Below are 40,771 nucleotides of genomic sequence, written 5' to 3'. Positions count from 1 at the left end.
CTTGCCGGAACCGGGCTTGACCCAGACGCGTGCAACCGCGTCCTTACGCTTGCCGGTGGCATAGGAACGGCCCAGATCGTCGATCTGCGCTTCGTGGACAACGGCCGTGGCTGCATCAGCCGAGGTGCCGGTGACGGCCGACTTCAGGTCGTCCAAGGTTTTGATGTCTTCGGCCATGCTCATGCGCTCCGGGTGTTTTTGGGGTTCAAGACCTTGACGTCCAGAACTTCGGGCTGCTGTGCTTCGTGACCATGCTCGGCGCCGGCATAGACGCGCAGATGGGTCATCTGCTGCTTGCCCAGCTTGTTGCGGCTGATCATGCGCTCGACGGCCTTGATCACCACGCGCTCGGGGTGGGCGCCTTCCAGGATCTGGCGTGCCGTGCGGTGCTTGATGCCGCCCGGGTGGCCGGTGTGCCAGAAGTACTTCTTGTCTTCACGCTTCTTGCCGGTCATCTGCACCTTGTCGGCGTTGATGATGATGACATTGTCGCCCATATCCATGTGCGGCGTGTAGCTGGGCTTGTGCTTGCCCCGCAGGCGGTTGGCGACGATCGTAGCAAGACGGCCCAGAACGACGCCTTCAGCGTCGATCAGGATCCACTTCTTCTCGATATCCGCCGGTTTTGCGGTAAAGGTTTTCATCTGTCGTCCCTTCAGGGTCGTAATCATTCGAGATGGGGGTGTATCGAAGATTGCGCCCCCTGCGTCAAGCCCGATGCGCGCCGATAAACCGTTCTAAAACAGAGGCTTGAAATATAGGTATCAATATACCCCAATGCATGACCCGATTTTACGGGCGTTCGGGCGGAATTGAATAGGTCGTCGAACAGCGCGCAACCGGCGCATCCGTCCCCATAGACCGGATCAGCACATCGGCAACCGCCAGCACACGCCCCAGCTTCAGGATGCGACATTCGGCCAGCAGATCCACCCCCGCCACAGGCTTGCGCATGAAGTCGATCGAGGCATTCGTCGTCACCGCCAGCCCGACCGGACCGATCCGCGACAGGATCGCGCAATAGACCGCCAGATCCGCCAGCGCGAACATCGACGGTCCGCTGACCGTTCCGCCCGGACGCAGATGCCCGTCCCGGACCCTCAGCCGCGCCAAAACCCCGTCGGGCGTCACGTCGTCGATGACATATTGCCCCGCCACCTGTGGAAAATCGGTTTCCAGAAACGCGTTCAATGCCGCCGCATCCATGACGATGGTCATGCTTCCCCCCTTGCGATTTGCCCCCTAGGCTTTCGCCAATCGAGAGGAGAGCGCAAGATGGACCAGTTGCTGACCAGTAGCCAGACGGGGCACATCGCCCTGCTGACGCTGAACGACCCTTCCCGCTATAATGCCCTGTCCCTGCAGATGATCGAGAATCTGATCGACGCCCTGACGCGCATCGCAGGGCAAGACGACATCCGCGTCGTGATCCTGGCCGCGCAAGGCAAGGCATTTTCGGCCGGTCATGATCTGCGTCAGATGGTTGAGGGCACAGAGGCCGATGATGGGGCCGATCGCATGCGGCATCTCTTCGACCGCTGCGCCACGCTGATGCAGCTGATCACCGCCCTGCCCCAGCCCGTCATCGCGCAGGTTCAAGGGATCGCCACGGCAGCGGGCTGTCAGTTGGTGGCGTCCTGCGACATGGCGGTCGCGGCGGATACGGCGCGTTTTGGCGTGAACGGCGTATCGCTCGGGTTGTTCTGTGCCACGCCGATGGTGGCCCTGACCCGCGCCATCCCGCCCAAGGCCGCCTTCGAGATGCTGACCACCGGCGACTTCATCAGCGCCGCCCGCGCGCGCGAACTGGGGCTGATCAACAGGGTCGCGACGCCAGATGATCTGCAAGCGGCCACCATGCAGTTGGCTGACAGCGTCGCCGCCAAGTTGCCCGCCGCCATCCGGCTTGGAAAAGCGGCCTTTCACCGGCAGATGAACCAGCCTTTGGACATGGCCTATCAAGGCGCGGGGCAGACCATGTGCGACAACGTCATGCTGCCAGACACTATCGAAGGCATGCGGGCGTTTCTGGAAAAGCGCCCGCCCGATTGGGGCTAATCGTCACGCGTCCTGCAGCGACAGCACCAGTTGGACGAAATCCTCGCCGCGCTTTTCGAAGTTCGGATATTGGTCGAAGCTGGCCGCTGCCGGGGCCAGCAGAACGGTGTCGCCGGGTTGCGCATCGGCTGCGGCGCGCGCGACGGCCTGCGCCATGGTTTCGCAGACCTCATGCGGGGTTTTGCCAATCTCTAACGCAAAATCGCGGGCCGAATGGCCGATCAGATAGGCCTTGGCCACATTCTCCAGATAGGGCGCAAGCGCGGTGATGCCGCCGTCCTTGCCCAGACCGCCGGCAATCCAGCGGATCTGCTTGAAGGCCTGCAGCGCCTTGGCGGCCGCATCGACATTCGTGGCCTTGCTGTCGTTGACATAGCGCACGCCTTCGATTTCCGCGACGGTCTGGCTGCGGTGGGGTAGACCGCTGAAGCTGTGCAACGCCGCTTCGATCTGGCGCGGCGCAAGACCCACGGCGCGACAGGCGGCATAGGCCGCGCAGGCGTTCTGATGGTTATGCGCACCGGGCAGACCCTGAATGGCCCGCAGATCGATCGAGGCCGCCTGCCGTCCCTTGCGGTATTCCGACAGGAACCCCTTGCGGGCAAAGACCGACCAGGCCCCACGCTCCAACTTCTGCCCCGAGGAGATGCGGATCACCCGATCGTCCGCAGGTCCCATCGCCAGCTGACCGGCCAGATACAGCCCCTCGGGTTCGTCGACGCCGATCACGGCGCGGTCCGGGCCACCTTCGGCAAACAGCCGTCGCTTGGCCGCGAAATAGCCGCCGTGGCCGCTGTGCCGATCCAGATGATCCGGCGAGAGGTTGGTGAAGACTGCTACATCCGGCGTCAGCGCGCGGGCCAGATCGGTCTGATAGCTGGACAGCTCCAGCACGACGACCTCGCCATCCGTGGCGGGCTCCAGCGACAGGACGCCGGTGCCGATGTTGCCGCCCATCTGCGTGGGTCGTCCGCATTCCTGGAGGATATGGTGGATCAACGCGGTCGTCGTCGATTTGCCGTTCGATCCGGTCACGGCGATCACGCGCGGCGCACGGTCGAAACCATCCCAATCGGCGGTGGCATAGCTGCGGAAGAACAGCCCGATGTCATTGTCCACCGGCACGCCAAGGCGATAGGCCTTCTCGATCACCGGATGCGGCGCAGGGTACAGATGCGGAATACCCGGGCTGACGATCAGCGCCGTGACGCCGTGCCATCCTTCGTCCCGTGTCAGATCGACGATCTTCAGTCCGGCATCCTGCGCGGCCTGCCGCGTGTTGACACCGTCGTCCCATGCGATGACCTGCGCCCCACCGGCGGCAAGGGCCGCGGCCGTCGCCTTGCCGGAACGGCCCAGCCCCAGAACCGCGATGGTTTGGCCTTCTACGTCTTCAACGGGAATCATGCTGTCTTACCTGTGCCGGGAATTGTCGAAACCTAGCGAAGCTTAAGCGTCGCCAGACCGATCAGCGCAAGGATCAATGAGATGATCCAGAAGCGGATGACGATCTGCGCCTCGCCCCAGCCCTTCTTTTCGAAGTGGTGATGAATCGGAGCCATCAGGAAGACGCGCTTGCCGGTCTTCTTGAAGTACAGAACCTGAATGATGACGCTCAGCGCCTCGACCACGAACAGGCCGCCGACGATGGCCAGAACGATTTCGTGCTTGGTGACGACGGCAATTGCGCCCAAGGCACCGCCCAAGGCAAGACTGCCCGTGTCGCCCATGAACACCGCCGCGGGGGGTGCGTTGTACCACAGGAACCCCAGACCCCCGCCGATCAGGGCGGCGACGAAGATCAGGATCTCGCCGGTGCCGGGAACGTGGTGGACGCCCAGATATTCGGTGAAATCGACGCGACCGACCGTATAGGCAATGACCCCAAGCGTGCCCGCCGCGATCATCACCGGCATGATGGCCAGACCGTCCAGACCGTCGGTCAGGTTCACCGCATTGGCCGAACCGACGATCACGATCATCGCGAAAGGGATGAACAGGAACGACAGGTTGATCAGCACGTCCTTGAAGATCGGCAGAGCCAGCTGGTTCGACAGCTCGGCCGGATGCAGCCAGCTGGCGGCGATGGAGGCCAGCGCTGCGATCAGCAGCCCCAACCCCATCCGCACGCGGGAACTGACGCCCTTGGTGTTGTGCTTCGAGACCTTGGCATAGTCGTCGGCAAAGCCGATCCCCGCAAAGCCCGCCGTCACCAGCAGCACGATCCAGACATAGCCGTTGTCCAGCCGCGCCCAAAGCAGCGTCGTGAACATCAGCGCCGACAGGATCAGCAGACCGCCCATGGTGGGCGTGCCCGCCTTCGACAGATGGCTTTCGGGGCCGTCATCGCGGATGGGCTGGCCCTTCTTCTGCACACGGCGAAGATAGCTGATCAGGGGCTTTCCGAAAATGAAGCCGAAGATCAGCGCGGTAAAGAACGCGGCCCCCGCGCGGAAGGTGATATAGCGGAAGAGGTTGAAGAAATCCCCCCCCTCGGACAGGTTGCTGAGCCAGTAAAGCATGGCGTTATTCCTTTTCTTGGGCGGCACGCGCGCGCAGCGCGTTGACCACCGTCGAGATCCGCGAGGATTTCGATCCCTTGACCAGAACCACATCCCCGGTTTGCACCAGATGCGGCAGTTCGGCAGCAAGGTCAGTTGCGTTTTCCGCCCAGAGACCGCGTTTGGCCGGGGGCAGCGTGTCATGCAGGTGCCGCATCAGCGGACCCGCGGAATGGACCAGATCGACCTGCGCCATCGCCGGATCATCGGCCACGGCGCGGTGCATCGCAATTTCATCGTCGCCCAGTTCCAGCATGTCGCCCAGAATGGCGACGCGCCGGTCACCGGGCAGGCCCGCCAGCGTGGCCAGTCCCGCCGCAAGCGATGCGGGATTGGCGTTGAAGGCGTCATCGATCAACCGGATGCCACTCAGATCCTCGACCGCGCCGCGCCCTTTCGGGGGCTGCCAGTCGCAAATGGCTTTGGCCGTCGTCTTGAGGTCCGCGCCCGCCGCAGCCAGCGCGGCCAAGACGCCGACCGCGTTCATGGCGAAATGCTTGCCGGTCGTCGGCAAGGCGAAGATCACCGTCTCGCCCTGAATGCGGGCGTGACAGTCCAGCCTGCCATCCTTGACCTGCGCGCGCATCAGCTTGGCCGCGCCATGGTCACCAAAACCAACCAGAATGGCGCCGGCCTCATCCGCGCAATCGCGCAGGATCTGGGTCACGGGCAGGTCTTCGGGGATGATGGCAGTGCCGATGGGCTGCAGGCCTTGGAAGATCGCGCCCTTTTCGCGGGCGATGCCCTCGATGGCACCGAAGGCCTGCAAATGCGCGGGCGCGACGGTCGTGATCATCGCCACATGCGGACGCGCCATGCGCGACAAGGGAGCGATCTCGCCCGGATTGCTCATCCCGATCTCGATGATGGCGAAATCGGTGTCGACGGGCATGCGCGCCAAGGTCAGCGGCACGCCCCAGTGGTTGTTGTAGCTGGCCTCGGCGGCATGCACGGCCCCCTGCCCCGCCAAGGCCACCCGCGCCATATCCTTGGTCGAGGTCTTACCCACCGATCCGGTGATCGCGACGACCTTGGCCTGCGTGCGCGCACGACCGGCGCGGCCCAGATCCTCCAACGCTGCCAGCACGTCGGGCACGATCAGCAGCGGCGCATCGGGCGCCACGCCCTCGGGGACATGCGTGACCATCGCGGCCGCCGCACCCTTGTCCAAGGCTTGCGCCACGAAATCATGCCCGTCGCGCGCGGCCTGCAAGGCCACGAACAGATCACCCTTGGCGATGGTACGCGTATCGATCGACACGCCATGCACGGACCAATCACCCTGCGCCTGCCCGCCCGTGGCGGTGGCAGCTTCTGCCGCTGTCCAGAGGCTCATATCCGGCCATCCAATGCTGCCACCGCGACAGACGCCTGTTCGGCGTCGTCGAAGGGATAAACGTCGTTTCCGATGATCTGGCCGGTCTCGTGACCCTTGCCCGCGATCAACAGGGCATCCCCCGGCTGCAGCGCATCGACGCCGCGCAGGATCGCCTCGGCCCGGTCGCCGATCTGCGTGGCCTCGGGACCGGCCCCCTCCATCACGGCGGCGCGGATCAGCGCGGGATCCTCGGACCGCGGGTTGTCGTCGGTGACGATCACTACATCCGCATGTTCCCGCGCAGCCTGCCCCATCAGGGGCCGCTTGCCGGTATCACGATCACCACCTGCGCCCATCACCACGATGATGCGACCCATGACATGCGGGCGCAGCGATTGCAGCGCGGCAATCAGCGCGCCGGGCTTGTGGGCGTAATCGACAAAGACCGCCGCGCCGTTTTCACGCTGCGCCGCCAGCTGCATCCGCCCGCGCACCGTCGCCAGATGCGGCAGGGTCGCGATGATCGCATCCGCGCTGTCGCCTGAGGCAAGACACAGCCCCATGGCCGCCAGCACGTTTTCGGCCTGGAACCCGCCGATCAGGCCAAGCCGCACCATATGCGTCTGACCCATGACCGAGAACCGCAGGTCCTGCCCCGTCGCGTCGTAACGCTGGCCCAGAATCCGCAGCATCGCATCGGCATGGGTGCCGACCGTCGTGACGGCCAGCCCGCGATCCTGCGCGATGTCCAGCATCTGACGCCCCCGCGGGCTGTCGATGTTGATGACCGCCGAGGCGCCATCCTGCAGGATGTGGTTGAACAGCAGCGCCTTGGCCGCGAAGTATTCGTCGAAACCCGCGTGGTAATCCAGATGATCCTGGCTGAAGTTGGTGAAGGCCCCGGCCTGCACGCGCACCCCGTCCAGACGGCGCTGGTCCAGGCCGTGGCTGGAGGCCTCCATTGCGGCATGGGTGACGCCTTCGCGGGTGGCCTCGGCCAGAACGCGGTGAAGCGTCAGGGGATCGGGCGTGGTATGGGCCAGCTTGGCGCTGTAGTCGCCCTCGACCCCCATGGTGCCAAGGCTGATCGCACTGTGGCCCAACCGCTGCCAGATCTGGCGGGTGAAGCTGGCAACGCTGGTCTTGCCCGAGGTGCCGGTCACCGCGACCATGTGCTCGGGCTGCCAGCGGAACCACAGCGATGCGGCGCTTGCCAAGGCCGCACGCGGGTCTTCGGCCACGACCAGCGCACCGTCCCAATCGGCCAGCAGATCGGCGGCGATGCGGGCGCCTTCGCGATCGGTCAGGATGGCGGCGGCTTCCATGCGCAGGGCGTATTGGATGAATTCACCGCCATGAACGGCCGAACCGGGCAGCGCTGCGAACAGATGCCCGGGCTTGATCGTGCGGCTGTCGATCGACAATCCGGTGATGACGGGATTGCGCCCGTCGCGTGCACGCAACCCTAGTTGCGCAAGCGTCACTCTGTCCTGGCTCACAGTCCCACCCGTCATTGATTTGCGACGAGCTTTATCCCACTCGCTTCCTGGGGTTCAACACGGGGTTCGAACCGGGCGCGGATCGTCGGCAGTTTTTCGTCACCCTTTGGCGACAGGCCCAGAAGCGGGCCGATGCGGCGGATCAGTTCTGCCGCGACGGGAACGGTGGTATTGCCCGCCGTGCGGCTTTCGCTGCCATAGGCGGTCTCGACGCTTGGTTCGTCGAGCGACACGATCAGAACGTATTTCGGATCGCTGGCCGGGAAGGTCGAGGCGAAGGTCGCCATCACCTTGTTTTTGTAATAGCCGCCACTGGGACGCGGCTTGTCGGCGGTGCCGGTCTTGCCCGCGATCTCGTATCCCGGGACATCGGCCTGACGTGCGGTGCCGCGGGTCACGACCTGGCGCAGCATGTCGACGGCCATGGCGGCAGCGCGGGGCGACAGGATCTGGTCACCCTCGGGACGCTTGCGGCCATGCACCAGCGTCGGCGTCACGCGACGGCCGTTGTTGGCGATGGTGGCATAGGCGGTGGCCAGATGCAGCGGGCTGGCGGCCAGCCCGTGACCGAAGCTGACGGTAGCGGCGGTCACGGCGGGCCAGCGCTGCGGCACCAGCGGCTGGCCGGTCGATGCCTCGACCAGCTCGACCGGGGTCGGTTCGAACAGGCCCAGCTTCTGAAGAAAATCCTTCTGGCGGTCGACGCCGATCATCTGCGCGATCCGCACCGTCCCCACGTTCGAGGATTTCACGATGATGTCCGTCGTGCTGAGGACGTCGCCGTAATTGTGGAAATCGTTGATCAGGAACTTACCGATGCGGATCGGTGTCTTGCCACTGATCCCGGTCGAGGGGTTGATCAGTCCCAAGTCCAGCGCCTGCGCTACCGGGAAGATCTTGAAGGTCGATCCCAGCTCGTATTGACCCTGAACCACACGGTTAAACAGCGGGCTGTCCGAGGGGTCCCCCGTCAGCAGGGGGCGGGGGCGGTCGTTGGGGTCGAAATCGGGCAGGCTGGCCATGGCCATGATCTCGCCCGTGGCCACTTCCATCAGGACGCCCGCAGCGCCTTTGGCGTTCATCACGTCCATCCCCGAGGACAGCACTTCCTCCATCGCCTGCTGCAGGGTCAGGTCGATGGACAGCGACAAGGGCGCGCCGGAATTGGCCGGATCGCGCAGCCACGCATCGAACGCCTTTTCGACGCCCGCGATGCCGATCACCTCGGCGCTGTTCACGCCTTCATTGCCGAACCCCGAACCGCCAAGGATGTGCCCCGCAACGCCGCCGTTGGGATAGATGCGCATTTCGCGTGGTCCGAACAGCAGACCCGGTTCGCCGATATCATGTACGGCTTGCATCTGTTCGGGGCTGATCTTGCGCTTGATCCACATGAACTTGCGGTTGCCCGTAAAGTCCTGGGTCAGGCGCTCAAGGTCAAGATCGGGGAAGATCTTGGCCAGACCGCGCGCTGCGGCGACCGGATCGACCATCTGATGCGGGTGGGCATAGATCGAATGCGTCAGCAGGTTCGTCGCAAGAATTCGTCCGCGCCGGTCAGTGATGTCGGCCCGCTGCGACATGATCTGCGACGACAACACCTGCGCACGCGGCTCGGACGGCTGGCTGGAGGCAAGGGCCCCCATCCGCACGCCGACCGTACCAAAGGCCAGCAGGAAGCACCCCGCCATCAGCATCAGCCGCCCCTCGGCGCGGCGGCGGGCACGGTCCTGCAATGCCTCGTGGCGCAGGCGGCGGTTCTCGGCCTCGATGTCGTCGGGGTCTTCGCCACGTTCGCGCGCACGCAGGATGCGGGCCAAGGGACGCAATGGGGTGCGGATCATGGCTGAACCTCGGGGTTGTCGACACCGTCAAGGACGATCAGCGGATCGACCGGCGGGGGCGGTTTGGGATAATCGATATTGTCGAGTGAAATGAACTGTCCCATCTCGACCGGGATCAGTTGCAGCCGGTCGAAGTTCAGATCGACCAGCTGGCGCAGACGTTCAGGGCGGTTCAGATAGGCCCATTCGGCGCGCAAGACGCCCAGTTCCTCGCGCAGCGCGGCGATCTGGCGCTGGACCTGCGACATTTCCCCGATCGAGGCCTGCGTGGCATAGTTTTCCCGATAGGCCCAGAAGGCCAGTCCCATCACCACCAATATCCCGGCGAAATAGGTGATCGAGCGCATCAGGCAGACCCCTTCCCCGGCAGACGCGGCATGGCCAGCGATTTCGCGTTGACCTCGCCCGCGGGTGCCTCGGTACGGATGCCCACGCGCAGCAATGCCGAACGGGACCGCGGGTTTACGTCCAACTCGTCGGGGTCGGGACCGATGGCGCGGCGGAAGGGCATCTTGAAGGCGGGCGTCACCAGTTCCGTCACCGGCGCATAGCGGTTCCCTGCCCCGCCCGCATCGGACCGCGCCTGCATGAAGCGTTTGACGATGCGGTCTTCCAGCGAATGGAAGCTGACCACGGCCAGTTGACCGCCGGGCTTAAGCGCGCGTTCAGCCGCCGACAGACCCGCGACCAGCTGGCCGAATTCATCGTTCACCCAGATGCGGATCGCTTGGAAACTGCGGGTCGCCGGATGGCTTTGACCGAATTTTGGACGCGGCAGGCAGGATGCCACCACCTCGGCCAGTTGCGCGGTGCGGGTCAGCGGGCGTGCAGCGACGATGGCCTTGGCGATCCGGCGCGAGGCGCGTTCCTCGCCATAGTGATACAGCACATTGGCGATCACGGTCTCATCGGCCTCGTTCAGCAGATCGGCGGCCGAGGGCACATCGCCCCCCATCCGCATGTCCAGCGGCCCGTCGCGCATGAAGGAAAAGCCGCGATCGGCCTGATCCAGCTGCATCGAGCTGACGCCAAGATCCAGCACCACCCCGTCCAGCTTTTCGCCGGCCAGCAGGTCCATATCGGAAAACGTGCCTTCGACCAGCTTCAGGCGGTCGCCATATTCGCCGCGCCATGCGTCGGCCATCTTGAAGACGGAAGGATCGCGATCGACGCCGATGACCTTATCGGCCCCGGCGGCCAGCAGGCCACGGGCATAACCGCCCGCGCCAAAAGTGCCGTCCAGCCAGACGCCGCCAACCGGCGCAACGGCGCGCAGCAGCGGGTTCAGAAGAACGGGGATATGCGGATCGGCCATGGGCTTACCCCTGTTCTGATTGATGCAGGAAAGCACGGGGGTCGAAACCGGGCCCGTGCTGTGCGGTGAATTCCTCAAGCGCCTCGACGTCCTTGGGACGCGATTCCGGCGCATAGACCTGAACGTAATCGCCGCGCGATTCGAAGATCGTTTCCGACCCTTCGGCAAAGCCTAGCTTGTCGCGCAGCTTCGCCGGCAGGACCAGACGGCCTTCGCGGTCGATTTCCAGATCGGTGGATTGTCCGTTCATCAGCAACTCCAGCCAGCGGCGTTCCTGGCTGCCACGGGTCAGGCGGTCGATCTGCTCGTCGATCTCTTCGACGGCGTCGATGCTGTAGAGTTCCAGCCAGTTCCACCAATCGGGACCATAGACGGCGACCAGTTGCGTGCGTCCGGTATTGGCTGATGCGAAACCCGGGTCACCGGCGTCGAAAACACGTCTGAGGCGCGCGGGAATCGACATGCGACCCTTGCTGTCAACCTTGACGGTTTCGGTGCCTCTGAACTTTCGCGCCACCTTTGCGCCCGCCCTCACTGTCCTGCCTCTTCCGGTCATCCGAAAGAGAAAGGGCGGACCGAGCTGCTGCCACTGCCCGATCCGCCGCCCTCGTTCCCGTTACCCGGGCCCCTTTGCGGGGTTGGTCGCCAGCCCTGTCGCGCGCCACCTTGGGGTTGGTGCTGCTCGCACGCGCGGGCCGGTCTGTTTGGAAAACGGTTGCCTGCATGAAGTCTGCTTCGTCTTCGCGGGATCTTTTTGCCCCGTTTCACTGCCCGTTTTCGTGATCCGGTTGTGACATGGGAATTCATGGGAAGCAACGGTATTATTGGGCCATGCACCGCATTCCGCCGATGCAAAAACCTGCATATACTGCGTCGAATCAATTCCGCCGGGCGATTTTCCGCAACCTGTGGTATAGTTGCATTTAAACAACACTAGATGTGGAAGATCTCGGCGCCTGCCGTTTTTTGGCCGACTGCGGCACGTTCGGCACAGTTCGCCACAGTTCAAGTCCGAACTGCGCCGGGATTCACAAAATCTTAATCTTCGATCACGGCCGCTCACGAAAAAGGGAGGCCGCAGACCGCGACCTCCCGTAATTTCCCTGCCATCCCGTTAATTCCCGAACGGTCAGGCGATGCCGCCCTGCACCAGACGATCGGCCAGTCGCCCATAGGCGTCTGCGACCTTGCCTTCGCCCAAGGCGACCGGACGACCGGAATCACCGGCAAGACGGACCTCAAGCTCCAGCGGCAGTTCGCCCAGGAAGGGCAGACCAAGGGTTTCGGCTTCGGCCGCGACGCCTCCGTGGCCGAACAGATGCGCCTCATGGCCGCAACTGGGGCATATATAAGAAGACATGTTCTCGATCAGCCCCAGAACAGGGGTCTTCAGCTTGCCGAACATGTCGATTGCGCGGCGCGCATCCAGCAGCGCCACATCCTGCGGGGTCGAGACGATGATCGCCCCCGTGACCGGCGCCTTCTGGCACAGACTCAACTGTACGTCGCCGGTGCCGGGCGGCAGGTCGATCAGCAGCACGTCCAGCTCGCCCCAGTTCACCTGTTGCAACAGCTGCTGCAGGGCGCCCATCAGCATGGGACCGCGCCAGACCAGTGCCTCGCCTTCCTTCAGCATCAGCCCGATGGACATGACAGTGACGCCATGCGCATGCAGCGGTTCGATGCGCTGGCCATCAGGACTGGCCGGACGCCCCGACAGCCCCATCATGCGCGGCTGCGAGGGACCATAGATGTCGGCATCCAGCAGACCGACCTTGCGACCGGCCTTGGCCAGGGCCACCGCAAGGTTGGAGGTGACGGTAGATTTGCCCACGCCGCCCTTGCCCGATCCGATGGCGATGATGTTCTTCACACCGGGGATTGCCTGCGGGCCCGATTGCGGCTTGGCATGGCCACCGATCTTCAGGGACGGCGCCTCGCCTGACACCGCCTTGGGGGGCGCGGGCTTGGCGGGGGCGGTCATGACGATATGGACGACGGTGACCTCGGGCATGGCCGCGATGCGGGCCTTTGCTTCGGCCTCGACCGGCTCATAGGCCTTGGCGGTGGCGGCATTCTCGACCTCGAGGACGAATCGCACGGTCCCCGCATCGATGGAAATGGCCCTGACAATGTCGGCCTCACCCAGTGTTCCCCCCTGCGGAAGGGGAATATCCGAGATTGCCGTAAGGATCGCTTCGCGGGTGACGGGCATGTGGGAAACCTGTGTCTTGTTTGCTGGACACCATGAAGCACAGAAGTCGGCACCTCAACACCCCTGCGACAAACTGGCCGCCAAGGCCGCTAACCGCTTTCAATTATTGGGATTTTGCAGCTGCAGCGTGATCGCTAACGAATGTACTGTTTCAATTTTATGACGATATTTCATCAGCAAGGCGGCAGATAGGTCAGCAACAGTCATGCGTTTGCTGCATGGCAGCATTCGCAAACCGTGCGTTGTGCAATGCGGTCGCAAAGTCCATCTTCATCACAACGAAACGCCGAACCAATCCGGGTCCGGCAGACGAGATGAACCGAAAGGATACCCACCATGGCTGTTTTCGCCCAAGCACAGAACGTCACCGTCAACACCGGTCTTCGTGGTCGCATGCTGACCGCGATCCAGCGGATGCAGGAAAACCGCGCACGCCGCGCCGTTTACCGCCAGACCGTGCGTGAACTGAATGCGCTGACCACCCGCGATCTGGACGATCTGGGCATCAACCGCACCATGATCACCCGCCTGGCACGCGAAGCCGCATACGGCTCGGCCCAGTAAGAATTCGAATTCCCGACCACCTCCTCCTCCCTGTGGTCGGGACTGGCGACATCCCTTTCTCCTCCTCCCTGGGGATGTCGCCCAAAGTTACGCCGGAACCCGATCCTCCTCCCCGGGTTACCAGCGGATAGCGGCGACCTCCTCCTCCTCCCTGAGGTCGCCGCAAACAACATAGCCGCCCCATTTGCGGCACACGGTTACGCCGGGTCTCCTCCTCCTCCCTGAGACCCCGGTGTTCGCGGTGAAAGCCCTCCTCCTCCCTGGCTGACACCGCACCCCATACGCGGCCCCTCCTCCTCCCTGGGCCAGCGTTGCGCGGCGACCCCCTCCTCCTCCCTGGGGTCGCCGCATCAGACATAGCCGCCTTATTCGCGGCAAAAGCATACGCCGGGTCTCCTCCTCCTCCCTGAGACCCCGGTGTTCGCGGTGACGGCCCTCCTCCTCCCTGGCTGCACCGCACCCAAAACGCGGCCCCTCCTCCTCCCTGGGCCAGCGTTTCGCGGCGACCCCCTCCTCCTCCCTGGGGTCGCCGCATTTTCATTTCAGCGGAACCCTGCCCCACGTCGCGCATTCCCTTTGGAACATGCGATCCGGAGGCATCATGATTTTGCGCAAGGGAACCAAGGTCGAATGGGATTGGTCAGGCCATTCAGCGACCGGCAAGATCACCCAGATCTTCCGCGAGGATGTCAGCCGCCAGATCAAGGGCAGCACCGTCACCCGCAATGCCAGCAAGGACGATCCCGCCTATCTGATCGAACAGGACGACGGCGACCGCGTGCTGAAAAGCCGATCCGAACTTAAACGCGCCGATTGACGGCTTTCCGCGCCCGCCGAAGGGCGCTAAGCGTGGGTCATGCTCAGTTATCAACACGCCTATCACGCAGGAAACCTGGCCGATCTGCACAAGCACGCGCTGCTTGCGGTCGCCATGGAATATCTTGGCCGCAAGGACAAACCGCTGTCCTATCTGGAAACCCATGCGGGTCGCGGCCTTTACGACCTGACCGGCCCCGAAGCCCGCAAGACGGGCGAGGCCGACGCCGGCATCACCCGCGCCCTTGCCGACGACTGGTTGCCGGACGATCACCCGCTGATGGATGCGCTGACGGCCATCCGCAAATCGCGCGGGCCGGACGTCTATCCGGGATCGCCGCTGGTCGCCGCGCATTTCATTCGTCCCGATGACCGCATCCATCTGGCCGAATTGCACCCCGCCGAACATCAGGCCCTGCGCGCAGTTGCCGGTTTCGCCACCCTGCACGCCCGCGACGGGTTCGAGATGGCGCAGGCGCAATGCCCGCCCACCCCGCGCCGCGGCATGCTGCTGATCGACCCCAGCTACGAGATCAAGGCCGAATACGACATCGTTCCGCGCCAGATCGGCCTCTTGGCGCGCAAGTGGAATGTTGGCGTCATCGCGCTGTGGTATCCGATCCTGACCGATCACCGGCATCTGGCGATGACGGCACAGCTGACCAGCCAGTTCCCCGGGGCGCTGCTGTCCGAAGTTCACTTCCCGCCCGCCCGCGACGGCCATTCGATGATCGGGTCCGGCATGTTCGTTATCAACCCGCCTTGGGGTCTGACCGAGGAAGCCCGCCGTCTGGAAGCGGTCTTTCGCAACCGCGCGTGACAGGTTAGCTGACGGGGATTCCCCCGTCGGTTGCGCTGTGGCATGATCTGCAGTGCCAGAAGGAACAGCCCCATGCCTCAACGCCTGTCGATCGGCGCGACCGTCTATCTTGTCGTCATCTGCGCCCTCGGTCTCTATTTCGCCTTCGCGGCCGTTCAGGGGCCCTCGGGCATCCTGCGCCGCATCCAGATCGAGGCCGAGACGGCCGATCTGGAAAGCCAGCGCGACGCCTTGCAGGCCGAGGTCGAGCAGATCCAGAACCTGACCCACCGCCTGTCGGACGATTATCTGGACATGGATCTGCTGGACGAACGCGCCCGAGAGGTGCTGGGCCTGCTGCGTTCGGATGAAATCATCCTGCGCTAGCCCTGTCCCAAAGGCGACGTGCAGGTCATTTTGACCGGCATTGCACGGCTGCGAGCAATGGGTTACGGATTAGTTTAACGCTGAACTATCCCTACCACGCTCCAGGAGGATACGCCGCATGGCCAGGAAACCCAGCCCCCAATCGGAGGCGCCTTCGAACGTTTCGAAGGACGAGCTGCTGCAATATTATCGTGACATGTTGTTGATCCGCCGATTCGAGGAAAAGGCCGGACAGCTTTACGGCATGGGTCTGATCGGCGGCTTTTGCCACCTTTACATCGGTCAGGAAGCTGTCGTCGTGGGGCTGGAAGCCTGCGCCAAGGAAGGCGACAAGCGCATCACCAGCTATCGCGACCACGGCCACATGCTGGCCTGCGGCATGGAAGCCCGCGGCGTCATGGCCGAGCTGACCGGCCGCGAGGGCGGCTACTCCAAGGGCAAAGGCGGCAGCATGCATATGTTCAGCCGCGAAAAGCACTTCTATGGCGGCCACGGCATCGTGGCCGCGCAGGTGCCACTTGGTGCGGGCCTGGCATTCGCCGACAAATATCTGGGCAATGACAACGTCACCTTCACCTATTTCGGTGATGGCGCCGCGAACCAGGGTCAGGTCTATGAGACCTACAACATGGCCGCCCAATGGGATCTGCCGGTCATCTTCGTGATCGAGAACAACCAGTACGCCATGGGCACCTCGGTCAAGCGCTCGACCAAGTCGACGACGCTGTTCGGTCGCGGTCAGGCCTTCGGCATCGAGGGTGAGCAGGTCGACGGCATGGACGTGATGGCGGTGAAGGCAGCAGGTGAAAAGGCCGTGGCCCACTGCCGTGCGGGCAAGGGCCCCTATATCCTGGAAGTGATGACCTATCGCTATCGTGGACACTCGATGTCGGACCCGGCCAAGTACCGGACCCGCGAAGAAGTCCAGAAGATGCGCGACGAACGCGACCCGATCGAGAACATCCGCGAGCTGCTGCTGCAAGGCAAGCACGCCTCGGAAGAAGAACTCAAGGCGCTGGACAAGGAAATCAAGGACGTCGTCAACGACTCTGCCGAGTTCGCCAAGGAAAGCCCCGAGCCGGCCTTGGAAGAGCTTTGGACCGACATCTATGCTGCCGAACTGCCGCAGGGCAGTGCCGAAGAAAACGCCTGAGGGGGTGACGTAACATGGCTACCGAAATCCTGATGCCCGCCCTGTCCCCCACGATGGAGGAGGGCACACTTGCAAAATGGCTGAAGAAGGAAGGCGACGAGGTCAAATCCGGCGACATCCTGGCCGAGATCGAGACCGACAAGGCCACCATGGAGTTCGAGGCTGTCGATGAAGGCATCCTTGGCAAGATCCTGGTGCAGGAAGGCGAACAGGGCGTGAAAGTGAACACTCCGATCGCCGTTCTGATCGAAGAGGGCGAAAGCGCCGACGACATCAAGGCCCCGGCCGAAGCTGCGGCACCTGCCGAAAGCGCGCCTGCCGAAAAGCCCACGACCTCGGCCGTGGAAGAGGTCAAGACCCCTGCCCCCGACACCAGCCCCGACTGGCCCGAGGGCACGAAGATGAAGACCATGACCGTGCGCGAAGCGCTGCGCGAGGCCATGTCCGAAGAAATGGAACGCGACGACACCGTCTTCCTGATGGGCGAAGAGGTCGGCGAATACCAAGGTGCCTACAAGATCAGCCAAGGCCTGCTGGACAAATTCGGTCCGCGCCGCGTCGTCAACACCCCGATCAGCGAAATCGGTTTCGCCGGTATCGGCACGGGGGCCGCGTTGGCCGGTCTGCGTCCGATCGTCGAGTTCATGACCTTCAACTTCGCCATGCAGGCGATGGATCACATCATCAACTCGGCTGCCAAAACGCTGTATATGTCGGGCGGTCAGATGGGTGCGGCCATGGTCTTCCGCGGTCCGAACGGCGCTGCCGCCCGCGTGGGTGCCCAGCACAGCCAGGACTATACCGCATGGTTTGCCGCCATCCCCGGCCTGAAGGTCGTCATGCCCTATTCGGCAGCCGACGCCAAAGGCCTGATGAAGCAGGCGATCCGCGACCCGAACCCGGTGATCTTCCTTGAAAACGAGATCCTCTACGGTCGCAGCTTCGAAGTGCCGGACATGGATGATTTCACCATTCCCTTCGGCAAGGCCCGCATCGCCCGCAAGGGTGACGACGTGACCATCGTCAGCTTCGGCATCGGCATGGCCCACGCGCTGGAAGCCGCCGAAAAACTGGCCGAGGAGGGCATCGAGGCCGAGGTGATCGACCTGCGGACCCTGCGCCCGCTGGATTACGGTTCGATCCTGGAATTGGTCAAGAAGACCAACCGTTGCGTCACCGTCGAGGAAGGCTTCCCCGTCGGATCGATCGGCAACCACATCTCGGCCTGGCTGATGGAGAACGCGTTCGACTATCTGGACGCGCCGGTCATCAACTGCACCGGTAAGGATGTGCCGATGCCCTATGCCGCAAATCTTGAAAAGCACGCGCTGATCACGCCCGCCGAGGTCGTCGAAGCCGTGAAAAAAGTCACCTACAAGTAAGGGAGGCAACGCGATGCCCACGGAAATCCTGATGCCCGCGCTGTCCCCCACGATGGAGGAAGGCACGCTGGCCAAATGGCTGGTGAAAGAGGGCGACGAGGTCAAATCCGGCGATATCCTCGCCGAGATCGAGACCGACAAGGCCACGATGGAGTTTGAAGCCGTCGACGAAGGCAAGATCGGCAAGATCCTGATCGCCGAAGGTACCTCCGGCGTGGCGGTCAACACCGCCATTGCCGTCCTGCTGGAGGACGGCGAATCCGCCGACGACATCTCGGCCCCCAAGGCCGAGGCGAAAGCCGACAGCGCCCCTGCCGAAGCCCCGCGCGAAGTGCAGGGCGAGGCGGATCGCGATATTTCGCCCGCCAAGGCTGCGGCACCGGCTGCCAAGGCCGATGGCACCCGCATCTTCGCATCGCCGCTGGCGCGCCGCATTGCGGCCGACAAAGGTCTGGACCTGTCCAACATCACGGGCTCCGGCCCGCGCGGACGAATCGTCAAATCCGATGTCGAAAACGCCAAGGCGGGCGCTGCACCGGCCAAATCCGCTGAAGCTGCTGCCCCCGCGGCGGCCGCTGCTGCACCGGCGCAGGCACCCAAGGGTCTGTCCACCGATGCCGTCATCAAGATGTACGCCGACCGCGAGACGACCGAGGTTCAGCTGGACGGCATGCGCCGCACCATCGCCGCGCGTCTGACCGAGGCCAAGCAGACCATCCCGCATTTCTATCTGCGTCGTTCGGCCAAGCTGGATGCCCTGATGGAATTCCGCGCCACGCTGAACAAGCAGTTGGAAGGTCGCGGCGTCAAGCTGTCGGTCAACGACTTCATCATCAAGGCTTCGGCCTTGGCGCTGCAGCAGGTGCCGGATGCGAATGCGGTCTGGGCAGGCGACCGCATCCTGAAGCTGACGCCTTCGGATGTCGCGGTGGCCGTGGCCATCGACGGCGGTCTGTTCACTCCGGTCCTGAAGGATGCGCATCAAAAGACGCTGTCCACCCTTTCGGCCGAGATGAAGGACCTTGCCGGTCGCGCCAAGTCCAAGAAACTTGCCCCCCATGAATATCAGGGCGGCAGTTTTGCGATCAGCAATCTGGGCATGTTCGGGATCGAGAATTTCGATGCCGTCATCAACCCGCCGCATGGCGCGATCCTTGCGGTCGGCGCAGGCGTCAAGACTCCGGTCGTCGAAGGCGATCAGGTCGTCATCCGCAACGTGATGTCGATGACCCTGTCGGTCGACCACCGGGTGATCGACGGCGCGATGGGTGCCCAGCTGCTGGAGGCCATCGTGGCCCATCTGGAAAACCCGATCGGCATGCTGGCCTGACTTTTCAGGCAGGTCAGGGGTCTGAAAAGGCTGATAACATCGACACAGGCGGCGGGGCATATTAGCCTTGCCGCCTGTGGTCTTTGTCAGGTCGCGCATGCGGCCGGACAGGTATCACCCAAGCCCCTGCAACTTTGACAAAGGAGGATCGTGATGATCCGGATGCTCGCATTCCCGCTGATCGCCGTCGCCACCGTCGGTGCCTGCACCCCCAAGGATTTCGAATCCGCGCCCGTGATGGTCGATACGCCATCGGGTCAGGTGACCTGCCAGCTGTACACCCAATCGATGACCGGATGGGACCGCGCGACCGATGCGCCTGACGGCATGTCCATCCCCGTTGCAGATGGCTACTGCAAGAAAGAAGGCCTGGCCCGGAAATAGCCCGGGGGCTTGCTGCGTCAGACAGACTGAAGGCCGCGTCCGTTTCCGGAACGCGGCCTTTGTCATCTCAGTTGGCGATATGCCCTCAGGTCAGACTGGCGACGATCGCCTTGACGAAATCGTCCAGATCATCGGGATTGCGACTGGTGATGACACCGCGATCCTCAACCACCGGTTGATCCAGCACCTCGGCCCCCGCATTGCGGATGTCGCTGCGGATCGAGGTAAAGCTTGTCATCTTGCGGCCTTTGGCCAGACCGGCCTCGACCAACAGCCACGGCGCGTGGCAGATAGCGGCAACGGGCTTGCCCGCATCGGCAAATGCCTTGATCAGACCGATGGCCTTGTCGTTGACGCGCAGATTGTCGGGATTGATGACGCCGCCCGGCAGAACCAGCGCGTCAAACCCGTCGGGGGTCTGATCCGCGATGGCCAAATCGGCCTTGACGGTCTTGCCCCAGTCGTCGGTGTCCCACGCGCGAATGTCGCCCACGTCGGGGGCGGCGATGTGAACCTCGTGACCGGCGGCCTTCAGTTGTTCAAGAGGCACGAACAGTTCGGATTGTTCGAACCCGTCGGATGCCATGATCAGGATGTTGGCCATGAGTGGACTCCTTTGCCTTTGCTTCATGTCGGCCAATCAATGCAAAGGGGTGGGGGGCGGTTCCTAGAAGGTGACCGAGACGCCCGGCAGGTTCAATTCGGTGATCAGGTCGCGCAATTCCTGACGCGCCGCGATATGCGACATCGACAGGGTTTCGGTACCGACATCCTTCAGGTCCAGCAGCGTCAGGCCACGCGGGAACAATTCGCGGAAAATGACGCGTTCGGAAAAGCCCGGAGCGACGCGAAACCCGATGCGCTTGGAAAGCGACGCCAGCGCGCCCCCGACCTTGCGCTTATTGTGCATCTGCTGGGTGCCAAGGCGGTTGCGCAGCACCAGCCAGTCGATGGGCCCCGCCCCCGCCTGCCCGCGCATCTGGCGGGCGTTCCAGACCATCTCGGCATAGATCGACGGGCCCAGCACCTGACCGTCCGGCGACATCCGCGCCAACAGGTCGAAATCGACGAAACTGTCGTTCATGGGGGTGATCAGCGTATCAGCGACGGTATGGGCCATCTGGCTGAGGCGGGTATGCGACCCCGGACAATCCAGCAGGATGAAGTCGCACTGCTTTTCCAACAGCTCCAGCGCGGGGGTCAGTGGGTCCGACCCTTCGCCCAGCTGCGCCATGACCGGCATGGGCAGATCAAAGCCTTCGCGGGCACGAAACGCGCTGCGGTTTTCCAGGTAGCGCGCAAAGCTGCGCTGGCGCACGTCCAGATCAAGACCGCCGACGGTATGTCCCATGCGCGCCAAAGCGGTGGTCACATGCATGGACGTGGTCGATTTTCCCGACCCGCCCTTTTCGTTTCCGACCACGATGATATGCGCCACTGGCCGCCTCTTGTCCTGTCCCCTGGCGCGAACCTAACTGTCGGACGAGACGATGGAAAGTCACCGCGCGCGACCGGATCACGAATGTAGGAGCAGCGTCGCGATATGGTCACGCCGGCGGCGCAGCCCGCCCGATCAGCCGCCCGTCGATCATCGCCAGACCCAGCCCGATCACCGCCATGCCCAACAGCTGCACCACGCCAAGGCTTTCGCCAAGGAACAGCCAGCCCAGCAGGATCGCCGAGACAGGCACAAGGAAGGTCACAAGCGAGATGTTCGTGGCCCCTGCCCGTCCCAGAATGCGGAAGAACAGCACATAGGCCAGACCGGTGCAGAGTGCCCCCAGAACCAGCACCGCCAGCCACACCCGACCCGGCACATCCATCGTCGGCAAGCCATCGACCGTCAGCGCCAAGGGCAGCAGCACGACGCTGGAGCCGGTGACCATGCCCGCCGCCGTGACCACCGGGTCGATGCCGCGCCTGCGGAATTGCCGCCCAAAGGCCGCCGCGCAGGCATAGCTGATCGCCGCCGCCAGCATCGCCACCTGCGGCAGCATCCCGTGGCCCCCGGACATGCTGTCCAGCCCGATCATCACCGCAACCCCGCCCAGTCCCGTCGCGACCCCTGCCAGCCGCGTCAGGCTGGCGCGTTCGTCGGTCAGAACAAGGGTCGAAACCAGCACCGTGAACAGCGGCGTCGTCGCGTTCAGGATCGAGGCCAGCCCCGCCGGGATCGAGGTTTGCGCCCAGACGATCAGCCCGAATGGGATGGCGTTGTTCAGCACCCCCATCACCAAAAACGCCCCCCAGAGGTCGGCCCCGCGCGGGATGGGGCGTCCGGTGACGAAGACGACGCTCCACAGGACCAGCGCCGCGACGGCGACGCGGATGGCGACGATGCTGATGACCGGCAGATGTCCGACGATCACGCCGATCAGAAAGAAGGACCCGCCCCAGATCAGCGACAACAGCAGCAGCAGCGCCCAATCGGCGGCCTCCATGCGGGTGCTGATGCCGGGGGATGCGGCGGCGCTCATGGCTGGCGGCCCAGCATGTAGAATTCGTCGTTGGGGCGGATGTCGCCCGCGTTGACCAGCCGGTTCGACATGCCGAAGAAGGCGGCGATGGCGCCGATGTCCCAGACCTCGTCGGGGGTGAAGCCCGCCTGTGCCAGCGCCTGATGATCGGCGTCCTCGATATCCTGCGCTGCCAGCGCTACCTTTTCGGCATAGCGCAGCATGGCCCGCTGACGGTCGGTCAGATCGGCCTTGCGCCAGTTCACCGCCACCTGATCGGCGATCAGCGGGTCCTTGGCGCGGATGCGCAGGATCGCCCCATGGGCCACGACGCAATACTGGCAGCGGTTCAGCCCGCTGGTCGCCACGACGATCAATTCGCGATCGGCTTTGGTCAGACCCTCGTCCTTGTCCATCAGCGCATCGTGATAGGCGAAGAAGGCGCGGAATTCGGCCGGGCGATGGGCCAGCGCCAGAAAGACATTCGGCACGAAGCCCGATTTTTCCGACACCTTGGTGATGGTGTCCCGGATGTCGGGCGGAAGGCTGTCCAGTTCGGGGACGGCAAAGCGGCTGATGGGATGGGTCATTGCGTTCTCCTCCGGGGCGCAGCCTGCCTCAGGGCGCGGACAAGCGAAAGGCCCCTCAGGCGGGCTGTCGCAGGGCCGCCAGCGCCGCCTGCACCTTGGGGGTGCGGTGCAGATCGACGTGACTGACGACCCACAGATCGCTTTCCCATTCCGGCAGGGACATCACCTCGATCAGCCCGTGGGACCGGTCGGGCGACAGGGGACCAACGGCCAGCCCTTGGCGGATCACCATCTCTCGGGCGTCGGCGTCATTGGCGGTCAGCGCGATGTTGCGTGGTTCCAGCCGGGTTTCCAGCCAGCGCATGAAAGGGGCATTGCGCGCCTCGGGGCCCGGCAGGGCAAAGCGGTGGTCGCGCAGGTCGTTCACCGGCCCGTATCGGTCCAGATATTCCTGCGTGGCGAACAGTCCCATCGTGATGCTGCCCATCGACAGGACGACGTAATCGGGCTGCGTGGGTCTGGACCCTGCCCTGATGGCGACATGCGCCTCGCCCGAAGCCAAGCGGAACAGCCGCGCATCGGTCAGATAGCTGATGCGCAGGTCGGGATGGCGGGTCATCAGACCGGCCAGCCGGGGCATGACCAGACAGGCCAGTTCGGGAACGACGGTGACGATCAGCTCGCCCTCGATCCGCTGGCCGCTGCCCGCGATCTGGGCCGCCATCTGGGCGAAACGCTGGTCGGTCATATCCGCCGTTGCCAGAAGGGTCCGTCCCGCCTCGGTCAGGGCATAGCCGCGCGGGTGGCGCTGGAACAGGCGGGCCTGCAAGGCTGCCTCAAGGGCATCGATGCGCCGGATCACGGTCGCATGATGCACGCCCAGATCGGCGGCGGCCCCGCTGACGGTTCCGGTGCGTGCCACGGCCAGCGCCACGCGGATGTCGTCCCAACTGTCGATCTTCATGTGCGCTCCTGCACAGGTGCTGCGCGATTATCGGCCTTACGTTCGCAGGTGCATAGGCATAAGTCGATTCCAACAACATAATCCTCAAGGAGCCGCAAATGCACATCCTCCACATCGACAGCGCCGTCACCGGCGAAGCCTCGGTCACCCGCCAGCTGACCGCCGACATCACCGCCCGCCTGACGCAGGCGAACCCCGACGCCACGGTCACCTATCGCGACCTGAACGCCGGCGTGCCCGCCATCGACAGCACCTGGTTCGAGGCCGTCCGCGTCGGCGTCGACAACCCGACCGAGGCACATAAGGCCCGCGTCGCGGATTCCGATGCCCTGCTGAAGGAAGTGCAGGACGCCGATACGCTGGTCATCGCGCTGCCGGTCTATAACTTTGCCCTGCCTGCGCAGCTGAAGAACTGGCTGGACCAGATCGCCCGCGCCGGCGTCAGCTTCCAGTACACCGCCAATGGCCCCGAGGGCCTGTTGAAGAACAAGCGCGCCATCGTCGTCTATGCTTCGGGCGGCACGCCCTTCGGTTCGGACATGGACCACGCATCGGGCTATCTGCGCCACATGCTGGGCTTTTTGGGGATCACCGACGTGTCCTTCGTGGCCGCCGACCGCCTGATGATGGATCGCGACGCCTCCTTCGCCCGCGCCAAGGATGCTATGGACCAGATCGCCGCCTGATCTGCCACGTGACATGAAACGGTCCCCAAGGTTGACTTGGGGGCCGTTTCTGCGTATCAGACCCTCGATTCCCGGAAGGATAGCCTTCCGGTCCCCGTCAGGTGCGGGGATCGCCCCCCGTCAGCGCGTCGCGCCCACGGGGGCAAAACCGTATTTGGACCGCAGGAGGCCCGGCTTATGTTCGAGAACCTTTCCGACCGTTTGGGCGGCGTCTTCGACCGGCTGACCAAGCAAGGTGCCCTGACTGAAGACGACGTCACCGCCGCCATGCGCGAAGTGCGCATCGCCCTGCTGGAGGCCGACGTGTCCCTGCAGGTCGCGCGCAGCTTCGTGAAATCGGTCACGGCCAAGGCGACGGGTTCCGCGGTCACCAAATCGGTCAGCCCCGGCCAGCAGGTCGTCAAGATCGTCCATGACGAGCTGATCAAGGTGCTGCAGGGCGAAGATGCCCCCGACGCGCTGCGCATCGACAACCCGCCCGCGCCGATCCTGATGGTCGGTCTGCAGGGCTCGGGCAAGACCACGACCACCGCCAAACTGGCGCTGCGCCTGAAGGACCGCGAAAAGAAGCGCGTTCTGATGGCGTCTTTGGACACCAACCGTCCCGCCGCGATGGAGCAGCTGGCCATTCTGGGTCAGCAGATCGGCGTTGACACGCTGCCGATCGTCAAGGGCGAGACCGCCCCGCAGATCGCCAAGCGCGCCAAGACGCAGGCATCCTTGGGCGGCTATGACGTCTTCCTGCTGGATACCGCCGGTCGTCTGCATATCGACGAAGTCCTGATGGACGAAGTGCAGGCTGTCCGCGACATCGCCCAGCCCCGCGAAACCATTCTGGTCGTCGATGGCCTGACCGGTCAAGACGCCGTCAACGTCGCCACCGAATTCGACGGCAAGGTCGGCATCACCGGTGTCGCCCTGACCCGGATGGACGGCGACGGTCGCGGCGGTGCGGCCCTGTCGATGCGCGCCGTCACCGGCAAGCCGATCCGCTTTGTCGGCCTTGGCGAAAAGATGGACGCGCTGGAAACCTTCGACGCCGAACGCGTCGCTGGCCGCATCCTCGGCATGGGCGACATCGTCGCCTTGGTCGAAAAGGCGCAACAGGTGCTGGAGGTCGAGCAGGCCGAACGCATGATGAAGCGTTTCCAGAAGGGTCTGTTCAACATGAACGACCTGCGCGGCCAGCTGGAGCAGATGCAGAAGATGGGCGGCATGCAGTCGGTCATGTCGATGATGCCGGGTATGGCCAAGATGGCCAAGCAGGCCGAAGCCTCGGGCTTTGACGACAAGGCCGTCGCCCACCAGATGGCGCTGATCAATTCCATGACCAAGAAGGAACGGGCCAACCCCGACCTTCTGCAGGCCAGCCGCAAGAAGCGCATCGCCGCCGGCGCGGGCCTGCAGGTGTCCGACCTGAACAAGCTGCTGAAGATGCAGAAGCAGATGGCCGACACCATGAAAAAGCTGGGCAAGATGGGCAAGGGTGGCATGATGAAGCAAGCCATGCGCGCCATGACCGGCAAGGGCGGTGGCCTGCCCGACATGGAAAACATGGACCCGGCAAAGATGGCCGAAGCTCAGAAGATGCTGCAGGACCCCAAGGGTCTTGGCGGACAGCTGGGCAAGGCCGGTCTTCCCAGTGGCCTCGGCGGTCTTTTCGGAAAGAAATGACCATGACCGATACACCCGAACAGGCCCTGCGCGCCGCTGAAATTCTGGCCGGACATCGCGCCAGCATCGACCGTCTGGACGCCATTCTGGTCTATACGCTTGCCGAAAGGTTCAAGCACACCCAATCCGTCGGCAAACTCAAAGCCGAACACGACCTTCCTCCCTCGGATCCGACGCGCGAAGCGCAACAGATCGAGCGGCTGGAACGCCTCGCGCGCGAGGCCGATCTGAACCCGGAATTCGCGCGCAAATTCCTGAATTTCGTGATCGCCGAAGTCATTCGGCACCATGAACGCCTGCAACCCTGACGCATCGCGTCCAAAGACTTTCCAAGGAGACTACCCATGTCCATGAAAATCCGCCTTGCCCGTGGTGGCAGCAAAAAGCGCCCTCACTATGCCATCGTCGCTTCCGATTCGCGCATGCCGCGCGACGGCCGCTTCCTGGAAAAGCTGGGCACCTATAACCCGCTGCTGGCCAAAGACAGCGAAGACCGCGTCAAGATGGATATCGAGCGTATCCAGTACTGGCTGGGTCAGGGCGCACAGCCGACCGACCGCGTCGCACGCTTCCTGGAAGCTGCCGGCGTCAAGGAAAAGGCCGAGCGCAAGAACATGAAGAAAGCCGTCCCCGGCAAGAAAGCCGCCAAGCGCGCAGAAGAGCGTGCGGCGAAAGCTGCTGCTCCGGCCGAAGCCGAGTGATATCTGCTGGCGGGGGCAACCCCGCCAGACACCAACCAGGAGGCAAAGAATGGCTGACGACCGCATCTGTGTCGGCGCGATCGCCGGGGCCTTCGGGGTCCATGGCGAAGTCCGGCTGAAAAGCTTCTGCGCCGAACCGTCCGACATCGCAAATTACACGCCGCTGACATCCGAGGATGGCAAGCGGTCCTTCACCGTCTCGCTGACCCGTTCGGTCACCGGCGGCATCGGCGCCCGCGTGACAGGCATCGCCACCCGTGAAGAGGCCGAGGCCCTGAAGGGCATGACGCTCTGGGCACCGCGCGATGCCCTGCCTTCGCTGCCCGACGATGAATTCTATCATGCCGACCTGATCGGTCTGGATGTCGTGGACACCGGCGGCCAATCGCTTGGCCGCGTGCGCGCCATCTATGACCACGGTGCGGGTGATATCCTCGAGATCATCGGCGGCAAGGACATCCTGATGCTGCCGTTTACCAAGGCCATCGTGCCGACCGTCGATCTGGCCGCCCGCCGCATCGTGGCCGACCCGCCCGGCGCCGACGAATGACCCAACCGCCGAAATCGCATGGCCGCCTGTCGATCAGCGCGACCCTGCGTCCGCGCGAACTGATGGCTGAACCCCAGGTTCAGGGTGCGTGGACCGCGCGCGTCATCACCCTGTTCCCCGAAGCCTTCCCCGGCATCCTTGGCCTGTCGCTAACCGGCAAGGCGCTGTCGCAGGGCCTGTGGAATATCCAGACCATCCCCTTGCGCGAATTCGGCACCGGCAAGCATCGCAACGTCGATGACACCCCTGCGGGTGGTGGCGCGGGCATGGTCATTCGCGCCGATGTCATGGATGCCGCCATTCGTGATGCATCACGCGGCGCACGCCTGCCGGTGATCTACATGTCGCCCCGCGGCAAGCCCCTGACGCAAGCCCGCGCCCGCGAACTGGCGCAAGGCCACGGCGTCATCCTGATCTGCGGCCGTTTCGAAGGCGTCGACCAGCGCGTTCTGGACGCCCATGACATCGAGGAGATCAGCATCGGCGATTATGTCCTGACCGGAGGAGAGATCGCCGCTCAGGTCTTGATCGACACGACAGTCCGGCTTATACCGCGCGTGCTGGGGAATCAGGATTCGCTGGCCGAGGAATCCTTTTCCGTCGGCAACCGGGGTCTTCTTGAACACCCTCAGTACACGAAGCCCGCCCTTTGGGAAGACCGCCAGATCCCCGACATCCTGTTGTCGGGAAATCACGCGGCCATTGCCAAATGGCGTGCAAGTGAGGCCGAACGGCTGACCAAGGAACGCCGCCCCGATCTGTGGCGGGCATATGCGGAAACGCATGTGGACCCGGCAAAGGACCGACAGCGCTCGGGCGCATCAGACCAATCGCGGAACCACCGCGAGCATGATAAGGATTAGCAGCGATGAATCTGATCGCAGAACTCGAAGCCGAGCAAATCGCCGAGCTTGGCAAGAATATTCCCGACTTCAAGGCAGGCGACACCATCCGTGTCGGCTACAAAGTGACCGAGGGCACCCGCTCGCGCGTCCAGAACTACGAGGGCGTCTGCATCTCGCGCAAGGGCGGCAGCACCATCGCAGCCAGCTTCACCGTGCGCAAGATCAGCTTCGGCGAAGGCGTGGAACGTGTGTTCCCCCTCTATTCGACCAACATCGATTCGATCGAAGTTGTCCGTCGCGGTAAAGTCCGTCGCGCCAAGCTGTACTATCTGCGCGACCGTCGTGGTAAATCGGCACGTATTGTCGAGAAAACCAACTACCGCCCCAAAACCGACGCGAAAGCCTGAACCGAGGTCACGAGATGAAAAACGATATCCATCCCGATTATCACATGATCGAGGTCAAGATGACCGACGGGACCACCTACCAGACCCGTTCGACCTGGGGCGCAGAAGGCGATTCGATGACGCTGGACATCGACCCGACCTCGCACCCTGCTTGGAACGGTGGCTCCACCCGCCTCATGGATGCTGGCGGCCGCGTCACCAAGTTCAAATCCAAATATGCAGGCCTCGGCTTCTGATAGCCCTGACCATCGCAGACAGACAAACGCCGCCCCTCGGGGCGGCGTTTCGCATTTTTTGGTTGTCGGAAATACCCCGCGGGGGTCCGGGGGGCGCGCAGCCCCCCGGCATTCGCGGGACGCAGATCAGGCGACCGCTTCGGCTGGTTCGACCAAGGTGACGATGTCGCGCATGATGGTGTTCAGCTGGAAATCCTTGGGGGTATAGACCCGCGCCACGCCCATCCGTGTCAGTGCAACCGCGTCCTCATCGGGAATGATGCCACCCACAATCACCGGCAGATGCCCCAGCCCCGCCTCGGCCAAGCGCTGCATCACATCGCGGATCAACGGCAGGTGACTGCCCGACAGGATCGACAGCCCGATCACATGCGCGCCCTCTTCCCCTGCCCGCGCGACGATCTGTTCGGGCGTCAGACGGATCCCCTCATAGGTGATGTCCATGCCGCAATCGCGCGCGCGAAATGCGATCTGCTCGGCCCCGTTGGAGTGACCATCCAGCCCCGGCTTGCCGACCAGAAACTTCAGCCGTCGCCCCAGCCTGTGGCTGACCGCATCCACGGCCTCGCGAATATCCTCCAGCCCCTCGGTCTGGTTCGACGGGCTGGCCGAGACCCCCGTCGGCCCGCGATATTCACCATGCACCTGCCGCATGACGCCTGCCCATTCGCCGGTCGTCATCCCGGCACGCGCCGCGGCGATGGATGCAGGCATGACGTTCCGCCCCGCCGCAGCGTCCGCCCGCAGTACCTCCAGCGCCTCTGCAACGGCACCGGCATCCCGACCGGCCCGCCATTCTTCCAGCCGCGCGATCTGATCCTGCTCGACCGCCGGATCGACCACCATGATCCCGCCATCCCCCGCCGTCAGCGGCGAAGGCTCGGCCTGCTGCCAGCGGTTCACGCCCACCACCACCGTCTCATTCGTCTCGATCCGCCCAAGGCGCGCGGCATTCGATTCGACCAGCCGCGACTTCATGTAGTCGATGGCGGCAATCGCGCCGCCCATCTTGTCCAGCAGCTCCAGCTCGGCCCGCGCACCCGCCTTCAGCTCATCGACCTTGGCCTCGATCACCGGGTTGCCGTCGAACAGATCGCCGAACTCCAGCAGGTCGGTCTCATAGGCCAGGATCTGCTGCATCCGCAGCGACCACTGCTGGTCCCATGGGCGCGGCAGGCCCAGGGCCTCGTTCCAGGCAGGCAGCTGCACCGCCCGCGCCCGGGCATTCTTCGACAGCGTCACGGCCAACGTCTCCAGCAGGATGCGATAGACGTTGTTTTCCGGCTGCTGCTCGGTCAGCCCAAGGCTGTTGACCTGCACGCCATAGCGGAAGCGGCGGTATTTCTCCTCCTCGATGCCATAGCGGTCGCGGGTGATTTCATCCCACAACTCGGTAAAGGCGCGCATCTTGCACAGCTCGGTCACGAAGCGGATGCCCGCGTTGACGAAGAAGCTGATGCGCCCGACCATGGCCGGGAAATCCTCGGCAGGCACCTTGCCCTTCAGGTCGTCCAGCACGGCCACCGCGGTCGCCAGCGCATAAGCCAGTTCCTGTTCGGGCGTCGCGCCAGCCTCTTGCAGGTGATAGGAACAGACGTTCATCGGGTTCCACTTGGGCAGATGTTCGCGTGTATAGGCCGCCACATCCGTGATCATCGCCAAAGACGGCTTCGGCGGGCATATATAGGTGCCGCGCGACAGATATTCCTTGATCAGGTCGTTCTGCACCGTGCCCTGAAGTGCCGCGATATCGGCCCCCTGTTCCTGCGCGGCAGCGATATAGAGCGACAGCAGCCAGGGCGCGGTCGCATTGATCGTCATCGAGGTGTTCATCTGATCCAGCGGGATCTGGTCGAACAGGGCGCGCATATCGCCCAGATGACAGACCGGCACGCCGACCTTACCGACCTCGCCCCGCGCCAGCACGTGATCGCTGTCATAGCCGGTCTGGGTGGGCAGATCGAAAGCCACCGACAGGCCGGTCTGACCCTTGGACAGGTTCGTGCGGTATAGTTCGTTCGATTTGGCAGCCGTGGAATGGCCCGCATAGGTGCGGAACAGCCAGGGTTTGTCCTTCTGGGCCATCACTTAACCTCGCAATAATGTTTCGGCACGGATATCGATACAGAAACAATGATACCACGTCAATTCGCCGCACTGCGGCGCCGGACATTCCTTGACGACACAAAATTGCTTATAGTACCCACTTAATGTTGCATTGTTGCGCTTCCTATCGTAGCAACTTGGAAATCGACCCGGCGATTCTGCGCTGCGGCACATGACAGGAGAGTATGATGGCCCTCGACGCACCGACCCCGATTGCCCCCTATGACGCACCGGTCAAGGATCTCTATGCCGTGGGTGAGATGCCTCCGCTTGGCCATGTGCCTGCACAAATGCATGCCTGGACCATCCGCCGTGAACGTCAGGGCGAACCCGACAAGGCCATGCAGCCCGAGGTCGTGGACACCCCCGCCATCGACAGCAATGAGGTGCTGGTCATGGTGATGGCGGCGGGCGTCAACTATAACGGGATCTGGGCGGGTCTGGGCCAGCCGATCAGCATGTTTGACGTGCACAAGCAGCCCTATCATATCGCCGGATCGGACGCTTCGGGGATCGTTTGGGCGGTGGGCGACAAGGTCAAGCGCTGGAAGGTCGGCGACGAGGTCGTGATCCACTGCAACCAGGACGACGGCGACGACGAGGAATGCAACGGCGGCGACCCGATGTTTTCCACCACGCAGCGCATCTGGGGATACGAGACCCCCGACGGCAGCTTTGCCCAGTTTACCCGCGTCCAGTCCCAGCAGCTGATGCCCCGCCCCAAGCACCTGACATGGGAGGAATTGGCCTGCTATACTCTGACGCTGGCCACCGCATACCGGATGCTGTTCGGCCATGAACCGCATGAGCTGAAGCCCGGCATGAACGTGCTGGTCTGGGGTGCCTCGGGCGGTTTGGGGTCCTATGCGATCCAGCTGATCAACGCGGCGGGCGGCAATGCCATCGGCGTCATCAGCGAAGAAGACAAGCGCGATTTCGTCATGGGCCTTGGGGCCAAGGGCGTCATCAACCGCAAGGACTTCAAATGCTGGGGCCAGCTGCCCAAAGTGAACACCCCCGAATACAAGGAGTGGTTCACCGAGGCGCGCAAGTTCGGCGCCGCCATCTGGAACATCACCGGCAAGGGCAACAACGTCAACATCGTCTTCGAACACCCCGGAGAGGCCACCTTCCCGGTCAGCACGCTGGTCTGCAAGAAGGGCGGCATGATCGTGATCTGCGCGGGCACCACGGGCTTCAACTGCACCTTCGACGTGCGCTACCTGTGGATGCACCAGAAGCGCGTACAGGGCAGCCATTTCGCGCATCTGAAGCAAGCCAGCGCCGCCAACAAGCTGATGCTGGAACGCCGTCTGGATCCCTGCATGTCCGAGGTTTTCCCTTGGGCCGATATCCCGGCCGCGCATATGAAGATGTTCCGCAACGAACATAAGCCCGGCAATATGTCGGTGCTGGTCCAATCGCCCCGCACCGGGTTGCGCACCTTTGAAGACGCGCTGGAACCGGGTCACGGCTGAACGATCAGGCGGGCCGTCCACATGGGCGGCCCGCCCCGTCACGCGGCGCGACCATCCGCACCGGCAATGCGGCATTTCCAGCCGCTGATGGATTGGCCGGGATGCGTCTGCGTCCATTTGGCCAGCTGGGCCTGCGCGCCCATCATGCAGCCCATCAGGCCGATATCCTGGGTGAAGACCATGCTGCGGTCGCGGCAGCTTTGGGGATCGCCGGACATGCAGGCGACGAAAAGCAGTTCGATCATGGGCAAGTCCTGTCAGTTGCCCTCCCATCCTGTCAGCATGCCGCGCGGGGTGATTCCCTCCAAACCGGCAAGGGGCTGCAGGCCCGCCGCGCCGTATTTCGCGTGATTTTACGGCAACCCCATGGGCATTATGGCGCGCAAACGGGCAGCGATAGGGCTCAGGCCTTGCGGTCGGCCTCTCCGGCATAGCGGCATTTCCATTCGCGCACCTGTTCACGCGGGTGGGTTTCCATCCAGCGGGCCAGCTCGTTCTGGCTTTGCAGCATGCAGGTCATCAGCCCGTTCTGTTCCTCGAACAACAGGCTGTGGTCCAGACAGCGGTCCGGATCGGATGTCAGGCAGGTGACGAAAAACAGCTCGATCATCGCGGCATGTCCTTTCTGGTGGTCCAAGACACGCAAGGACGCCATGAAAAGTTGCGGGCCACTTTGCCTTTGGCGCAAGGCAGGCTAAGTGGAGGCCATGAACATCCCCGCACCCGCCCCAACTCTTTCGCCCGATCAGGCCGACGCATGGGATGCGCTGGCCGAGACCTTCGGCGCGGCCGGCATCGACATCATCGCAGAAGAGATCCACCCCCCGCAATCGGGCAAAGGTCGGGTCATGGCGGTGATCGGCAAGGCGGGCTCCGGCAAGACGCTGATGCTGTCGCAGATCACCAAGGCGCTGCTGGAATCGGGGGTCGAACTGATCAGCCCCGATTACGAAGGCCGCCGCCGCAAGGACCGGCGCAGCGTCGCAATCCTGGCGCCGACCAACAAGGCCGCCTTCGTCCTGCGGATGCGCGGGGTTCCGGCAACGACCATCCACCGGATTCTGTACACGCCGGTCTATGACCCGGAATACGAAAAGATCGCGGAATGGCTGACCGGCACCGGCGATCGTCCGGTGATCGAAGGGCTGTCCGACACCGCGCTGGACAAGGCCAAAGCGTTTTACGACATCCACACATCCATCCCCGGTGCGCTGGCGACCGCGGGTCTGCGCGGGTCGGATTTCATCCGCGGCTGGAAACGACGCGAGGATGGTCTGGATGTCGGGCTGATCGACGAAGCCTCGATGCTGGACGAAAAGCAGTTCGAGGACCTGCGCGAGATTTTTCCTACGCTGATCCTGTTCGGTGATCCCGCCCAGTTGGCACCGGTCGGGCAATCCGGCGAAATGGTCTTCGACAAGCTGGCCGCGCCGCAGCGCCTGTATTTGAACCGTATCCACCGGCAGGCGGACGACAGCCCCATCCTGGATCTGGCCCATGCGCTGGCCGACGATCAGCTGAACTTCGAGGATTTCGAAAGCATGATCCGCGCCGCCGCCCGCAAGGACGACCGCGTGGTCTGGGCCGAACGGGTGGAAAGCGACCTGATGGCGCGCAGCCCCGTACTGGTCTGGCGTAATGCCACCCGTATCCGGCTGATCCACGCCTTCCGCACTGCCTTTGGTGCGCCGGGCGATGCGCTGTTGCCAGGCGAGCCGCTGATCTGCGACGGGCTGGAGCTGCCGCTGAAGCACCGCAAAAAGCGCATCGACCTGGAGGCGCGCGGCCTGATCAAGGGCGCGCAGGTCGTCTATTTGGGGCCGGGCCGCAAGCCGGGGTTTTCACGCCTGCATGTCATCGGCGCCGAGGACCCGCGCCTGTCCGCCGCCTCCATCGTCAAGATCGAGATGCCGGATCAGGAAGAGCCCTTCATCCCCTTCGCTGCGCGCATGGGTGCTGCCTTCCTGCATGGTGCTGCCGTCACGGTCCACAAGGCGCAGGGCAGCCAATGGCCGCAGGTGCAGGTCTTTGGCCCCGACATCAGCGCCGCCGCCTGGTCGAACCGGACCGAGGCCGGCGTGCCCTTGTGGAAGCGTCTGACCTATGTGGCGATCACGCGGGCGCAGGAACGGCTGTACTGGGTGACCAAGGCGCGGCTGGCCCGCCCCGAAGGCCCCCTGTTAACCGACGATCTGCTGGCCAAGGCCGCGCCCCTGTCGCTGGATACGCAGGAGGACTGATCAGCGGGTCTGACGCGCGTCGATGGACAGGCGCAGGGCCTCGGTCAGGGCTTCGGGCGGCAGGTCGGTTTCCTTGGCCAACCGCATCAACCCGAAATGCACGCGGGCCAGTTCCTGGTAATAGCGCGCGAAGATGAAGTTGATCGACGCCCCGGCAACCGCGCCGAAGACGGGGGCCGCCTGCGCCGCCATTTTCTGCCCCAGGGATACCGACAGCCGCGGGGCCACCTTGCTGACAAGGCTTTGCACCGTCTGCCCGCTGACCGACAGCCGGGCCGCCAACAGACCCAGGTCCGTCTGGTCGTCGGTCGTCATCGGGCCCGCGGCCGCAAAGATGCGCAGGCATTCCAGGCGCACCTCCTCGCTGTCGGGGTCCAAGCCATGTTCGGCAGCAATGTCCAGCATCGCCCGCAGCAGCAGGGTCACAGTGAACGGCAGTTCGACCAAGGCACCGGCGAAACCGGCCGCGCCACCCGCCGCGCCGCTGGCGGTGGACAGCATCCGGTTGAACAGATCGCCCCGGTCGCGCAGCACGCGCCGGCTGCCCGAGGCGGCAGAGAAGGCCCGTGTCAGCGCCGCCCGCGTGGCCCCGTCCAGCCGGTTGCGCACAAAGGACGGCAGGCGCTGGATCAGCCCCTCGGCGCCATTGCCAAGACGCGCCATCATCTGCATCGCCAACCCCTGGGCCTTCACGTATCGCAGCGCCAGACGGTCGATCTGGGCGTGAACCGAGGGGTCAGCGATCGGCGGAAGAACCTGAGGCGTTTGCGGCGTCATCACTGTCTTCTTTCGGGTGTTCGACCACGACACAATCGTCATAGCCGGAAACGGGCGGCGGTGCGGGCTGGTCTGCAGGCTCGCGTTCGACATCGCCCGTGACCCCAACCCAAGCCCCCGGCCTAAGTTCCAGCCCCAGGACGCGGTCGGGGTTGGTGGGCGGCGGCATCAGCACGTCGTCCAACCGCTGAAAGCCGAAGCGCGAATAATAGGGCGCATCCCCCACCAGCAGCACGCGATCGAACCCCATCCGCGTCGCGCGCGTCAGGCTGTCGCGCATCAGCAGGCCCCCCAGGCCTTCGCCCTGCGCGGTCGGGTGGACGGCGATGGGGCCAAGCAACAGCACCGACTGGCCCGCCACACGCACCGGCCAGAAGCGAATCGCCGCCGTCAGGATGCCGTCGCTGCGCAGCGACAGGCACAGATCGGCCACGCGCGGCACCCCGTCGCGCAGGCGATAGGAGGACAACGCCGTACGGCCCGGCGCGAAACACAGATCATAGAGGGCTTCGACCTCGGGCAGATCGGCCGGGGTTTCGGGGCAGATCTCGTACATCGCGCCTCCTGCTGCATTTGCGGCCCTTTAGCACGGCTGTTTGTCGGGCGGAACATTGCGAACCGGGAAAAGCGGTGTCAGGTTGGGCGCGCAAACCCATAGGAGGCCGACATGTTCTATCGCCCCGAAGCCGGACACGGCCTTCCCCATAATCCTTTCAACGCGATCATCGCGCCGCGGCCCATCGGCTGGATCTCGACCCGCGGATCGCAGGGGGACAATCTTGCGCCCTATTCCTTCTTCAATGCCGTGGCATACACGCCGCCGCAGGTAATGTTCGCCTCGACCGGGGCCAAGCCCGACCGCAAGGGCACCAAGGACAGCGTCGCCCAGATTATCGAGACGGGCGTCTTCTGCGTCAACATCGCCACCGGCGATCTGCGCGATGCGGTGAACGCCAGTTCCGCCCCCCTGCCCGCCGGCACCAGCGAATTCGACGCCGCTGGCATCGAATCGGCCGATTGCACCACCATCGATTGCCTGCGCGTGGCCCATGCGGCCGCCAATCTGGAATGCCGGATGACGCAGATCGTGCCGCTTGCGGGCGACCACAACTTCGCGGTCTTCGGCGTCGTCACCGGTGTGCACATGCGCGACGATTGCGTGGTCGAGGGTCGTTTCGATCCCCGCGCCGCAGGGGGATGGATTGCGCGCCTTGGCTATAAGGATTACGCGGCGGTGCAAGATCTTTTCGAAATGGACCGCCCTGCATGAACCGCACCGTCAAGGACTATGTCCGCTCCATCCACGACTTCCCGCATGAAGGCATCATCTTCCGCGATGTGACCACGCTTTTCGCCGACGCACGCGGCTTTCGCATGGCGGTCGATCAGCTGCTGCACGCCTATGCCGGCACGCGCATCGACAAGGTCGTCGGGCTCGAGGCGCGCGGCTTCATCCTTGGCGGCGCGGTGGCGCATCAGCTGTCCACGGGCTTCGTGCCGATCCGCAAGAAGGGCAAACTGCCCGGCGCGGTCATCTCGGAAGCCTATCAACTGGAATACGGCGAGGCGATCATGGAGATCCATGACGACGCGCTGAAGCCCGGTGAGAAGGTGCTGATCGTCAACGACCTGCTGGCCACCGGCGGCACCGCCGAAGCCGCCATCAAGCTGTGCCGCCGCCTTGGCGCCGAGGTCGTGGGCTGCGCCTTCGTCATCGACCTGCCGGAACTGGGCGGTCGCGCCCTGCTGGAAAAGCTGGAAATGCCCGTCCATGCCCTCTGCGAGTTCGAGGGCGCCTAAGCCAGCACAGCGCCGGGGTTCATGATGCCTGCCGGGTCCAGCGCCGCCTTGATGCTGCGCATGACCTGCAGGCGGACCGGATCGCCCCAATGCGCCAGATCGGCGGCCTTCAGGCGGCCCACCCCGTGTTCGGCTGAAAACGACCCGCCGCGTTCCACGACCATCTGGTGGATGCGGCGGGACATCTCTTTCCTGACATCGTCGTATTCACCACGCTGGCGACCTTCGGCGGGGAACAGGTTGTAATGCAGGTTCCCGTCGCCCAGATGCCCGAAGCAGTTGATGCGCATATCGCCTTCGGCAGCGATCATGGCGCTGGCATCGGTGATGAAATGCGTGATTTCGGTCAAGGGCAGGCTGATGTCATGGCTGGCGATCGCGCCGATATGGCGGTTGCCAAGCGGGATATGTTCCCGCAGCGCCCACAGATCGGCGGCCTGCTGACCGGACTGCGCGATCACGCCGTCGCTGACCAGCCCCGCCTCGGATGCGGCGATGAACAGGTTCTCCAGCGCAGCATCGGCTGACAGGCCGGCGGGCAGGCCGACCTCGATCAGCACCAGCCAGTCGGGGCGCGTGTCGAAGGGCTGACGCATGTCCGGGAAGGCCGCATCCAGAAAGCGCAGCCCCTGCCCCGAGATCAGCTCGAACGCCGTGACGCCGCCCGCCATGCGCGCCTGTGCCAAGGACAGCAGCGACAGCGCGGCGGCGGGGCTGTCCACGACCATCATCGCGACACCCGTTTCGGCGGGTTTCGGTGCCAGCGCCAGCGATGCAGCGGTGATGATGCCAAGCGTCCCCTCGGCCCCGATCAGCAGGTCACGGATGTCATAGCCGGTGTTGTCCTTTCGCAACCGCTTGAGGTCGCGAAGGATGCTGCCATCGGGCATCACGGCCTCGACCCCCAGACACAGGGCGCGGGCATTGCCGTATCGCAGCACGTTGACGCCGCCCGCATTGGTGGACAGCACGCCGCCGATCTGGGCGCTGCCTTGGGATGCCAGCGACAACGGGAACTGACGCCCGACCGCATCCGCCGCATCCCGCGCCGCCTGCAAGGTCGCGCCGGATTCGGCGATCATCACGCCCTCTTCGGCAAAAACGTCGCGGATGGCGTTCATGCGTTCCATCGACAGGATCAGCGGCGCGGGGCCGTCCGACATGATCTGACCGCCGACCAGCCCCGTCCCGCCACCGCGCGGGACGACCGGCACGCGGGCATCGGCGCAGGCACGGATGATGGCGGCGGTTTCATCGACGGTATGAGGGGCGGCGATCAGACCCGCCTGCCCGTGAAAACGTCCGCGTGGTTCTTCGGTGTAATGGGGCGCCGGATCGCGCAGTACGCCTTGGGGCAGTCGGGCGGCAAGGGCCTTGTCGGCGGCGTTCAGCATAGTGGTCCCCCCTCAGCGGATATCGGTCTTGCCGCGCCGATCGCTGCGCAGATTGGCGAACAGCACATGGTTGCGCCAGCGCCCGTTGATCTGCAGATAGCTTTGCGCGACGCCTTCATATTTGAAACCGGATTTCTCCAGCACCCCGCGCGATGCAGCGTTTTCCGGCAGGCAGGCGGCCTCGATCCGCGACAGGTCCAGATCGGTGAAGGCGTGGTGGACCAGAATGCCGATCGCCTCGCGCATATAGCCGTTGCGGGCGTAGGGCTGGCCGATCCAGTAGCCGATGGTCGCGGATTGGGCAGGGCCACGGCGGATGTTGTCCATGGTGATTGCGCCCAGCAGAACGCCGTCACGGCGCACCAGAAACAGCGGAAAGGCCGTGCCCGCCTTGCTGGCACGCGCGGCCCAATAGACGCGGTTGGTAAAGCTTTTCCGCGACAGGTGATCGGGCGACCAGACGGGTTCCCACGGCACCAGAAAATCGCGGCTTTCCGATCTCAGCGCCGTCCAGGCGCCGAAATCGGAATGTGTGGGCAGACGCAGCACGATCCGTTCGGCCTCCAGCCGAAATGGACGGCGGCGTCCCAGCATCATGCGGCCAGCCGGGCGGCCAGCGCCTCGCGCGATGGCGCGGAGGCCACGGGGCCGTAAAGCGCCAATGCCGGACGGGCGCGGGTCAGCAGCGCCTCGGCATGGGCACGCACATCGGCGGCCGTGACCGAGGCGATCTTTTCCGCAACCTCTGCCGGATCGGGCACGCGGCCCCAGATGGCCAAGGTCCGCGCCATACGTTCGGCCTGCGCCGAGGGGCTTTCCAGACCCATCAGCAAGCCCGCGCGCAATTGCGCCTTGGCGCGGGCGATCTCGGCTTCGGACATGTCCTCGGCGGCGCGCTTGATCTCGTCGATGGTCAGGTTGGTCAGATCGGCCAGATCCTCGCCGCCGGTTCCGGCATAGATGGTCAGCATGCCGGTATCGTCATGGAAGCCCGATTGCGCAAAGATCGTATAGCACAGGCCCCGTTCTTCGCGGATCTTCTGGAACAGCCGCGACGACATCCCCCCGCCAAGCGCCGAGGAAAAAATCTGCGCCGCATAGAAATCGGGCGCCATATAGCCCGGCCCTTCCAGTGCCAGCGCGAAATGCGCCTGTTCCAGCTGCTTGACCTGACGGGTTTCGCGGCCCTGCCAGGTGGCAGCCTCACGCGGGGCCTGCTGGATGGGCTTCATATGGCCCAAGACTTTTTCGGCCAGACGCACGATCCGGTCGTGATCGACCGCCCCGGCGGCTGCAACGACCATCTGGCCGGGGCCATAGTTCTCGGACACGAAGCCCGCCAGATCGGCGCGGCCAAAGCTGCCGACACGTTCGGCGGGGCCCAGAATGGTTCGGCCCATCGCCTGATCGGGATAGGCGGCCTCTTGCAGCCAGTCGAAGATGATGTCGTCGGGCGTGTCCATGGACTGCCCGATTTCCTGCAGGATGACGCCACGCTCGACCTCGATCTCGCGCTGGTCGAAGGCGGGGTTCAAGACGATGTCGCTGATCACGTCGAAGGCCAAATCGACGTCATCCTCCAGCACGCGGACGTAATAGGCCGTCGCATCGCGCGAGGTATAGGCGTTGATGTAACCGCCCACATCCTCGATCGCCTCGGCGATCTGCAGGGCGCTGCGCTTGGCCGTGCCCTTGAAGGCCATATGCTCAAGGAAATGCGCGATGCCGTTCTGGTCGGCACGTTCATTCCGGCCACCGGCGCTGACCCAGATGCCAAGCGCTGCCGAATGCAGGCCGGGCATCTGGCGCGTCACGATGGACAGGCCGTTGGGAAGGGTCGTCAGTCTGGGGGTGGGGTCTTGGGTCAATTGGTTCTCCGCTCGAGGATCAGCGATTTAAGCGCCTCGACGTCATTTTCAACCCGGGTCACACGCTCGGGCAGGTCGAACAGGTCGGCCATATGCGGCGGCAGGCCCGGACGCACCCCGATGGCACGTTCGACGGCATCGGGGAATTTTGCGGGGTGGGCGGTGGCCAGCGTTACCATCGGGACACCGGCTTCCAGATGGCGGTTGGCGACGGCGACACCGACGGCGCTGTGCGGGCACAGAATTTCGCCGGTGGCTTCACGCATGCTGCGGATGGTATCCAAGGTCTCGCCTTCGGACACACGGCCGGACAGATATTGGTCGCGCAGAGACTGCAGCGCGCCTTGGCTGATGGTAAAGCCACCGGCCTTCAGTTCATCCATCAGCTGGCTGACCGCACCTGCATCGCCGCCATAGGCCAGATAGAGCGCACG

At 64.1% G+C, this 40,771-nt stretch carries 47 protein-coding genes (2 of these 47 running past the window's edge); 21 read left to right on the top strand and 26 right to left on the bottom strand.

Annotated features, from left to right (window positions below; all coding sequences use genetic code 11):
- From rpsI to SJY40_RS02505, 3 genes are all read right to left on the bottom strand, one after another.
- A protein-coding gene (rpsI, locus tag SJY40_RS02515) for a 30S ribosomal protein S9 (protein WP_108503321.1) crosses the window boundary here: on the bottom strand, positions 1-177 show its 5' end (the start). 312 nt of this gene lie to the left of the window's left edge; 177 of the gene's 489 nt are visible here — the first part of the coding sequence; its start codon is at positions 175-177; the stop codon falls past the left edge of the window.
- A 2-nt stretch (positions 178-179) separates the two neighbouring features.
- Entirely contained in the window at positions 180-644 is a 465-nt protein-coding gene (gene rplM / locus SJY40_RS02510) for a 50S ribosomal protein L13 (RefSeq protein WP_378942354.1), read from the bottom strand.
- A gap of 148 nt (positions 645-792) precedes the next feature.
- Positions 793-1,218, bottom strand: coding sequence for a PaaI family thioesterase (locus SJY40_RS02505; RefSeq protein WP_378942352.1), 426 nt, complete (start codon positions 1,216-1,218; stop codon positions 793-795).
- Between the two features lie 57 nt (positions 1,219-1,275).
- Between SJY40_RS02505 and SJY40_RS02500 the strand changes: the two genes are divergently transcribed.
- The gene (locus SJY40_RS02500) at positions 1,276-2,058 is read left to right on the top strand and encodes an enoyl-CoA hydratase (RefSeq protein WP_378942349.1); all 783 of its coding nucleotides are present in this window, start codon (positions 1,276-1,278) and stop codon (positions 2,056-2,058) included.
- A 3-nt stretch (positions 2,059-2,061) separates the two neighbouring features.
- Here SJY40_RS02500 and murD read toward each other — a convergent pair whose 3' ends face one another.
- From murD to SJY40_RS02455, 9 genes are all read right to left on the bottom strand, one after another.
- Positions 2,062-3,465: a UDP-N-acetylmuramoyl-L-alanine--D-glutamate ligase gene (gene murD / locus SJY40_RS02495; protein WP_378942347.1), complete on the bottom strand. Its 1,404-nt coding sequence runs from the start codon at positions 3,463-3,465 to the stop codon at positions 2,062-2,064.
- 32 nt (positions 3,466-3,497) lie between these two features.
- On the bottom strand, positions 3,498-4,580 hold the full coding sequence (gene mraY / locus SJY40_RS02490; protein ID WP_378942345.1) for a phospho-N-acetylmuramoyl-pentapeptide-transferase: 1,083 nt from the start codon (positions 4,578-4,580) through the stop codon (positions 3,498-3,500).
- Between the two features lie 4 nt (positions 4,581-4,584).
- On the bottom strand, positions 4,585-5,955 hold the full coding sequence (gene murF, locus SJY40_RS02485) for a UDP-N-acetylmuramoyl-tripeptide--D-alanyl-D-alanine ligase (protein ID WP_378942342.1): 1,371 nt from the start codon (positions 5,953-5,955) through the stop codon (positions 4,585-4,587).
- Positions 5,952-7,451 carry a UDP-N-acetylmuramoyl-L-alanyl-D-glutamate--2,6-diaminopimelate ligase gene (locus SJY40_RS02480; RefSeq protein ID WP_378942340.1) on the bottom strand — a complete coding sequence of 500 codons (1,500 nt, stop codon included), beginning with the start codon at positions 7,449-7,451 and terminating at the stop codon, positions 5,952-5,954. The genes murF and SJY40_RS02480 overlap by 4 nt, the downstream gene beginning before the upstream one ends.
- Entirely contained in the window at positions 7,448-9,280 is a 1,833-nt protein-coding gene (locus SJY40_RS02475) for a peptidoglycan D,D-transpeptidase FtsI family protein (RefSeq protein WP_378942338.1), read from the bottom strand. The genes SJY40_RS02480 and SJY40_RS02475 overlap by 4 nt, the downstream gene beginning before the upstream one ends.
- On the bottom strand, positions 9,277-9,627 hold the full coding sequence (locus SJY40_RS02470) for a cell division protein FtsL (RefSeq protein WP_378942336.1): 351 nt from the start codon (positions 9,625-9,627) through the stop codon (positions 9,277-9,279). The genes SJY40_RS02475 and SJY40_RS02470 overlap by 4 nt, the downstream gene beginning before the upstream one ends.
- Positions 9,627-10,595 carry a 16S rRNA (cytosine(1402)-N(4))-methyltransferase RsmH gene (gene rsmH / locus SJY40_RS02465; protein ID WP_378942334.1) on the bottom strand — a complete coding sequence of 323 codons (969 nt, stop codon included), beginning with the start codon at positions 10,593-10,595 and terminating at the stop codon, positions 9,627-9,629. The genes SJY40_RS02470 and rsmH overlap by 1 nt, the downstream gene beginning before the upstream one ends.
- A gap of 4 nt (positions 10,596-10,599) precedes the next feature.
- On the bottom strand, positions 10,600-11,151 hold the full coding sequence (locus SJY40_RS02460; protein ID WP_378942332.1) for a division/cell wall cluster transcriptional repressor MraZ: 552 nt from the start codon (positions 11,149-11,151) through the stop codon (positions 10,600-10,602).
- A gap of 573 nt (positions 11,152-11,724) precedes the next feature.
- Complete coding sequence (locus SJY40_RS02455; RefSeq protein WP_378942329.1) at positions 11,725-12,810, bottom strand: P-loop NTPase; 1,086 nt, start codon at positions 12,808-12,810, stop codon at positions 11,725-11,727.
- A gap of 336 nt (positions 12,811-13,146) precedes the next feature.
- Between SJY40_RS02455 and SJY40_RS02450 the strand changes: the two genes are divergently transcribed.
- The 8 genes from SJY40_RS02450 (at position 13,147) to SJY40_RS02415 (ending at position 19,625) form a co-directional block, all read left to right on the top strand.
- Positions 13,147-13,374 carry a DUF1127 domain-containing protein gene (locus tag SJY40_RS02450; protein ID WP_378942327.1) on the top strand — a complete coding sequence of 76 codons (228 nt, stop codon included), beginning with the start codon at positions 13,147-13,149 and terminating at the stop codon, positions 13,372-13,374.
- 601 nt (positions 13,375-13,975) lie between these two features.
- The gene (locus tag SJY40_RS02445) at positions 13,976-14,191 is read left to right on the top strand and encodes a DUF2945 domain-containing protein (RefSeq protein ID WP_378942325.1); all 216 of its coding nucleotides are present in this window, start codon (positions 13,976-13,978) and stop codon (positions 14,189-14,191) included.
- Positions 14,192-14,230: 39 nt separating this feature from the next.
- Positions 14,231-15,010 carry a 23S rRNA (adenine(2030)-N(6))-methyltransferase RlmJ gene (locus SJY40_RS02440; protein ID WP_378942323.1) on the top strand — a complete coding sequence of 260 codons (780 nt, stop codon included), beginning with the start codon at positions 14,231-14,233 and terminating at the stop codon, positions 15,008-15,010.
- Between the two features lie 72 nt (positions 15,011-15,082).
- Complete coding sequence (locus SJY40_RS02435; RefSeq protein ID WP_378942321.1) at positions 15,083-15,376, top strand: septum formation initiator family protein; 294 nt, start codon at positions 15,083-15,085, stop codon at positions 15,374-15,376.
- A gap of 118 nt (positions 15,377-15,494) precedes the next feature.
- Positions 15,495-16,529 carry a pyruvate dehydrogenase (acetyl-transferring) E1 component subunit alpha gene (gene pdhA / locus SJY40_RS02430; protein WP_378942319.1) on the top strand — a complete coding sequence of 345 codons (1,035 nt, stop codon included), beginning with the start codon at positions 15,495-15,497 and terminating at the stop codon, positions 16,527-16,529.
- 14 nt (positions 16,530-16,543) lie between these two features.
- Positions 16,544-17,911, top strand: a complete 1,368-nt coding sequence (locus tag SJY40_RS02425) for a pyruvate dehydrogenase complex E1 component subunit beta (RefSeq protein WP_378942317.1) — start codon at positions 16,544-16,546, stop codon at positions 17,909-17,911.
- 13 nt (positions 17,912-17,924) lie between these two features.
- On the top strand, positions 17,925-19,241 hold the full coding sequence (locus SJY40_RS02420) for a pyruvate dehydrogenase complex dihydrolipoamide acetyltransferase (RefSeq protein WP_378942315.1): 1,317 nt from the start codon (positions 17,925-17,927) through the stop codon (positions 19,239-19,241).
- Between the two features lie 153 nt (positions 19,242-19,394).
- Positions 19,395-19,625 carry a hypothetical protein gene (locus SJY40_RS02415; RefSeq protein WP_378942312.1) on the top strand — a complete coding sequence of 77 codons (231 nt, stop codon included), beginning with the start codon at positions 19,395-19,397 and terminating at the stop codon, positions 19,623-19,625.
- 85 nt (positions 19,626-19,710) lie between these two features.
- Here SJY40_RS02415 and SJY40_RS02410 read toward each other — a convergent pair whose 3' ends face one another.
- From SJY40_RS02410 to SJY40_RS02390, 5 genes are all read right to left on the bottom strand, one after another.
- Positions 19,711-20,229: a type 1 glutamine amidotransferase domain-containing protein gene (locus SJY40_RS02410; RefSeq protein WP_378942310.1), complete on the bottom strand. Its 519-nt coding sequence runs from the start codon at positions 20,227-20,229 to the stop codon at positions 19,711-19,713.
- A gap of 63 nt (positions 20,230-20,292) precedes the next feature.
- Positions 20,293-21,063 (bottom strand): division plane positioning ATPase MipZ, encoded by a 771-nt coding sequence (locus SJY40_RS02405; protein WP_378942307.1) that lies wholly within the window; start codon positions 21,061-21,063, stop codon positions 20,293-20,295.
- Between the two features lie 109 nt (positions 21,064-21,172).
- A complete protein-coding gene (locus SJY40_RS02400) occupies positions 21,173-22,102 on the bottom strand; it encodes a DMT family transporter (RefSeq protein WP_378942305.1) in 930 nt (309 codons plus the stop codon).
- Positions 22,099-22,671, bottom strand: a complete 573-nt coding sequence (locus SJY40_RS02395; RefSeq protein ID WP_378942303.1) for a peroxidase-related enzyme — start codon at positions 22,669-22,671, stop codon at positions 22,099-22,101. The genes SJY40_RS02400 and SJY40_RS02395 overlap by 4 nt, the downstream gene beginning before the upstream one ends.
- Before the next feature lie 55 nt (positions 22,672-22,726).
- Entirely contained in the window at positions 22,727-23,575 is an 849-nt protein-coding gene (locus SJY40_RS02390) for a LysR family transcriptional regulator (RefSeq protein ID WP_378942300.1), read from the bottom strand.
- 98 nt (positions 23,576-23,673) lie between these two features.
- Between SJY40_RS02390 and SJY40_RS02385 the strand changes: the two genes are divergently transcribed.
- The 8 genes from SJY40_RS02385 to rpmE all read left to right on the top strand — a co-directional run bounded on the left by SJY40_RS02385 (position 23,674) and on the right by rpmE (position 28,674).
- Complete coding sequence (locus SJY40_RS02385; RefSeq protein ID WP_378942298.1) at positions 23,674-24,261, top strand: FMN-dependent NADH-azoreductase; 588 nt, start codon at positions 23,674-23,676, stop codon at positions 24,259-24,261.
- A gap of 177 nt (positions 24,262-24,438) precedes the next feature.
- On the top strand, positions 24,439-25,935 hold the full coding sequence (gene ffh / locus SJY40_RS02380; RefSeq protein WP_378942296.1) for a signal recognition particle protein: 1,497 nt from the start codon (positions 24,439-24,441) through the stop codon (positions 25,933-25,935).
- Positions 25,936-25,937: 2 nt separating this feature from the next.
- Entirely contained in the window at positions 25,938-26,243 is a 306-nt protein-coding gene (locus SJY40_RS02375; RefSeq protein WP_378942292.1) for a chorismate mutase, read from the top strand.
- A gap of 36 nt (positions 26,244-26,279) precedes the next feature.
- Positions 26,280-26,636, top strand: coding sequence for a 30S ribosomal protein S16 (gene rpsP / locus SJY40_RS02370; protein WP_108503345.1), 357 nt, complete (start codon positions 26,280-26,282; stop codon positions 26,634-26,636).
- A gap of 49 nt (positions 26,637-26,685) precedes the next feature.
- Positions 26,686-27,186, top strand: a complete 501-nt coding sequence (gene rimM, locus SJY40_RS02365; protein ID WP_378942290.1) for a ribosome maturation factor RimM — start codon at positions 26,686-26,688, stop codon at positions 27,184-27,186.
- The gene (gene trmD / locus SJY40_RS02360) at positions 27,183-28,049 is read left to right on the top strand and encodes a tRNA (guanosine(37)-N1)-methyltransferase TrmD (protein WP_378942288.1); all 867 of its coding nucleotides are present in this window, start codon (positions 27,183-27,185) and stop codon (positions 28,047-28,049) included. Before rimM ends, trmD begins: the two co-directional genes overlap by 4 nt.
- A gap of 5 nt (positions 28,050-28,054) precedes the next feature.
- On the top strand, positions 28,055-28,438 hold the full coding sequence (gene rplS / locus SJY40_RS02355) for a 50S ribosomal protein L19 (RefSeq protein ID WP_072298491.1): 384 nt from the start codon (positions 28,055-28,057) through the stop codon (positions 28,436-28,438).
- A 14-nt stretch (positions 28,439-28,452) separates the two neighbouring features.
- Entirely contained in the window at positions 28,453-28,674 is a 222-nt protein-coding gene (gene rpmE / locus SJY40_RS02350) for a 50S ribosomal protein L31 (RefSeq protein WP_378942285.1), read from the top strand.
- 126 nt (positions 28,675-28,800) lie between these two features.
- Here the strand turns inward: rpmE and SJY40_RS02345 are convergent, their stop codons facing one another.
- Positions 28,801-30,759, bottom strand: a complete 1,959-nt coding sequence (locus tag SJY40_RS02345) for a methylmalonyl-CoA mutase family protein (protein ID WP_378942282.1) — start codon at positions 30,757-30,759, stop codon at positions 28,801-28,803.
- A 209-nt stretch (positions 30,760-30,968) separates the two neighbouring features.
- On the opposite strand from SJY40_RS02345, the gene ccrA reads away from it, so the two are divergent.
- The gene (gene ccrA / locus SJY40_RS02340) at positions 30,969-32,258 is read left to right on the top strand and encodes a crotonyl-CoA carboxylase/reductase (RefSeq protein ID WP_378942280.1); all 1,290 of its coding nucleotides are present in this window, start codon (positions 30,969-30,971) and stop codon (positions 32,256-32,258) included.
- Positions 32,259-32,296: 38 nt separating this feature from the next.
- Here the strand turns inward: ccrA and SJY40_RS02335 are convergent, their stop codons facing one another.
- Together SJY40_RS02335 and SJY40_RS02330 are read right to left on the bottom strand one after the other, a co-directional pair.
- Positions 32,297-32,503, bottom strand: coding sequence for a hypothetical protein (locus SJY40_RS02335; RefSeq protein ID WP_378942277.1), 207 nt, complete (start codon positions 32,501-32,503; stop codon positions 32,297-32,299).
- 158 nt (positions 32,504-32,661) lie between these two features.
- A complete protein-coding gene (locus SJY40_RS02330; RefSeq protein ID WP_378942275.1) occupies positions 32,662-32,868 on the bottom strand; it encodes a hypothetical protein in 207 nt (68 codons plus the stop codon).
- 97 nt (positions 32,869-32,965) lie between these two features.
- Between SJY40_RS02330 and SJY40_RS02325 the strand changes: the two genes are divergently transcribed.
- Complete coding sequence (locus SJY40_RS02325) at positions 32,966-34,498, top strand: ATP-dependent RecD-like DNA helicase (RefSeq protein ID WP_378942273.1); 1,533 nt, start codon at positions 32,966-32,968, stop codon at positions 34,496-34,498.
- Here SJY40_RS02325 and SJY40_RS02320 read toward each other — a convergent pair whose 3' ends face one another.
- On the bottom strand, positions 34,499-35,275 hold the full coding sequence (locus SJY40_RS02320) for an EcsC family protein (protein WP_378942271.1): 777 nt from the start codon (positions 35,273-35,275) through the stop codon (positions 34,499-34,501).
- Positions 35,235-35,831, bottom strand: a complete 597-nt coding sequence (locus SJY40_RS02315) for a GNAT family N-acetyltransferase (RefSeq protein WP_378942268.1) — start codon at positions 35,829-35,831, stop codon at positions 35,235-35,237. Before SJY40_RS02315 ends, SJY40_RS02320 begins: the two co-directional genes overlap by 41 nt.
- Positions 35,832-35,942: 111 nt before the next feature.
- Here SJY40_RS02315 and SJY40_RS02310 point away from each other — a divergent pair, with 111 nt between their 5' ends.
- Positions 35,943-36,545 carry a flavin reductase family protein gene (locus tag SJY40_RS02310; protein ID WP_378942266.1) on the top strand — a complete coding sequence of 201 codons (603 nt, stop codon included), beginning with the start codon at positions 35,943-35,945 and terminating at the stop codon, positions 36,543-36,545.
- Positions 36,542-37,075 (top strand): adenine phosphoribosyltransferase, encoded by a 534-nt coding sequence (locus SJY40_RS02305; RefSeq protein ID WP_378942263.1) that lies wholly within the window; start codon positions 36,542-36,544, stop codon positions 37,073-37,075. The genes SJY40_RS02310 and SJY40_RS02305 overlap by 4 nt, the downstream gene beginning before the upstream one ends.
- On the opposite strand, the gene SJY40_RS02300 is transcribed toward SJY40_RS02305, so the two are convergent.
- The 4 genes in view from SJY40_RS02300 to thrC are tightly spaced (at most 12 nt apart) and all read right to left on the bottom strand, a layout consistent with a single transcriptional unit that may run on beyond the window.
- The gene (locus tag SJY40_RS02300; protein ID WP_378942261.1) at positions 37,072-38,469 is read right to left on the bottom strand and encodes an FAD-binding oxidoreductase; all 1,398 of its coding nucleotides are present in this window, start codon (positions 38,467-38,469) and stop codon (positions 37,072-37,074) included. The two genes, SJY40_RS02305 and SJY40_RS02300, sit on opposite strands and share 4 nt — an antisense overlap.
- A gap of 12 nt (positions 38,470-38,481) precedes the next feature.
- Complete coding sequence (locus tag SJY40_RS02295) at positions 38,482-39,063, bottom strand: GNAT family N-acetyltransferase (RefSeq protein WP_378948249.1); 582 nt, start codon at positions 39,061-39,063, stop codon at positions 38,482-38,484.
- Positions 39,063-40,337, bottom strand: coding sequence for a M16 family metallopeptidase (locus SJY40_RS02290; protein WP_378942258.1), 1,275 nt, complete (start codon positions 40,335-40,337; stop codon positions 39,063-39,065). The genes SJY40_RS02295 and SJY40_RS02290 overlap by 1 nt, the downstream gene beginning before the upstream one ends.
- Positions 40,334-40,771 carry the final stretch of a threonine synthase gene (gene thrC, locus SJY40_RS02285; protein ID WP_378942256.1) on the bottom strand. The gene runs 939 nt beyond the window's last position, so only the last 438 of its 1,377 coding nucleotides appear in the window; its start codon lies off the right edge, out of view; the stop codon is at positions 40,334-40,336. The genes SJY40_RS02290 and thrC overlap by 4 nt, the downstream gene beginning before the upstream one ends.

Source organism: Paracoccus sp. R86501 (genome assembly GCF_042466435.1).
Lineage (GTDB): Bacteria > Pseudomonadota > Alphaproteobacteria > Rhodobacterales > Rhodobacteraceae > Paracoccus.
The sequence above is the reverse complement of the archived record's forward strand: the minus strand, read 5'-3'. Positions and strand labels throughout refer to the sequence as shown.

Coding starts and splice junctions, on each gene's coding strand:
- rplM (WP_378942354.1), bottom strand. CDS start 644: ATGAAAACCTTTACCGCAAAACCGGCGGATATCGAGAAGAAGTGGATC.
- SJY40_RS02505 (WP_378942352.1), bottom strand. CDS start 1,218: ATGACCATCGTCATGGATGCGGCGGCATTGAACGCGTTTCTGGAAACC.
- SJY40_RS02500 (WP_378942349.1), top strand. CDS start 1,276: ATGGACCAGTTGCTGACCAGTAGCCAGACGGGGCACATCGCCCTGCTG.
- murD (WP_378942347.1), bottom strand. CDS start 3,465: ATGATTCCCGTTGAAGACGTAGAAGGCCAAACCATCGCGGTTCTGGGG.
- mraY (WP_378942345.1), bottom strand. CDS start 4,580: ATGCTTTACTGGCTCAGCAACCTGTCCGAGGGGGGGGATTTCTTCAAC.
- murF (WP_378942342.1), bottom strand. CDS start 5,955: ATGAGCCTCTGGACAGCGGCAGAAGCTGCCACCGCCACGGGCGGGCAG.
- SJY40_RS02480 (WP_378942340.1), bottom strand. CDS start 7,451: ATGACGGGTGGGACTGTGAGCCAGGACAGAGTGACGCTTGCGCAACTA.
- SJY40_RS02475 (WP_378942338.1), bottom strand. CDS start 9,280: ATGATCCGCACCCCATTGCGTCCCTTGGCCCGCATCCTGCGTGCGCGC.
- SJY40_RS02470 (WP_378942336.1), bottom strand. CDS start 9,627: ATGCGCTCGATCACCTATTTCGCCGGGATATTGGTGGTGATGGGACTG.
- rsmH (WP_378942334.1), bottom strand. CDS start 10,595: ATGGCCGATCCGCATATCCCCGTTCTTCTGAACCCGCTGCTGCGCGCC.
- SJY40_RS02460 (WP_378942332.1), bottom strand. CDS start 11,151: ATGACCGGAAGAGGCAGGACAGTGAGGGCGGGCGCAAAGGTGGCGCGA.
- SJY40_RS02455 (WP_378942329.1), bottom strand. CDS start 12,810: ATGCCCGTCACCCGCGAAGCGATCCTTACGGCAATCTCGGATATTCCC.
- SJY40_RS02450 (WP_378942327.1), top strand. CDS start 13,147: ATGGCTGTTTTCGCCCAAGCACAGAACGTCACCGTCAACACCGGTCTT.
- SJY40_RS02445 (WP_378942325.1), top strand. CDS start 13,976: ATGATTTTGCGCAAGGGAACCAAGGTCGAATGGGATTGGTCAGGCCAT.
- SJY40_RS02440 (WP_378942323.1), top strand. CDS start 14,231: ATGCTCAGTTATCAACACGCCTATCACGCAGGAAACCTGGCCGATCTG.
- SJY40_RS02435 (WP_378942321.1), top strand. CDS start 15,083: ATGCCTCAACGCCTGTCGATCGGCGCGACCGTCTATCTTGTCGTCATC.
- pdhA (WP_378942319.1), top strand. CDS start 15,495: ATGGCCAGGAAACCCAGCCCCCAATCGGAGGCGCCTTCGAACGTTTCG.
- SJY40_RS02425 (WP_378942317.1), top strand. CDS start 16,544: ATGGCTACCGAAATCCTGATGCCCGCCCTGTCCCCCACGATGGAGGAG.
- SJY40_RS02420 (WP_378942315.1), top strand. CDS start 17,925: ATGCCCACGGAAATCCTGATGCCCGCGCTGTCCCCCACGATGGAGGAA.
- SJY40_RS02415 (WP_378942312.1), top strand. CDS start 19,395: ATGATCCGGATGCTCGCATTCCCGCTGATCGCCGTCGCCACCGTCGGT.
- SJY40_RS02410 (WP_378942310.1), bottom strand. CDS start 20,229: ATGGCCAACATCCTGATCATGGCATCCGACGGGTTCGAACAATCCGAA.
- SJY40_RS02400 (WP_378942305.1), bottom strand. CDS start 22,102: ATGAGCGCCGCCGCATCCCCCGGCATCAGCACCCGCATGGAGGCCGCC.
- SJY40_RS02395 (WP_378942303.1), bottom strand. CDS start 22,671: ATGACCCATCCCATCAGCCGCTTTGCCGTCCCCGAACTGGACAGCCTT.
- SJY40_RS02390 (WP_378942300.1), bottom strand. CDS start 23,575: ATGAAGATCGACAGTTGGGACGACATCCGCGTGGCGCTGGCCGTGGCA.
- SJY40_RS02385 (WP_378942298.1), top strand. CDS start 23,674: ATGCACATCCTCCACATCGACAGCGCCGTCACCGGCGAAGCCTCGGTC.
- ffh (WP_378942296.1), top strand. CDS start 24,439: ATGTTCGAGAACCTTTCCGACCGTTTGGGCGGCGTCTTCGACCGGCTG.
- SJY40_RS02375 (WP_378942292.1), top strand. CDS start 25,938: ATGACCGATACACCCGAACAGGCCCTGCGCGCCGCTGAAATTCTGGCC.
- rpsP (WP_108503345.1), top strand. CDS start 26,280: ATGTCCATGAAAATCCGCCTTGCCCGTGGTGGCAGCAAAAAGCGCCCT.
- rimM (WP_378942290.1), top strand. CDS start 26,686: ATGGCTGACGACCGCATCTGTGTCGGCGCGATCGCCGGGGCCTTCGGG.
- trmD (WP_378942288.1), top strand. CDS start 27,183: ATGACCCAACCGCCGAAATCGCATGGCCGCCTGTCGATCAGCGCGACC.
- rplS (WP_072298491.1), top strand. CDS start 28,055: ATGAATCTGATCGCAGAACTCGAAGCCGAGCAAATCGCCGAGCTTGGC.
- rpmE (WP_378942285.1), top strand. CDS start 28,453: ATGAAAAACGATATCCATCCCGATTATCACATGATCGAGGTCAAGATG.
- SJY40_RS02345 (WP_378942282.1), bottom strand. CDS start 30,759: ATGGCCCAGAAGGACAAACCCTGGCTGTTCCGCACCTATGCGGGCCAT.
- ccrA (WP_378942280.1), top strand. CDS start 30,969: ATGGCCCTCGACGCACCGACCCCGATTGCCCCCTATGACGCACCGGTC.
- SJY40_RS02335 (WP_378942277.1), bottom strand. CDS start 32,503: ATGATCGAACTGCTTTTCGTCGCCTGCATGTCCGGCGATCCCCAAAGC.
- SJY40_RS02330 (WP_378942275.1), bottom strand. CDS start 32,868: ATGATCGAGCTGTTTTTCGTCACCTGCCTGACATCCGATCCGGACCGC.
- SJY40_RS02325 (WP_378942273.1), top strand. CDS start 32,966: ATGAACATCCCCGCACCCGCCCCAACTCTTTCGCCCGATCAGGCCGAC.
- SJY40_RS02320 (WP_378942271.1), bottom strand. CDS start 35,275: ATGACGCCGCAAACGCCTCAGGTTCTTCCGCCGATCGCTGACCCCTCG.
- SJY40_RS02315 (WP_378942268.1), bottom strand. CDS start 35,831: ATGTACGAGATCTGCCCCGAAACCCCGGCCGATCTGCCCGAGGTCGAA.
- SJY40_RS02310 (WP_378942266.1), top strand. CDS start 35,943: ATGTTCTATCGCCCCGAAGCCGGACACGGCCTTCCCCATAATCCTTTC.
- SJY40_RS02305 (WP_378942263.1), top strand. CDS start 36,542: ATGAACCGCACCGTCAAGGACTATGTCCGCTCCATCCACGACTTCCCG.
- SJY40_RS02300 (WP_378942261.1), bottom strand. CDS start 38,469: ATGCTGAACGCCGCCGACAAGGCCCTTGCCGCCCGACTGCCCCAAGGC.
- SJY40_RS02295 (WP_378948249.1), bottom strand. CDS start 39,063: ATGCTGGGACGCCGCCGTCCATTTCGGCTGGAGGCCGAACGGATCGTG.